The following is a 53,563-nucleotide window of genomic DNA, read 5'->3' on the forward strand; positions in this document are numbered from 1 at the left end:
GTTGTCGCTGGTGCTGGCCGCGCCGGTGGTGGTGTACGCGGGCTGGCCGTTCCACAAGGCGGCCTGGACCAACCTGCGGCACGGCGCCGCCACCATGGACACGCTGATCTCGATCGGCACGCTGGCCGCCCTCGGCTGGTCGCTGTGGGCGCTGTTCTTCGGCACGGCCGGCACGCCGGGCATGACGCACCCGTTCGCGTTCACCATCGAGCGCACCGACGGCTCCGGAAACATCTATCTGGAGGCCGCGGCGGGCGTTACCGCGTTCATCCTGGCAGGACGCTACTTCGAGGCCCGCTCCAAGCGACGGGCGGGCGCCGCGCTCCGTGCACTGCTGGAGCTGGGCGCCAAGGACGTGGAGCTGGCCGACGGCCGCCGCGTCCCGGTCGAGCAGCTCAAGACGGGCGACCGCTTCATCGTCCGGCCCGGCGAGAAGATCGCCACCGACGGCGTGATCGAGGAGGGCACCTCGGCCGTCGACGCCTCGATGCTGACCGGCGAGTCCGTGCCGGTCGAGGTGGCGCCCGGCGACGCCGTCACGGGCGCCACGGTGAACGCGGGTGGCCGCCTGATCGTCAAGGCGACCCGGGTCGGCGCCGACACCCAGCTGGCGCAGATGGCCAGGCTGGTGGAGGAGGCGCAGACCGGCAAGGCGCAGGTGCAGCGGCTGGCCGACCGGATCTCCGGCATTTTCGTCCCCATTGTGATCGCGCTGGCCATCGGCACGCTCGGTTTCTGGCTCGGCACCGGCGACGGTGTGGGAGCGGCGTTCACGGCGGCGGTCGCGGTGCTGATCATCGCTTGCCCGTGCGCGCTGGGCCTGGCCACGCCGACGGCGCTGCTGGTCGGCACCGGCAGGGGTGCCCAGCTCGGCATCCTGATCAAGGGTCCCGAGGTGCTGGAGTCCACCCGCAGGATCGACACGATCGTCCTGGACAAGACCGGCACGGTCACCGAGGGCAAGATGACCCTCACCGACGTGCACCTGGCAGAGGGCGAAAGCGAATCTGAGGTGCTGCGACTGGCGGGCGCGCTCGAGCACGCCTCCGAACACCCGATCGCCCAGGCCATCGCCAAGGGTGCCGCGGCCCGCGTCGGCGAGCTGCCCTCCCCCGAGGACTTCGCCAACGTCGAAGGGCTGGGCGTGCAGGGCATCGTTGACGGGCACGCGGTCCTGGTCGGCCGGCCCCGGTTGCTGGAGGAGTGGTCGCAGCACCTCTCGCCCGAGCTGGAGCGGTCCTTGCACGCCGCCCAGGCGGCCGGCCGTACGGCGGTCGCCGTGGGCTGGGACGGTCAGGCGCGGGCGGTGCTCGTGGTGGCCGACGTGGTCAAACCGACCAGCAAGGAGGCCATCGAACGGTTCCGCGCGCTCGGCCTCACCCCGGTGCTGCTGACCGGCGACAACGAGTCCGTGGCCAGGACCGTGGCGGCCGAGGTGGGCATCGACGAGGTGATCGCCGAAGTGCTGCCCGCCGACAAGGTGGACGTGGTCAAGGAGCTGCAGAGCGAGGGCAAGGTCGTGGCCATGGTGGGCGACGGGGTCAACGACGCCGCCGCGCTCGCCCAGGCCGACCTGGGCCTGGCGATGGGCACCGGCACCGACGCCGCCATCGAGGCCTCCGACCTCACCCTGGTCCGCGGTGATCTCCGGGTGGCGGCAGACGCCATCCGGCTGTCTCGCCGCACCCTGGCGACGATCAAGGGCAACCTGTTCTGGGCCTTCGCCTACAACGTCGCCGCCCTGCCGCTGGCCGCGCTCGGCCTGCTCAACCCGATGATCGCGGGCGGCGCGATGGCGTTCTCCAGCGTCTTCGTGGTCAGCAACAGCCTGCGGCTACGCCGCTTCAAGTAACCACGAGTGGGATGGCTCCGAGCCGGCACCGGCTCGGAGCCATCGGCGTGAAGAGGGGGACGGACCGGCCAGGCTGCGGTTGGCGATCCTGGGCACGCGCCGCAGGCGCCCTTACCCCGGGTAGCTCGGGCTCGTCCATCGGCCTTCGAGGAAACGGGGAGAGACATGACCCTGCACGTAGCCGAGATGCTTTCCACTTACCCCAAGGATCTGGGCCGCGTCGATCAGGCGCGCCTCACCGCCTGCATCGAAGCCTGCGTGCGCTGTGCCCAGGCATGTACGGCCTGTGCGGATGCCTGTCTCAGCGAGGACATGGTCGCCGAGTTGACCAAGTGCGTTCGCACTGACCTCGACTGCGCTGACATCTGCGAGACCACGGCCCGTGTTCTCTCTCGGCACACCGGATACGACGCCAACATGACGCGGGCCATCCTCGAAGCCTGTGCGCAGGCATGCAAGGCGTGCGGGGACGAGTGCGCGCAGCACACCCAGCACCGCCACTGCGCCGTCTGCGCCGAGGCATGCCGCGCCTGCGAACGCGCCTGCCGCAGCCTCTTGGGCGCACTTGGCTGAATGCCTCGCCTAGCTCGGGCAGCGCTTCTCGAGAACCGTCAGATTCTTGAGTTCATGACGCTGCGTCGGCTCGCCCAGGACGTGAGCGATACGCGCAAGCTTCCCCTCAGGGAGGGCGTTCTTCCTGGCGATCGGCGAGCGGCCGGTGGCACTGTGCCAGGCGATGAGCAGCCTCCCCTGTGGCCGGGTCACCCGGCACAACTCCTGGATGCCTGCCTCCAGATCCGGCCACATCGCCACGTTGTTCACCGACACCACGACGTCGAAGCTGTCGTCGGGAAGGCCCGTTTCCGCGGCGGTGCCAAGCCGCAGTGCGACGTCGCGCCCGCGGTTGTGCCGGGCCGCCTGACGCAGCATGTCAGGCGAGGGGTCGATACCGCAGATGCGCTCGGCCTCGATGTGCCGCAGCAGGCCGCCCGGCCCGCATCCGACTTCCAGCACGCTGTCCTGTTGGCCGATGAGCGTCACGAGTTCGCGCGGATCGTTGAGCCACAGCATGAGTCGCCCCACCAGACGCCCGAGTACTCCTTGCGGAAGGGCGAACGGGGAGCGGATCGGTTTGTCATACGCCCAGGACTGAATCTCCTTGATGGCCATGCCTCCAGGTTCGCGGTTCAAGTCGGGTTGAAGTCAAATGGACATATGGAGCTCATCCCGATCGGTGAGGCCGCCCGCCGCCTCCACCTCAACGCCTCCGCCCTGAGGTACTACGAGGAACGCGGCCTGGTGCGGCCGGCGGCTCGCCACGCCGGCAAGCGGATGTACGGGCACACCGAGTTGCGCCGCCTCGCGCTGGTCGCTTTGATGCAGCGGCTCGGAGTCTCGTTGGACACCGCGGCCGCTGTCATGGACGAGTCGGGCGAGCAGTGGCGATCGGTGGTGCGGGAGCAGATCAGCGAACTGGACGCCCTGATCGAGCGAGCCCAGAGGGCCAGGAAGTTCCTCTCGGCAGCGCTGACCTGCCCCGCTGACCATCCCACGAGCGAGTGCCCGCACCTGATCGGCGTTCTGGACCGGCTGTACACCGGCGGAACGTTCGAGGAGCTGAGGGCGTTCAGGGGGACGCGGCGGTTCGCGCCCCACGACCACTAGGTTCAGGTGGTGCGGGGCAGTTCGACTCCTGCCTGGCGTCAGGCGGCCTGGGTGAGGCCGGAGCAGTCGTAGGAGCCCGGGCCGGTGCCGCCGTATCGGTACGGCTTGCCCACCTGGGCGAAGGCGAACCGGAGAGCCACGAGGGCGTTGCCCGAAGCGGGACCGGCGTACTCGATGCCCGGGCTGTCGGGGCTTGCTGCTGAGCTCGGCGTTGAGGGTCGAGCGCTGGCCGGACATGCAGGTTCCGGCGTTGTTCGTGGCCTTGATCGCGGGCGTCGCGCACGGCAACGGCGCCTTCGATGCGGCTGCCCGGATCGGGGAGGCCATCGTCGGATTCATCAAGACGCGGTAACGGCAGCCGTTCCAGGGAACATATGGCCAGGTCGGCCCCGGGTCGACTCGCAGGTTGATGTGCTGAAATCGGGGGGTTCAGCGGTCATGAGCAGCAATACAAGAGCTGTACACGGCGTCTTTCTGGTCGCTTCCGTGGCGGCGGGAACGCTCGTCCTCGCCGCCTGTGGCGGCAACACGGCGGTCCAGGACATGGCGGCCGGATCCAGAGCCGCACCGGTCGCCACCACGGCGACCGCTCGGCCGAGCGCCGAGTTCAACGACGCCGACGTGCGGTTCGCGCAGATGATGATCGCACACCATCAGCAGGCCATTCAGATGGCCGAGCTGGCCTCGACGCGAGCATCGAGCACCGAGGTCAAGAACCTGGCGGAGAAGATCAAGGCATCCCAGCAGCCGGAGATCGAGACGATGCAAGGCTGGCTGAAGGCTTGGGGGAAGCCGATGCCGACCGGCCAAATGGGGCATGAGATGCCGGGCGGGATGTCCGACGCGGACATGCAGAAACTGGAAAAAGCGCAGGGCGGCGCCTTCGACAAGCGGTTTCTCAAGATGATGATCGTTCATCACAAGGGAGCGATCACCATGGCCCGCGCCGAGCGGAAGCGCGGAGAGAATCCGCAGGCGAAACAGCTGGCCGAGAAGATCATCACCGACCAGCAGGCCGAGGTGGAGCAGATGCGGAAGATGCTGGAGCGGCTCCGATAAGGAACGGCTCTGTCCGGCCCGTAAGCGGTTACGCGGTGGTGCGGCTCGCACGGGTCCCGTGCGAGCCGCAGCGAAGATCAGCGGACGTAAGCGACCATGATGCCCATGGCGCCGTCGTCGCCGGTCGGGTGGTTGTAGGTGGCGTGGACGCGGATCTGGTCCAGGAAGCCGAAGGTGAGATCGGGCTGGCAGGAACTGAAGTCGGAGACGCTGCCCATGTACTCGTCGAGGGTGGCGTTCGGATGTCCGGTGCTGGTGACCGTGTTGGCGCTCGCAGGATGCCCGGCGGTGCCTGGGCCTGGACCGGCAGGGGCGAACATGGAGTCGGGGGCGTAGCCGGAGACGGAGACGCAGGAGTAGCGCCTGCGGGTGACGTTCTCCAGGGAGACCGCGATGGAGTAGTCGTGGGCGTGGCCGCCGACGGCCACGAGCGTGCCACTGCGCAGGACGGTGGTGCTCCAGTGCAGGTCGGAGTAGCCGGCGGGGATGGGGCGTTCGGAGTCGTCGCACTGGTCGACGTCCAGCCAGATGGGATCGACCTTGGTAGCGCTTCGCGTCCAGCTGAAGGTGAATTTGAACTCGACGCTGATGGGCTCCGGGTTCATGTTCATCAGGTGGTAGATGAGCCCCCACCGGTCGCCGGACTTGACCTGGTAGCCGTAGTTTCCCGCGGCGTACAGGCGGTTGAGCGTGCGCTCGTTGCCCGCCGCGAAGAAGCGTTCGTTGCCGCCCTGGATCAGGCCTAGCTGATTGATGCGTTTGGTCAGTCCCGGCGGGCACGTGGAGTCCGGGCGGCTGAAGTTGACCAGGACGACGTGGTGCAGCATGCCGCCGGTCATCATGTTGACGCCGGTGTCGGTGCCCGCGAACACGAGGTCGGGCATGATGCCGGTGAGGTAGCAGTCCTCGCACGGTTTGGTGATGTTCAGCGTCCGGCAGCTGGTGAACAGGCCGATCAGCGGGTTGCAGGGTCCGTTGACGGCGACCTGGTTGACCACCTCACCGGGCATGTCATCGCTCTGGGCGGCGGGGATGGGGATCGGTCCCCAGCGGACGGTGGTGACGTTCTGGTCGGCCGGTGGATCCCAGGCAGGCGGTTCGTAGGCGGCATGGGCCGCGCTCGGTAACAGGGCCGCCATCAGTACGACGGCGGCGGGCAGCGCCGTCAGGCGCAGCCATCTCAGCGGTCTTCGCACGTGTGTGCTCCCTTCGCCTCAGATAAGTGCGGCGCCGGGCGTGGGGTCGTCCGGCGGGGGTGCCAGACCGGTGGTGATGAGGGTCAGGATGAAGGTCTTGATCTGTTCGCGGGTGTAGGTGTCCTTGTGGGCCAGCCAGAAGGCGGCGGTGTTCTGGATGAGCGTGATGATCGCGTGCGCGGTCAGCTGGGGGTCGTCCTGGCGGAGCTCTCCGCGGTGCATGGCCTGCTCCAGGACCGGGCGCAGGTCGTTGGCGTGCTGCTCGATGGCCCACGTCGCCAGCGATCCTGCCGTGGTCTGCACGTTGCCGGCCTCGAGGAAGTGCAGGAAGCCGGGCTCGGTCTGGGCGACGAAGTCGAGGTAGATGTCCAGGGCTCGGGCGAGTGGCTGAGGGTCCGCGTACGCCTCCCGGAGCCGGGCCTGGAGGTGTTCGGTGAAGGTGACGACGAGACTGACGAACAGGTCGTCCTTGCCCTCGAAGTACAGGTAGAACGTACCGACCGACAATCCTGCCTGCCTGGCGAGGTCCTCGATGCGCAGGGCGGGCCAGCCGTCCCGCTGGATGATCTCGATCGCGGCACGCAACAGGCGACGGCGGACCTCGGGATTGGCCACCCCGAGACGCCTGCGCTCCGAACGCTTACGGGGGAGGGGCTTGATCTCCATGCGGGACCTCGCTGCTCGCTGAATGAAGTTTGATTCATCAGCGGAGGATGTCAAGGGCCCCTGCTGGAGAGCCGGTCAGTCGATGTCGAGCCAGCCGAACCGGGCCGCCCGTACGCCTGTCTGGAAGCGCTGCTGATCGGACAGCGGGCCCGCGAACGAGCCGGAGGTGCGGGCCGCCATGGAAGCGGTCGGCTGCGACGTCGTGGAAACGTGACCTACCGCGTGGTGAACCGGGACTGTCACACGCGGACGTGCGGCGGTGGGTCGGAGGAGATGCGCTCGGCCAGCATGGCCTGGAAGTGTGGGCAACTGGGCAGGTCCTCGTGTTCGCAGTCCAGCGCGCAGTCGATGAGCTCGAGCGAGGCCTGGGCCTCGGCGATGCGGCGGGCGAGCTCAGCCCGCTGACGCACCAGGATGCCGCGCCGTTCCGCGGGATCGGACGTCGTGATCATCTCGCGAACGTCGTCCAGGCTGAATCCGGCCTCCTTGGCGCGCAGGATCGCCGCCACGCGATAGAGATCGTCGGTGCCGTATCGGCGCCGGTCCCCGCCGATACGGGCCGGCGCGAGCAGGCCCATCGCCTCCCAGTGCCGCAGGACGTGCGTGGCCAGGCCGAACCGGGCCGCGATGTCCCCGATGCTCATCATGACACTTGACTTCATGTCGACATTAAGTCGCATGCTGGCTGCCATGTCCAAATCGACGACGACATCTGATCACATGGAATCGCTCATCCGGATGCTGGACGCGGCCGACGCCCTGCCGGGTGCTGCCGCGCTGCGTGCCAGGTCCTATGAACTGCTCGACCTTCCGGCCGGCGCGGGCGTGGTGGACGTAGGCTGCGGCGCCGGCCGGGCGGTGGCCGACCTGTCGGAACGGGGTGCGCGGGCCATCGGTGTGGACCTCAGCGAGCAGATGATCGCGGCGGCCCGCCACCGCCGGCCGGACGCCGACTTCCGCCTGGGTGACGCCTGCGATCTGCCGATCGAGGACGGCACAGTGGCCGGGTACCGGGCGGACAAGGTCTTCCACGACCTCTCCGACGCGGGGAGAGCGCTGGCGGAGGCCATGCGAGTGCTCGTGCCCGGCGGGCGGATCGTCCTCGTCGGCCAGGACTGGGACGCCTTCCTCATCGACTCCGACGACCCGGCGCTCACGCGCACCATCGTGCACGCCCGCGCCGACCAGACGGCCAACCCCCGCGCCGCCCGCCGCTACCGCAATCTGCTGCTCGACGCCGGGTTCGAGGACGTCGCCGTGGAAATCCACACCGGCGTCTTCACCGATGCCACCATGCTCCCCATGCTCACCGGGATTGCCGAGGCCGCCCGCGTCGGGGGAGCCATCACCGCCGAACAGGAGTCGGCCTGGGCTGCTGAGCAGAGCGAGCGCGCCCGGGCCGGCCGCATGTTCCTGGCCCTGCCGATCTTCGTGGCTTCTGCCCGACGGCCCTGAGCTCGCGGCAGTTCGGCCGGTCGGCCGCCCGTCTTCGACCGCGAGACACATCTTCCTCCGGCTCCGTTCGATGAGCCAAACGAAGGCTTGGGCGGCGGCCAGCAGCCCGAACAGCCCGGCGGCTATCAGGCAGGTGATCCGCCTGGACCACCCCGAGCAGGCCGAATCATCCGGCCGCCTCGGCCGGAGCGGTCACCGTGGTGCAGCGGGTCCAGCTTCGCGCCTCCGCCTCTGCCGGGTGGGCGAGCACGGCAGGCTCGGGTGACGGTTCGCCGTCGAGGTCGTGGTGGGTGCAGTAGGCGTCGTTGAAGACGGTGTCGAAATAGCGCTGCGGCCCGTCGGGGAAGATTGCCGCGATCTTGGTGTCGGGATGTTCGGTTCTGGCGAGCCAGGAGGCGACCAGCGCGACGGCGCCCACGCTCCAGCCACCGGTGGCGTAACGCCCGGCCGCCAGGCGGCGGCAGGCCCATACCGCCTCGGCGGGCGCCACCCAGTGGACCTCGCTGAAGTCCTGGTAGCGGACGTTGCGCGGGTAGATGCTGCTGCCCAGGCCGCGCATCAGACGGGGGCGGGCGGGCTGGCCGAAGATGGTCGAGCCGATCGTGTCCACGCCGACCAGACGTACTCCGGGGCTGAGCCGCCGGAGCGTCCGGTAGATGCCCGCGCTGTGCCCGCCGGTGCCGACGCTGCACACCAGCACGTCCACCTGGCCGAGCTGCTCTACCAGCTCGCGCGCGAGCATGTCGTAGGCGCCCACGTTGTCCGGGTTGTGGTACTGGTCCGGGCAGTAGGAGCCCGGATGCTCGGCGAGGAGCGCGCGGACGCGTTCTCGTCTGGCCTCTTGCCAGCCACCGGTGGGGTGCGGGTCTGCGACGGTCTCGACGCGTGTCCCGTACGCGCTGAGCAGCCGGTGCATGATCTGCTCCATGCCGGGGTCGCTGACCAGGATGACCGGATGCCCGTAGGCGATCCCGGCCAGGGCAAGGCCGAGGCCCAGTGTGCCGCTGGTGGACTCGATGATCGTGGCTCCTCGGCGCAGCTCGCCGCGGCAGCGGGCCTGACCGATCATGTGCAGCGCCGGGCGGTCCTTGATGCCGCCGGGGTTGTGGCCTTCGAGCTTGGCCCAGAAGCCGCGCCCGTGCCCGCCCCACAGCTCGGGAATCCACAGCACGGGCGTACCGCCGGCGAGGGCGGCAAGAGACGAACGGCCGGCCCACATGCGGGCAGGCTGACGCTGATGAATGGTGTTCATGGTGATGGGTCCTCGCCACAGTCACAGGTGTCAGGGTGTACGGCAGGCGCGGCCGAACCGGCGCACGCCGGGCGCGGCTATACCCGTGACACGCAGACGGCTGTGAGCAGGGCGGCCCCCGACCGCGGCGCACCGGCCGACGACCGAGAAACGGGGAAGTCTTCCTGACCCGGTGGAGTGGTGCCGCTCGGTCTCGATCCGGAGGGGAGGGTCATCACCGGGGCGGACTGGGTGGTGGGCTTCTCACACGACGCCGCGTGGTGGTCGTCGTCATCTCCGGGATCCACCGGCACGCTGGAGTCATGAGCGACGCGGTGTTGGTGGCCACTGGGCAGGCCGCCATGCGCGTGCGGCCCGAAACCGCAGAGCAGGAGATGGAATGTGACGGTGATCGCAAGCACCATGAGCCACCAGCTGCTTTCGCGGCTCGTGGGATGCATGATGCGGATCACAGGGAGCAGCGTATCTCACGCTATGTATATCTATAGTCTGCTCTGTGTAATCACTTTTTGCATATGAGACGCGGTTCGGCGTCATAGACCGTGTGGAAGCGCTGCTTGCGCACGACCTTCCCGTTCTGCTTGAAGATGCGCCACACGTCGATGGCGAAGCCTTCCGCGCCGTCCATGGGGATGCACTCAGGGTCGGAGTCGGTGAGGGTTCGAATGGGTTTGACGTTGTAGCGCTCGGAGCTTTGCGATTCGATGTCGTATCGCTTGGTGCTCCAGAACTGCACGGTGACGGAGGTGTCCGTGTACGACGCCTTGATCAGCACGCCATAGGGGGAGTCGTTGCGCCAACGGAAATCCGGCTGGGGATAGGAGACCGTGGACTCCCGCCCGGCCGGGTAGCGAGAGATGTAGTACTGGTGTGCCCTGTGCTGGACGTCCTGCAAGCCGCCGAAGAAGACCGCGTTGAACATGGTGGTGGCGAACTGCGACACCCCGCCGCCGACGTCGTTGACGAATCGGTTGTTGAGGATCATCGGCGCCTCGACGAAGCCGCGGGCCTTATCTCGCTTGCCGACCACGCCGTTGAGCGAGAACGTCTCGCCGGGCTGCACCACGTGACCATCCACGATGTCGGCGATGCGGTGGATGTTGGTCACGCGGGGAGCGCAGCACGGGTACTTGGTGGTGTACGAGCTGACCCGCTCCTTGACGCCGAACTTCGTTGCCTCGGCCGTGGTCACGCGCGGCTCGCGCTTGGCGACGGGCAGCTCGACCCGGTGGCTCCCCGCCGCCACCGCCTTGGAGATCGCCGGGCCCAACGCCTTCATGTCGGCGCCCCGGCCGGCGCGGGCGGGGATGACCCTCGGCCTGCCATTGACGATCTTGAAGGACGCGTCTTTCGGTGGGCTCGCCACCAGCGCCTTGGCCACATTTGAGGCGATCTTGGAGGTGTCGACAGACGGACGCAGTCCGCCGTTGCCGTCGGAGACGAAGCGCAGTCCGGCGGCCAGTTGCTCCCGGGACACGGTGGCCTGCTCGCCGCCGCTGGTGATAGTGAGCGGGGCGGCGATTGCGGTGCGGGCGGTGGTCGCGGCGACGCGCCGGACTTCGCCCGCGGTGAGAGTGGGGGGCGTCAGCCGGACATCCAGTTCGACCGAGGTACGACCGGCTTCGAATGCCGCCCGCACTGCTCCGGCCGCACCGTTGAGATCCAGCGTGCTTCCGGGCTTCGGCAGCACCATCCGTGGTTCCAGCCCTTGGTAGCTGATGCCACCCTCTGCCACCTTCGTGGTGACACTTTTGGCCAGGTCGGCGAGTCCGGAGCGGAGCCGTTGCCCGTCCAGTGTGATCTTGGGTGCGATCTGGCGGCTGCCGAAGAGGGAGCGGGCGATGCCCGTAGGAGTGATAGCGTCGGCGATCGCCGCCTCGACGGTGGCCCGGGTGTCGACGCGGAGCCCGAGTTCGGCAGGTGTGACCTGCTCGCGCTTGTTCGCGGCGATCACCGTCAGGGGCTGCTCCAGCCGCCTGCCCAGCTCCTTCTCGAGGCGCGCACGGGCGGTCTCCGGAGGGAGCCCGCCGATGTCCACGCCTGCCACCCGCGTGCCCGGAGGAACCTTCCCGGCCAACGCGATCGCTGGCACCGCATAGGCGAGCACCACGACGAGGACGACGGCGGCCGGAATGAGCGTACGCCGCGAGCGCAGCACACTCATGCCCGCACGGGGCGGAAGGCGACGGTTAGGCCGTCGCGTGCTCATGAAGCCGCAGGGCGGAAGACCACAGTGAAGTCGTCACCGCCGTTCCGGGACTCGTAGACCGTGCCGTCCTCGGTGGTGGCCAGCAATCGGTTGCCGTCAACGGCGGCGAACGCGGTGGCCTGGCCTGGTAGCGCGCCGCGCGCCTGCCAGGTACGTCCGGCGTCCTTGCTGGTGCGCACCCGGCCGTCGGCGTCGGTGCCCACCAGCACTCCCTCGGAAGGCGAGTCGACGTGGCTGAGCAGCGGCGCATCTTCGACATCTGCGAAGCCGGTGCCGCCGTCCGTGCTGACCCGCAGGCCGCCCTGCGTGGTCGCGTAGACGCGGTTCGGCTCGGCGGCGCTCGCGGCCAGGTCGATGACGTCCTCTGCGGCTCCTGGCGTCCACGTTCTGCCGCCATCGATGCTCGACCTCACCCGCCTCGTCTGGCTGTCATAGGCGTAGAGCTTGTCTCCTGCGGGCTGTAGGGCATGAAAATCGGCGGTACCGCCTTCGGACACGGTGGTCCATGTACGGCCCGCGTCGGTGCTGCGGATGAGGCCCAGGTGCGGACTGCCGGCCTGCGGATCGCCGGGATGGCCACTGGCCAGGAATGTTCCTGGCCCCGTGACGGTGAACCCCATGTGGTCTTGGATCCGGCCCGCCACCCGCTCGGCGGTCTCCATCGACTTGACCTTGAACAGCCCGAAGTGGCCCGCGATGTAGACGGCTCCATCGGCCGGGTCGACGCCGAGACCGTGAACGTGGCCGATCCCCGGATCGTCAGGGCCAGGAGCCGCGGAAGGCTGGGACTGCCCACATCCCGACGCCGTGAATGCCAAGGTGGCGAGGGTCGCGGCTGCGGCGAGAAGTCGGGGATGGCGCATAGCGCGGAGTCTACTAGTCGTTATAGTAGCTGGTGGCATCTGTGCAGCGACGGCGAAGAAACCAAAGTGATCTTCGCTCTGTCAGATACGCGACAGTTCGTAGACTGGCCGGGTGCCGAAGCTGTGGAACGAGACGATCGAGGCGCACCGCCGTACCGTGCATGACGCGATCCTGGACGCCACCGTCGAGCTGGTGCGGGAACGTGGGCTGCTGGCGGTGACGATGTCGCAGATCGCCGAGAAGACCGGCATCGGCCGCGCGACGCTCTACAAGTACTTCCCCGACGTCGAGGCGATCCTGCTGGCCTGGCACGGTCGCATGGTCGCCGCACACCTGGAGCACCTCGCCCAAGCCGCTCAGGGCGAGAGCAAGGTCGGACGGCGGCTCGAGACCATGCTGGAGACGTACGCTCTGATGCACCAGCGAATGGCACGGCACGGATTCGCCCCCGATCTCGTCGCGCTCCTGCACCGATCCGAGGACGTCGGCCAGGCCCAGCAGCAGTTGCATGCCATGCTGCGCGACGCGCTGGCCGACGCCGCCCGGGCCGGTCAGATCCGTGCGGACGTGCCGGCGGACGAACTGGCCATGTTCTGCCTGCATGCTCTGCAGGCGGCCACCACCCTGCCCTCCGAGGACGCCGTCCAGCGGCTCGTCGCGCTCACCTTGGCAGGGCTGAGAGAGAGCTGAGCCGAGACAGGCGAGCCACGACGGCTTCCATCTGGCGGTCGCGGATCTTCAGCGGGCCCTGGAGGAGGCACGGCGGCGCCGGAGGTGGGCGGCGACGAGAACCCCTTTCGCCAGGACCATCACCAGGACGATCCCCAGCACGGCGTCCGCGCCCAAGCCCGCCCAGTGCGGGACCGTCAGCACGCCGGCGGCCAGCCCCACATGCAGGGCAACGGCCAGGACGGCGGCCGATGTCAGCACGAGTGCGGTGTGGCGCCTCCTGCCTGGTGGGGCGGGAACGTCGCCGGTGGTTCCGTCGGGGCCGTGCCAGTCCACAGTCAGGTCGTCGCGGCGGCCCATTCTGGCGATGTTCCTGGTGAGAAGGGCTTTGATGCGCTGCAGCCGTTCCTCGTCCACGGCCTCGACGTGCAGCGTCAATGCCTCCGGGGTGGCACGTAGGGTGCAGGTGCCCCAGTCGAGGCTGATGGTTCCATCCGTCTCCGACCACTCGGCCTCGACGTTCCTGGGCCGCTCGCCGCCCATGTGGGGGCCGCGGTTGGCGTGGGTGGGGAAGCCGTGGCCCATCTGGCCGGCGTGGCGGCATAGCTGGACGAGGTAGCGGCTGGCCCGGTCGGTTGTGATGTGCGCTTCGGCGGTCGGCATCGCGGTCCTTTCGAGTGGTCAGATTCTGGTGAGGGCGGCGAGCCAGGCCAGGACACCGTCGGGGATGGCGGTGTTGTCGATGGTGGCGGCCTGGATCGAGTCGAGCTTCCAACCGTCGGCGAACGCGTCCGCGATCTCCTCCCGCGTGACGCGTCGCGGCCCGTACTGGCCTTCGCCGGGCTGCTGATCGCTGAAGCACAGGAGGAAGAGACGGCCGCCCGGCCTGACGACTGAGCGCAGACTCTCCACGTACAGGGGCCGTTCCTCGTCGCCGAAGATGTGGAAAACCAGGGAGTCCAGCACGGTGTCGAAGGACTCGCCGAGCTCGGCCAGCCTCAGCACGTCGTGTCGAAGAAAACGCACGGTGAGTCCCCGTTCGCGCGCCTTTTCCCCGGCGCGATCGATCGCTTTGGGGGCCAGATCGACACCCGTGGCGTCCAGGCCCAGTGCGGCGCACATGAGGGCGTGCTCGCCGGTGCCGCAGCCGACGTCCAGGACCTGACCCTGGATGGCGCCGGCCTGGGCGAGGTCGAGGAACGCCGGTTGCGGGCGGCCGATGTCCCAGGGGAGCGGGCCGCTGTAGAGCTCCTCCTGCGGCCCGTGTGGCGTATCAGTCATGGGCATGTCGTTTCATCTCTCTCATGAGCATCGTGTATTTGATATATACACTATGTCTCGCAAAATCATAGAGTCTTGACGAGGAGTCCACACCGCATGAGCACTCTTGAAGTCCCGGGCGCCCACCTCTACTACGAGATCCACGGCAGCGGCCCTCTGATGGTCCTGATCACTGGAGCGCCCGGCGTGGCCGACGTCTACCGAGCGGTCATCCCGCACCTGACCGCGCAGCACACCATCGCCGTCTACGACCGCCGCGGCTTCTCTCGCAGCCACCTCGACGGCCCGCAGGACTACGACCGCCGCTTGGAAACCGACGCCGACGACGTACGGCACCTGATCGAGCACCTGGACGCCGGACCGGCGACCGTCTTCGGCGCCAGCTCCGGGGCCACCGTCGCTCTGGAACTCCTCGCCCGCCACCCGTCCGTCGTGCGCGCGCTCATCCCGTACGAGCCGCCCGCGCTGCGGCTGCTCCCCGACGGCGACACGTGGACGGACTTCTTCTCCGAGGTCTACGACCCTATACCTACGGGAAGGGATCGAGCCGGCGATGAAGACGTTCCGAGAGCGGACGTTCGCGCCATCGGATCACCAGCACATGGCCCGCGCCCCCAGGAACGACGCCAATGCCGCCTACTGGTTCGAGCACGAGCTACGCCAGTACCCGCCCGCCGCCCTGGATCTCGCCGCACTCGCCCCGCACGCCGACCGCGTCATCCCCGCGGCCGGCCGCCGATCCCAGGGGCGCCCGTGCTACGAGGCGACCATGGAGCTGGGCAGGCGCCTGGTCAGGGACGTGGTCGAGCTACCCGGCGGGCACATCGGCTTCATCACCGACGCCCCCGCGTTCGCCGCAGAGCTCATGGGCACCCTCGCCCACGTCGCACCCTAAGCCGAGAGACGGCTCAGAGGATCCCCGGCTCGTCCGAGCAACGTACCCCTGCACGATTTTCGCCATGAACAGATTTCGTCCAGATGATGGACTCCCACCACAACGGCGCCAGGGCGGCGCGATCGCGACCATGCGCGTCAGGTGTACTGGTAGCCGAGGAGGGTCATCATGCCGGATTCGGCGTGGTAGATGTTGTGACAGTGGATCATCCAGAGCCCCGGATTGTCCGCGTCGAACTCCACATCCAGGCTGCCGTTCGGCAGGACGATGGCGGTGTCCTTGCGGATGCCACCATCCGCCAGGGCGAACGTGTGGCCGTGCAGGTGCATGGGGTGCCACATCGTGGTCCGGTTGACGAACGACAGCCTGACGCGTTCGCCTGACCGCACCGGGTAGATCGTTTTGGGGTCGTATTTCTTGCCGTTGATCGCCCAGTCGTAGGCCATCATGCTGCCGGTGAGTTCCAGCCTTATGGTGCGGTCCGGCTTCTTGGGTGCCAGCCGTACCTGGTCGGCGGGGCGGAGCTTGGCGTAGCGGACGACGTCGCCGTCCAACTCGCGAGGGCGCAGGCCCGCCTTGGGCGCCGACGCGCCGCCACTGGTACGGATCAGGCCACGGGCCAGAGCATTCTTAGCTTCGGCCAGCGCAACGAGCGGGAAGACGCCGTCTTTGAGGGTGACCAGCACGTCGTAGCGTTCCCCCATGCCGATCAGCAGCGCGTCGGTCTCGGCGTGCTGCACGGGAAAGCCGTCGGTATGAGTCACGATCATCCGGTGCCCGGCCAGGGCCACGCGGAAGGCGGTGTCGCCGCCCGCGTTGATGATCCGGATGCGCAGCCGCGTACCCGGCTTGGCGCGGAAGGTCTCGGGGGTGGCGGCGATGCGCCCGTTGAGCAGGAAGTGCGGATAATGCACATCACCCGCGTCACCGCCTAGCAGCAGACTGGTGGCGCCCATGAGCATGTGCTTTGGCGGGCCGTTGGAGGGGGCAGGCGTGGCGCCGTGGTCCATACCCGGCATGGTGGTGGCCGTACCGGCGCCGTGATCCATGCCCATGCTCATACCGCGGGACAGCTCTGCCAGCACCTCGTCGGGCGTGCCGGTGACCCCGTCCAGCCAGTCGTCGAGCACCACGATCCACTCGGCGTCGTAACCCAGCGGCTCCCGGGGGTCCTCCACGATCAGCGGTGCGTACAGGCCACGGTCCAACTGTGTCCCGGAGTGGGGGTGGAACCAGTAGGTGCCAGGATCGGGCGCGGTGAATTCGTAGACGAACTCGGCCCCTGCGGCGACGGGCTCCTGTGTCACCCCAGGCACGCCGTCGGCATTGTTGCGCAGTGCCAGGCCGTGCCAGTGGATGCTGGTGTCCCGGGGCAGCTGGTTGGTCAGGCGGGCGCGGATCACCTCGCCGGCCCGCACCCGGATCGGGGCACCGGGGATCCTGCCGTCATATGCCCAAGTGCGTACGGATATGCCGCCGAGGTCCACCCGGCTCTCCGTGGCGGTCAGACGGAAGTCGCGGACCGCCCCTGTGCGGCGAGCCCGTTCCGCGGCCCGCACCTGCTCGCTGGTCGGCGTGATGAACGCAGGAACGGCGGGGGACTTGTCGGCGCAAGCGGTGAGAGTGGCCCCGCCCAGGACGCCGAGTCCGGCCCGGAGCAGGGTGCGTCGATCGATCTGCATGGTTGTTGCCTCGCTGAAGGTCGTACTCACGGTTGGACAGCGGGCGGACCCAAGACTGGGGCGCGCAGGACCCAGAGGTCCGCATCCGGTGTCTAGGTCCGCAGTACGACCGTTCGCGTCAGGAGGAGCGCGGCAGGCGGCCCGCGAAGCGATCCGGCGACGAGCCGGCGCAGGCGTGAACGATGCCTGGACTGAGCGTCGAACAGGCTCGCCAGATGCAGCAACGGCAGCGCGAGCAGGATCAGCGTCGCCAGGATGGCCAGGCAGACAGAGGCGATGTCGTGGTTTTCGCTCGGCGCTTCACCACCCTGGTGGGATGCAGAGTGGCCGCCCTCGGCATGGATCGTGCCGGCGGCCACAGGCATGGGCGCATCGTGGCCGTCGAGGTGGCCAAGAGTGTGCATAGCGGCGAGGCCCAGTGCGAGGAGTACGGCGAGCAGCAGCGTTGGCAGCAGGTCCGCCACCCGCCTGTCTCTTCTCGGCCTCACGCCCAGAGCATACGCCACGTTCACTATGACCCATCGTAGTGTCGAAGAGGCGGCAGTATCACAGCTCGCCGACCACGGCTTGCGTTCCGTAGCGTTGATCCAGCTTGCCGATCTTCCAGTAGACGCTAGGCATCACCAGGCGAGGCCGGGGCGGCGGCCCCGCCGGAGAGGTCTGGCATCGAGTAGGCCCATCCGAGCCTGGAAGCGGATGATCAAGTTCGGCGGGTCGAAGGATACTACGGTCGCTCGTAGTTTCCCGACTATCCTGCGCGGGCTCGGTCGGTCCTTTTCGGATGCGGCACAAATGGCACACTTCGGTTTGTCCGAAAGTTACCCCTAAGGGGTACTTGACGGAATGCAGCGGCTGGAGGGACCGTAGACGGGACGGCTGTACCCCCCAGAGGTATGAAGGGTCTACGCCATGATCCGCTCCTCACTCCCTATCGTCCTGATCGCCGCTGTCGCCGGATGCGGGTCCGGCCAAGCCCAGAGTGATCTCCTCCAACGAGTCAAGACCGCAGGCGTCATCCGGGTGGCGCAGACCCAGGCCAACCCGCCCTGGAACTTCCTGGAGAACGGCAAGCCCGTCGGCTATGACGTGGACGTGGCCAACGAACTGGCCAAACGGCTCGGGATCGCCAAGGTCGAATTCGTCCCTTCGAACTTCCAGAGCTTCATCGCCGGGGTCCAGGCGGGGAGGTTCGACGCGGTGATCTCGGGCCAGACCATCACCGAGGAGCGGAAGAAGCAGGTCGACTTCTCCCGCCCCTACGAGGTCAACGGCATTTCGATCTTCGTTGCGGCCGGGTCGGGCATCGGCGGTCTGGCCGACCTGAACGGCAAGAAGGTGGCGGTCACCGCGGGCACGACCCAGGCCGCGTTCGCCAAGAAGTCGATCCCGGGCGCCGACATCAAGACCTACGACAACGCCACGCTGGGCCTGACCGAGGTGGCCAGGAGCAGGGCAGACGCCGCGCTGGTCTCCCGCTTCCAGGGCGCCTTCCTGGCTCAGAAGAACGCCCTCACGGTGAAGCCGGCGGGTCCGCTGCTGGAGTCCGAAGTCAACGGCATCTCCTTCGCCAAGGGCTCGGCCACCTTCAAGCAGGCCGTGGACAAGGCCCTGGGCGACATGATCTCCGACGGGACGCTGAGCGCGATCTCGAAGAAGTGGCTCGGCGGCCTCGACATGGCCGAACAGCTCAAGGGGGTCTGATGGACCTCCTGATCGACTTCCTGCCCGACCTGCTCACCGGTCTCGGCGTCACGATCGTGCTGGGCGTGGTCTCGTTCATCCTCGGGAGCGTGGTGGGCGCCCTGGTGACGCTCGCCCGCATCTCGTCCAGCCGCGCGCTGCGGGCACTGGCCGCCGCCTACGTGTCGGTGTTCCGGGGAACGCCACTGCTCATCCAGATCATGATCATCTACTTCGGGCTGCCGCAGCTCGGCCTCGAGATCCCGCCCATTCCCTCCGCGATCATCGCCTTCACCCTGTTCAGCGCCGCGTACCTGAGCGAGAACTTCCGTGCCGGGGTGCTCGGCGTGGACCGCGGCCAGTGGGAGGCAGCGGCCTCGATGGCCATGCCGTACGGGAAGACCCTGCGCCGGATCATCTTCCCGCAGGCGATCAGGATCGCGACCCCCGCCGTGGGGAGCAGGTTCGTCGCGCTGATGAAGGACACCTCGCTCGCCTCGGCGGTCACCGTCGTCGAACTGACCCGGGTGGCCGAGGGCATCGGCACCTCGACCTTCCGCTACATGGAGGCACTGCTGCTGGTCGGGTTCCTGTACTGGCTGGTCAACACGCTGCTGCAGGTCGGCCAGCAGGCGCTGGAACGGCGGATGAGGAGGGCGTACGCATGATCGTCAGCGTTCGCGGCTTGCGGAAGCGCTTCGGGGACCTGGAGGTGCTCAAGGGCGTCGACCTCGACGTGGAGCGGGGCGAGGTGGTCGTGGTCATGGGTCCGTCCGGCTCCGGCAAGACCACGCTGATCCGCTGCCTGAACCTGCTCGAGGAGCCGGAGGCCGGCACGGTCAGCGTCTGCGGCACCGAGCTGGCCTGCGGCGGGCGCCACCCGGCCGGGCAGGTTCGGCAGCTGCGTCGCCGTACTGCCATGGTCTTCCAGCAGTTCAACCTGTTCCCGCACCTGACTGCCCTGCAGAACGTCATGGAAGGTCCGGTTTCCGTACGTCGGGTCCCGCGCGCCCAGGCGGCAGCCCGAGGGCGGGAACTGCTGGCCCGGGTAGGGCTGGCGGACAAGTGCGACTGCTATCCGGCGAAGCTGTCGGGCGGGCAGAAGCAGCGGGTCGCGATCGCCCGGGCGCTGGCCATGGAGCCCGAGGTGATCCTGTTCGACGAGCCGACCTCGGCGCTCGACCCCGAGTTGCACGCGGAGGTGCTCCAGGTGATGCGCGAGCTCGCGCGAGAAGGGATGACGATGGTGGTGGTGACGCACGAGACCGCGTTCGCTCGGGAGGTGGCCGACCGGGTCGTGTTCATGGACGGTGGCACGGTGATCGAGGAAGGGCCGCCATCGCGGTTCTTCACCACGCCCGATCATCCGCGGGTCCGGGCCTTCCTGCGGCTGGTGGCATCATGATCGATGTCGCGGCGGCCCGGGCCCTGACGCCCGGTGCCGGAAAGGTCGCTCATTTCAACAACGCGGGGTCCGCGTTGCCGTCGAGCGGTGTGCTGTCCACCGTGATCGACCACTTGCGGCTGGAAGCGGAAATAGGCGGATACGAGGCGGCAGCGAAGGCCGCCGATCGGCTCGCCGAGGTCTACGCCTCGGCGGCCCGCCTGCTGAACTGCGCCCCGGACGAAGTCGCCCTCGTCGACAGCGCGACCCGCGCGTGGGACCTGGCCTTCTACGCGGTGCCGTGGCAGGCCGGCGACCGCATCCTCACCAGCAAGGCGGAGTACGCCAGCAACTTCATCGCCTACCTCCAGGTCGCCGAGCGCTTCGGGGTACAGGTGGACGTGGTGCCCAACGACGGGCTCGGCCAGATCTCCGTCGACGCGCTGCGCCGGATGGCCGATGAACGCGTACGACTGATCTCGCTCACGCACATCCCGACCAACGGCGGCCTGGTCAACCCGGCGGCCGAGGTGGGCAAAGTGGCCGCGGAGGCCGGCGCGCTGTTCCTGCTGGACGCCTGCCAGTCGGTCGGCCAGCTCCCGATCGACGTCGAGCTGATCGGCTGCGACCTGCTGTCAACCACCGGCCGCAAGTACCTGCGTGCCCCACGCGGCACAGGCCTGCTCTACGTGCGCCAGACGGCGCTCGACCGGCTCGACCCGCCCTTCCTGGACCTGCACGGCGCCCGCTGGGTGGCGCCTTCGCGCTTCGAGGTGCAGCCGGGCGCGCGGCGCTTCGAGAACTGGGAGTACGGTGTCGCCGCACGACTCGGCCTCGGCGCGGCCATCGACGAGGCGCTCGGCTGGGGGCTCGAGAACATCCGGGATCGGGTCTACGCGCTGGCGGACCACCTGCGGGAGCGGCTGACGGAACTCCCCGGCTGCCAGGTGCGCGACCAAGGAGCCGAGCGGTGCGGCATCGTCACCTTCACCCTGGACGGCACGCCCGCGGACGAGGTCCAGGCGCGACTGGCCGCTCAGTCGATCAACGTCAGCGTTTCGCGCACGCCGTCGACGCGGCTCGACATGACGGACCGCGGCCTGGGAGAGCTGGTACGCGCCTCTGTGCACTACTACAACACGGAGGAGGAAATCGCCCAGGTCTGTGCAGCCTTGCACCAATGGTGAGCGCTATCCATAGAAGGATTGCGAGTCTGTGACAGTTTGTGCGCGACATGCGTCACGGCGTGGTGACTCGCCACCGGCCGGCCTGGGGGTGACTGGAAGCCGGCCTCGGCCGCACAGATCTTCGTAGAGACGACCCTGATCAGCGTACGGAGAGGAAGCTCAGGAAGTCCGCTTGACATCAGCGCTCGAGGTCACCAGCCTAGTTCGGCGCAGCCGGCCTGGTCGGAGGGTTCGACCTGCAGAGTGGCGTGGGCAATCCCATGGCGCCGGCGCTCATCGGCGTGAACATCAAGGACGACAAGGCGGTCAAGTACAACGACCTGCAGCAGGCGATCACCAAGGTGCGCGATGGGCGCCAGCCTGCGCTGGGCCTGGCGCACCCTCACCTCGATGCGGACCGCGCTGGTGCTGCTGTTGCTGCTCGCACTCGCCTCGCTGCCCGGGTCTCTGGTCCCGCAGCACGGGGTCTCCGATGCGATGGCGGCCCAGCACTACGCCGACAACCCGCAACTGGCGACCTGGCTGGACCGTCTGTGGCTGTACGGCGTCTTCCGGGCGCCCTGGCTCGCCGCCGTTTATCTGCTGCTGTTCACGTCCTTGATCGGATGCGTGATTCCCCGCACCTGGGCGCACCTGCGCGAGCTGCGGCGCCGGCCGCCCGCGCCGCCTCGGCATCTGGCCGGGCTGCCGCACCACGCCGAGATCTCCGCTTTGTGCTGCATCTGATCCGCCGCGGCAGACGCGCGTGCGCCGCGCATCTGCCGCCCCTGCTGTCAGCGAGCCTCAGCAGCAGCCTGCGGAAGCCTGGCTCTGCCCGGCATCCGGGCCGGCCATGTTCTCCTGGTCGGCCGGCATGCAGCAGGCCGAGTCGGTCTGCTTTGTCAGGATGTCGGCCTCGGCCTTGACCACGTACACCTCCCACGGCTCGGCACCGGGGCCGTGCACCCAGACCTTGTCCTGGAGGGCGTAGCAGCAGGAGGTGTCGTTCTCCTCGAAAGTGGCCAGACCGGCGTCCTTGAGCCGCTGGGTGGCGGCAATCACCTGGGCGGTCTCCTCGACCTCGACACCGAGGTGGTCCATACGGGTCGGCTCGCCCTCCTTGCCCTCGATGAGCACCAGCTTGAGCGGGGGTTCGGCGATGGCGAAGTTGGCGTAGCCGGGGCGGCGCTTGGCCGGTTCGGTGCCGAACAGCTTGGAGTAGAAGGTGATCGAGCTCTCCAGGTCGGCGACACGCAGGGCGAGCTGGACGCGAGACATGACGATCTCCCATCGCGTTGTTTCGACGGATATCTAAGTAGTGCCGAGTTTGCGCCGCTGCTTAGGAACCTGTCAAATTAGAGATATGTCGAAGCAGGAGCTGCCGGTGCTCGCCTCCGGATGCTGCACCCCGCTGATCGCCGAGCCGATCGCTGAGGACGAGGCCGCCGAGATGGCCCGCGTGTTCAAGGCGCTCGGCGACCCGATCCGGTTGCGGCTGCTCTCCCTGATCGGCGCGCACGAGAGTGGCCGTCAGGTCGGCGACGGGGTGTGCGTGTGCGAGTTGACCGGCGCGTTCGCGGTGACCGCGCCGACGATCTCGCACCACCTCAAAGTGCTGCGCGAGGCCGGTCTGATCGACAGTCAGCGGCGCGGCACCTGGGTCTACTACTGGATCATCCCGGCCACGCTGCAGCGCCTGACGGGCGTACTGGCCCTGCCCGAGACGCTTGTCGTGGACGTGCGGTGAACCTGGCACGCCGAGTGCTGGCCGAGTTCGCCGGCACCGCCGCTCTGGTGGCTGTGGTGGTCGGCTCCGGCATCATGGCAACCGATCTTTCGCGTGACGTCGGCGTACAGCTGCTGGCCAACAGCCTGGCCACGGCCGCGGGCCTGGCGGTGCTCATCGTGATCCTTGGACCCGTGTCCGGCGCGCACTTCAATCCGGTCGTCTCCGTGGCGGCCTGGATACTCACCCGACGTGACGCTGCCCCGGCGGTGCGCGGACGGGAGGTGGCGGCCTACGTGCCCGCCCAGGTCGCCGGAGCCATCGCGGGGGCCGTGCTGGCGAACGCCATGTTCGCGCTCCCGGCTGTTCAGGTTTCGGCCCATGACCGGTCGGGACCGCACCTGCTGCTGGGTGAGGTGGTGGCCACTGCGGGGCTCATCGTGGTCATCTTCGCATTGGCCCGACAGGGCCGCGCCGCGCTCGCCCCGGTCGCCGTCGGTGGCTACATCGGCGCCGCCTACTGGTTCACCAGCAGTACGAGCTTCGCCAACCCTGCCGTCACCCTGGGGCGGGCCTTCACCGACACCTTCGCCGGGATCGCCCCCGCTTCGGCGCCCGGTTTCATCGCCGCCCAGCTGGCCGGTGCCGCGCTCGGCGGCCTGCTGCTGGTCGTGCTCTACCCGGACAACCCGCAGCCCGGTGCGGAGCCCCGCCCTGGCTCCACTGACCATGCCGCCGCCGGTCAGCCTCGATAGGAGAAACCTGTGTCCGATCAGATGGATGTGCCGCCGCAGGTGTTGTTCGTGTGCGTGCACAACGCGGGCCGCTCTCAGATGGCCGCCGCCTTCCTCACCCACCTGGCCGGCGATCGGGTACGCGTGCGCTCGGCCGGCTCCGCGCCCGCCGATGAGGTGAACCCGGCCGTGGTGGAGGCGATGGCAGAGATCGGCATCGACATCTCCGCCGAGATCCCCAAGGTGCTCACGATCGATGCCGTCCAGGCCAGCGACGTCGTCATCACCATGGGCTGCGGCGATGCCTGCCCCATCTTTCCCGGCAAACGGTACGAGGACTGGGTGCTGGACGACCCGGCCGGGCAGGGCGTCGAGGCCGTTCGGCCCATCCGCGATGCCATCGAGACACGGGTACGCGCGCTGATCGCCGACCTCACTGCCACCTCCACGGACGAGGCGAGGACGTGAGCGTCATCGCGAGCTCGGACGCACCCGCCCGTGGGCCGCTGATCGAGCCCATGACAGCCGAGCACGCCGACCAAGTGCTGGCCATCTACCAGCTCGGCATCGATGAAGGCCAGGCCACCTTCGAGACCATCGCTCCCACTTGGCCCCAGTTCGACGCATCCAAGCTGACCGGCCACCGCCACGTTGCCATCGGCGCGCTCAACGGCGCACCTGGCCAGGTGCTCGGCTGGATCGCCGCATCGGCCGTCTCAGCGCGCAGCGCGTACGCCGGGGTGGTTGAGCATTCGGTCTACGTGCACCCTGGCGCCCGCCGCCGTGGCGTCGGCCTGGCGCTGCTGTGGGCATTGATCGCCTCCACCGAGGCCGCAGGCATCTGGACCATCCAGTCCGGCATCTTCCCCGAGAACACCGCCAGCCTGGCCCTGCACGCCCGCGCCGGATTCCGGATGATCGGCACCCGGGAACGTATCGGCCGCCACCACGGCGTGTGGCGGGACGTGGTGCTGATCGAGCGCCGCAGCCCCATCATCATCTGAACCCGCTCCGCACGGCGCGGCCCTTCCCGCGCCGTCTTTCATCGTCTATCGTCGATTAACGATGAATGGAGAGAAAGGGCCGCTCGACCGGTCCACCGCCGTCACGTACGCCTCCTGGTTCAAGGCCCTGGCCGACGCCACCCGGGTGCAGATCGTCTCCCTGCTGGCCCGCCGCGGCGCGCCGATGAACGTGGGCGAGATCGTGGAGGCCGTCGAGGTCGGCCAGTCCACCGTCTCGGCCCACCTGAAGATCCTTTCCGAAGTGGGGTTCGTGCTGGTCGACCGCGTCGGCACCGCCGCCTTCTACCGGATCAACACCGCGTGCGTGGAGTGCTTCCCCAGCGCCGCCGATCTCGTCATGGGCCGCCCCGCCCCCACCCCGCCCACCTGTACCACCACGTCAGGAGCAGGCCGATGACCGAGCCCGACGACCGTCGCGAGGCCACCATCCAGCGCTACTCAGGCCTGGCCCAGCTGGCCGCGACCGGCGGAACGCCGGTGGACCGCGGGGCCGACACCTCCACCGACGGTTGCTTCGGCTCCGCCGCCTACAGCGAAACCGACGTGCCGGAGGCGGCCTTGCGCGCCAGCCTGGGCTGCGGCAACCCGCTCGCCGTCGCCGACCTGCGCCCCGGTGAGGCGGTCCTCGACCTCGGCTCCGGCGGCGGCCTGGACGTGCTGCTGTCGGCACGTCGCGTCGGCCCCACCGGCCGCGCCTACGGCCTGGACGCCAGCCCCGACATGCTCGCCCTGGCCCGCGCCAACGCCGCGCAGGCAGGCGCGGACAACGTCGAGTTCCTGTACGGCCACATCGAGGACATCCCACTGCCCGCCGGATCCGTTGACGTCGTCATCTCCAACTGCGTCATCAACCTCTCCCTTGACAAGCCTCGCGTCCTGGCCGAGACCTACCGCGTCCTGGCACCCGGCGGACGGCTCGGCATCAGCGACGTCATCGCGGACGACGGTCTCGACCCCGCTGTGCGTGCCGCCGCCGAGCAGCGGGTCGGCTGCGCCAATGGCACACTGACCGCTCGCGAGTACCAGCGCCTGCTGCAGCTCCTCGGCTTCACCGCCGTCCAGATCACGCTCACCGGCGACGCCGACGACGGCCTGCACTCAGCCATCGTCCAGGCGACCAAGTCGGCGGCTTCAGCAGCCTCGTTGCCGACCGGTACCTGAAACGGCCTGCTCACCCCGACGCCGCGGCTGCCTTTCCGCCGGCAATCGACTTCTCCACACCGATGGCCAGGACGCCGAGGCGTTCCTTCTCCGGTGGGTTGATGCTTCGGATGACCGTCAGGAGTTCTTGGGCCAGGCAAATCTCGTACTCGCACCACCGTGCCACCAAGGGCCGGAACTCCGAACAGACCGCGACCGCTGGATACATCCCCACCACCCTCGACCCGCATGAGGCGGCACTCGCCCTGGTGGCGGTGGCCGAAGGCCTGGCCGCCTACGTGCTCACCGACGTCGCCCTCACTGTCACCGCCCGCGAACGCGTCACGGCCATCGCCGACTCATCATCAGGGCTGGCCGACGCTTCCCGTGTTCATCGTGCGCTTTGAGCGGCGGCCATGACCCCGTGCACGGCCTGGCTGATGCGCGCGGCCGCCTGGTCGGGATCGGGCTGGCCGGCGTCCAGCCAGGCGATGACGGCCTCCAAGGTGAAGGTGGGGATCAGGTTGGCGGCCCAGTCCAGCCACGGGCCTTCGGGGATGCGCCTGGCCAGGTTGCGGCGGGCGACCTCGCGGGATTCGGCGGTGATGGAGTCGATCAGGTCGCGGAAGTCGGGCTCGCGGGCGGCGTAGCGGAACAGCAGCCTGAACCCGTCGGGGTCGGCGGCCGCGGCGCGCACCAGGGCGGGGATGGCGTTGTCGTCGAAGTCGTCGGCACCGGTCGCCTCGCTCAGTCGCAGGCAAGCCCGGTCGAGCACCGCGCGGTACAGGTCGGCCTTGGAGTCGAAGTGCCGATACAGCATCGCCCGGGTCAGCTCGGCCTCGGCGGCGATGTCGTCGAGGCCGGTGGCGGTGTAGCCGGCGCGGGCGAAGGCGCGGGTGGCGGCGTCCAGGATCTGCTCGCGCCGCTCGGCGCGCCGCAGCCGCCGCACCGGCGGGGCCGGGGCGGCGTCGGAGCCGGTGCCGTCTGCTTCGGGATTGCTCATCCCACCTCCACTTGTAGAAGCTAAAGTGTACATGTAGCTTTTTAGACGTCCAAGTATACAAAGTCGCGTCTACTTCATGGAGGCGTCGTGTCCGAACCCGTCCGGCTGCCGTTCCACCAGCCCGGCCCGATGCAGCCGGCGCCGCTGCTGCGCCGCCTGCAGGCCCAAGGCCCGATCCACGCCATCCGCACCGCCGTCGGCGACCCGGCCTGGCTGGTGACCGGCTATGAGGAGGTACGCGCTCTGCTGGATGACGACCGGCTCGGCCGTGCCCATCGCGAGCCTCAACGCGCCTCCCGTACCGGGGAGTCGGCACTGTTCGGTGGTCCGCTGGGCGACTTCGACACCGAGCAGGGCGACCACCGCCGGATGCGCTCGCTGCTGCAGCCGCACTTCTCGCCCAAGCGGATGCGCGCGCTGCGCGGTCGTGTCGAGACGCTCACGGCGAATCTGCTGGACGAGATGGCCGCCGCCGGTCCGCCCGCCGACCTGCACGCCGCGCTCGCCCTGCCGCTGCCGATCGCGGTCATCTGCGAGCTGCTCGGCATCCCGTTCGCCGACCGGGCACGGTTTCGCGCCTGGACGCAGGCTGCCGCCGACATCACTGACCGGGGCCGCTCCGAGCAGGGGCTGGCTCAACTGTTCAACTACGGTCAACAGCTGGTGGCCCGCAACCGCGCCGACGGCGACGCGGACGCCGATGTGATCTCCCGGCTGGCCGCCACCGACGGCGTCAGCGATGACGAGGCCGCCGCGCTGGGCATGACTCTGCTGTTCGCCGGGCACGAGACCACGGTCACCGTGATCGGCAAGGGTGTGCTGTGGCTGCTGACCGCCGCCGGACAGTGGCAGGCGCTGGTCGACGACCTGTCACGGATCGACGCCGCCGTGGAGGAGATCCTGCGCGCGCCCGGCCTGGGTGGCGGCGGCATTCCCCGTTACGCCCGCATCGACCTGGAGATCGCCGGCGTGCCCGTACGGGCAGGGGACCTGGTGCTCCTGGACACCGGCGCGGCCAACCACGACGCGCACGTGTTCGCCGACCCCGACCGTTTCGACCTCGCCCGGCCCGCCGCACCGCATCTGACCTTCGGCCACGGCGCCCACTACTGCATCGGCGCGCCACTGGCCCGGATCGAGCTCCAGGTCGCTTTCTCCCAGCTCGTCGCTCGCTTCCCCACCCTCGAGCTCGGCTGCGCGGTGGAGGATCTGACCTTCAACCCGTACGTGCTGACTGGCGGGCTGACCGCGCTGCCGGTGACCTGGTGACCCGCATGAGCACGGCGACGACGAGCAGGCGACGGCCGCTTTTCGGCCGGATGTAGCCGATGATGGCCCGTGCCATGGACAACGGCGGCATGGCCGAGCGGCGCCAGGCGCTGCCGGCGGGCCTGGGCGGGCAGGTGCTGGAGGTCGGCGCCGGCGTTGGGTGAGGCCGAGAGCCGTTTCGCCCGCATTCACCCGACCGACGAGGCGATGCACATGTTCTCGCCCTCCCAGTTCGGGCGGCTCGCCGGATCCTGCTATCTGTTCCTTGGCGCCAACGACAAGGCCGAACACACTCTCGCAGACGGCCCGCGCGCTCGTGCAGTGGAAGAAATCCCAGTCCATCGTGCTGGGCAATCTCACGCTCGCCTACATCCGGCATGGCAAGCTGAAAGAGGCGTGCGGCACACTGCACGAGGCGATTGACCTGATCGAGGCCACACGTGGCTGGGTCATCAGGGCGTACGGCTCGGCAAGGGGGCTGGCTACTCCGACATCGAGGTAGCCCTGTTGATCGAGGACGGGCTCGTGACCGATGAGACCGTGATCGTGGCCACGGTGCACTCATCGCAAGTGATCGACGAGCTTCTACCTGAGGGCGGCCACGATTTTCGGGTGGATTTCGCCATCACCGAGAACGACATCATCCAATGCCCGCGATCGCGGCGCCCCTCTGGTCTGATCTGGGAGAGCATGCCCGCCAAGAAGATCAGGACGATCCCGATCCTGGGCGCGCGAGCGAAGAACCACCTGAACTAAGGCCCCAGGCTCCAGATTCGTATCGTCTTGTCACTCCCGCCGGTAATCACGACAGGAGTCCCGTCACTGCGTTTGCCTGCCGCCACAGCGTAGATCGTGCCGGAATGCGCGGCGAAGGGCTCTCCCGCTGCTGTTCCGGTGTCCAGATCCCACACTGACACGTTGCCGGAGTCATCGCCGTAGACGATGGCAGGGAACCAAGGGCGCCCACACCATGAACACAATCTTCGGCGACAAGCCGACGGGTTGAGTCCGAGTGAGATGGCTCCCCGATTGGCTCCCATCGACTTCCAGAAACAGAAGAAGGCTCGACCCGCTCAGCGGATCAAGCCCTCTACCTGGTCTAACTCTGTCGGGGTGGCGGGATTTGAACCCACGACCTCTTCGTCCCGAACGAAGCGCGCTGCCAAGCTGCGCTACACCCCGGTGCACGCCCGGTCTTGCGCGTGCTTGGAAAAGTCTAGCGGACTCCCAAGGTACTTGTGACCGCGTCAACGGCGCGGAACGAGAGTAAGCAGCGATGCCTCCGGGAAACAGGCGAAACGGGCCGGGGCGTACGGGGAGGTGCCGAGGCCCGCGGAGACGTGGAGCCAGGAGCTGTCGTGGCGGCTCAGGCCCTTGACCCTGGCCCGGTCGATGCCGCAGTTGGTGACCAGGGCGCCGTAGAACGGGATGCAGAGCTGGCCGCCGTGCGTGTGGCCGGCGAGCAGGAGCTGGTAGCCGTCCTCGGCGAAGCGGGTCATGTTGCGGGGCTCGGGCGAGTGCATGACGCCCAGGCGGAGATCGGCGTCCGCCGGGGCGGGGCCGGCCACGAGGTCGTAGCGGTCGCGGGAGATGTGGGAGTCGTGGATGCCCGCCACCGCCACGTCCAGGTCGCCCACCTTGATGCGGGCCGTGGTGTTGTTCATGTCGAGCCAGCCCTCGGCCGCCATGCCCGCTCCCAGCTCCTCCCAGGGCAGGGAGGGGACGTGCTGGCGGCGCTCGTTCTTGGAGGTGCGCCAGAGGTAGCGGGCCGGGTTTTTGGGCTTCGGGGCGTACAGGTCGTTGGAGCCGTAGACGAACAGGCCCGGGCGGGACAGCAGGGGCTCCAGGGCGTGCAGGAGCGAGGGGACGGCGTCCGGGTGGGCGATCGAGTCTCCGGTGTTGACCACCAGGTCCGGCTTCAGGGGGCCCAGCGAGCGGACCCAGTTGATGAGCATCGTACGGCGGGGCGTCAGATGCAGGTCGGAGAGGTGGAGAATGCGTACGGGACGCTGGCCGCGCTCCAGCACGGGAACGTCGAAGCGACGCAGGCGGAACCAGTTGCGCTCCACCACGGAGGCGTAACCCAGCCCGGCGAGGCCGAGACCAAGCATGGACAGTGGCACTGCGACGGCTTTTCTCACCTACTCATGATGCCCGACATCCGGTGGGAGGAGTCCGCGCCGGTCCGCGCAGGCGGCAAGATGGACCGCATGAGCGCATTGAAGGACAAGCTGAAGGCCGACCTGACGGCCTCCATGAAGAGCCGGGACGAGGTACGTCTCCGGACGATCCGGATGGCACTGGCCGCGGTGAACGTCGAGGAGGTCGCCGGCAAGGAGGCCAGGGAGCTGACCGACGACGAGGTCATCAAGGTGCTGACCAAGGAGGCCAAGAAGCGCCGGGAGGCGGCCGAGGCGTTCGGGAACGCGGGGCGGGCCGAGCAGGCGCAGGCCGAGCTGGACGAGCAGGCGGTGCTGGAGGAGTACCTACCGGCGCAGCTCTCCGACGAGGAGCTGGCGGCCATCGTCGACGCCGCCCTCGCGGAGACCGGCGCTGCCGGGCCGCAGGCCATGGGGCAGGTCATGAAGGTCGTCAACCCGAAGGTCGCGGGGCGGGCCGAGGGCGGCCGCGTCGCCGCCGCCGTCCGCGCCCGGCTGGCGGGCAAGTAGCGAGCACGTCCCCCGGCGGCCTCTCGCGCCGGGGGAGGGCTTACCCCTCACATGAAGGCCTGGGAGCCGCTGAGGCGGGCGTTCCGGGCGCCTGAGGGCCGCTGGGCGGGCATCCAGGGCGGCCAGTGGCGGCGCAGGCAGGTAGGCAGGGTCAGCGGCCGGTCGTGACGACGGGGCCGGTGACCTGGCGGCCGCGTCCGTTGCCGCGCCCGTTGCCCGGCTGGTCTCCGTTCGGCGGTTCGAAGATGTTGAACGGATCGCCGAAGTCCCCAGAATGGTCCTGCCCGTCCTTGTCGTCCTTCTTCTTCGGCGGCTTGGGCGCGCAGTGCTCCGTGCAGCCGCCGAACCGCGACTTGTCCACCGGCGTGAACTCCGTCGGCTCGATCCCCTTGAGCGCGGAGAGCATCGAGTCCTTCCAGATCCGCCCCGAGATGGAGGCCCCGTACACGTACGGGTAGTACTGCCCCCCGATCGTGATCCCGATCAGCTTGTGGGACGAGGTGCCGCGCGGGTCGCCCAGGCTGACGGCCGAGGCCAGGTTGGGGGTGTAGCCGGCGAACCAGGCCGACATGTAGTTGTCGGTGGTGCCCGTCTTGCCGGCCGCGTCCCGCCCGATGCCGCCCACCTCTTGCATCGTGCCCTTGGTGAACACCCCGGACAGGATGCCGCTGACCGCGTCGGCGACCTCCTCCTCCAGCACCTGCGAGCACTTCGGCTTGTACTGCTTGGCCTTGCCGTCCCGGTCCTTGATCTCGGTGATCGCCAGCGGCTTGCAGTACTGGCCGCGCGAGGCGAAGACGGCGTATGAGCTGGCGATCGTCACCGGGTCGACCTCGTTGACCCCCAGCGTGAACGTCTCCACCTCGGACAGCTTGTTGCCGTCGGCCCGCTTGACCCCGAGCTTCTTGGCCATCTTGACCACGCTGCAGAGCCCGACCTTCTGCTCCAGCTTGAGGAAGAACGTGTTCACCGAGCCCCAGGTGCCGGTCTCGAGCGTCTTGAAGCCGCCGCCGCCCTCGCTGGAGTTGCGCACGGTGTGGTGCGGGTCGCCGACATTGTCGCCCTTGCAGTTCTTGAACGTGCTGTAGGCGCCGGCCTCGTAGCCCGCGGGGGCGGGGAAGCCGTCGCCGTACTTCAGGCCCTCTTCCAACGCCGTGGCCAGCGTGTAGACCTTGGCCGTCGAGCCCTGCTGGAACCCGCGCCCGCCGCCGTGCGCCCCGTCGGCCACGATGTTGTAGCTCATCTCGTTCTTCTTCTTGCTCCCGCCGAACTTCCGCGAGGCGGCCATCGCCTTGATCTCGCCGGTGCCGGGAACGACCATGGCCTGCGAGGCCACGGGCTTGTCCTTCTTCGAGACGTACTTCTTGATCGCCTTTTCGGCGGCGGCCTGCATCTTCGGGTCGATCGTGGTCCTGATCTCCAGGCCGCCGCGCTGGAGCAGCTTCCGGCGCTCGTCCATGGTCTTGCCGAAGTCCTCGTTGCCGAGGATCTCGTACTGGACGTAGAGGCAGAAGTACGGGAACTTGCTGGCCCCGCAGCCGCCGGGCGCCTTGATGTTCTTCCAGCCCAGCTTCTTCGCCTTGGCCTCGGCGGCCTGCTGCGGTGTGATCTTGCCGATCTCGGCCATCCGGTCGAGCACGGTGTTGCGCCGCTGCATCAGCCGCTCCCGCGACTCGGGGCCGACGCTCGGGTCGGTCCTGGCGGGGTTCTGCACGGCGCCGGCCAGCGTGGCCGCCTCGGCGAGGTTGAGCTCGGAGGCGGGCTTGTCGAAGAAGCGCCTCGCCGCGGCCTGGATGCCGTGGGCGCCGGCGCCGAAGTAGGCGATGTTCAGGTACTTCTCGAGGATCTGGTTCTTGCTGTACTTGCGCTCGATCGCCATCGCGTAGCGCAGCTCGGACAGCTTGCGCGAGACCGTCGGCGCGATGGCCGCCTGCTGCTCCTCGGGCGTCTCGGCCTTGTTGAGCAGCACCTGCTTGACGTACTGCTGCGTGATGGACGAGCCGCCCTGCATCACGCCGCCGCCCGACAAATTCTTGACGAGCGCTCTCGCCGTTCCCTCAACATCGATCGGCCCGTGCTGATAGAAACGGAAGTCCTCGATCGCGATCAGGGCCGTCTGCATGATCGGGGCGACCTTGTCGAGGGTCACGACCCGGCGGTTCTCGTAGTAGAACTGCGCGAACTGCTTGCCGTTCGCGTCCTTCAGGACGGAGGGCTCCGGCAGCGGGGGTTCGTCGAGGTTCTCGGGTTTGAGGTTGAGGGTTTCCACAGCGCTCTTCGTGGAGATCCCGGCTCCGCCGACCGCAGGGAGGGCCACGGCCGCGGCCAGCACCCCGGCGGCGGATGCTGCGATGATCAGACGCAGGATGCCGAGGACGGGGTTGGGACGATCTTTGCGCTGCGCTTGCACGCTACCAAGGGTACGTCGAAAGACTGACCTTTCCGGTAGCAGGACACCATTTCGCCTTGACTGATGGGGGTGACTAGTCATTCCCGGTCAAGACTGCCGCGAGAAATTGGTCCTCTGGGGTCTGTCGGCCCGAACGTGAAGTTGCGTACGTTCTCCTCTGCGGCAACTGAATACGGAGGCTCGGCGCCCGCGCCCGTCGGCCCCAAATGACGACTGACCACCTAAGGGGAGTGGGGTCGAACAATGTGGATCACGGATTGGACCTCCCGTGCCGCCTGTAAGGGTGCGGATCCGGATGCCCTGTTCGTGCAGGGCGCCGCGCAGAACAGGGCCAAGCTCATCTGCCGTGGCTGCCCGGTCCGTACTGAATGCCTCGCCGATGCGCTGGACAATCGCATCGAGTTCGGGGTGTGGGGCGGTATGACCGAGCGCGAACGGCGAGCGCTGCTTCGACGGCGTCCCGACGTGGACTCGTGGCGCGACCTGCTCGAGTCGGCCAAGGAAGAGTACGAACGAACCAACGAGCTGATCGCGGGCTGAGTCAGGGCCCGGCGAGCCGAGTACGGCCGGCGCCGTTCGCCGGCCGTACTTTCATGCGCTCGCCAGCAGGTCCCCGATCTGCCGCAGACCCATGAGATCGTGGACGTCCTCGGACATGGCGCGAACCTGCACCACGGGCACCGTGGGGTGGGCCGAGGTGAAATGTTCCTGCTCACGGCCTTCGCGGGCCGCGAGCTGCATTCGACCGGCGTGCAGCCGCAGCACGGCGGCGGTCAGCTCGTGCTCGCCCTTCGACTCGAGATCTTCCGCGGCCGCGGCGCTACGGGCGGCCGAGAGGAGCGAGGCAGGCGACATGTGCACACGGTTGACCACCAGGCCGGCCAGTGGCATGCGCTCCTCGGCGAGTCGCTCGACGAAGTAGGACGCCTCCCGCATGGCGTCCCGCTCGGGCGCGGCCACCACGAGGAAGGCCGTGCCGGGGGCCTGCAGCAGCTTGTACGTCATCTCGGCCCGCTGCCTGAACCCGCCGAAGACGGCGTCCAGGGCGGACACGAACGTCTGCAGATCCTTGATCACCTGTGCGCCGAGCAGCTTCGTCAGCACGCCTGCCATCAGCCCGAACCCGGCGTTGAGCAGCCTGAACGCGCTGCGCCCTCCGGCCTTGGCGGGTGCCGTGAGCAGCCGGATGAACCGTCCGTCGAGGAAGCGTCCGAGCCGCTCGGGAGCGTCGAGGAAGTCGAGCGCGGAGCGCGACGGCGGCGTGTCCACGATGATCAGGTCCCACTCGTCCGAGCGGCGGAGCTGGCCCAGCTTCTCCATGGCCATGTACTCCTGCGTGCCGGAGAAGCTGGACGAAAGCGACTGGTAGAAGGGGTTCGACAGGATCTGGCGGGCCCGCTCAGGGTCGGCGTGCGCCTCGATGATCTCGTCGAACGTACGCTTCATGTCGAGCATCATGGCGTAGAGCTGGCCGCCGCCCTTGGGGGAGGTGACCAGGCGCGGGGTGTTGTCCAGCTCGGTCAGCCCCATCGACTGGGCCAGGCGCCGCGCCGGGTCCACGGTGAGCACGACCGCGCACCTGCCGCGTTCGGCCGCCCGCAGCCCGAGCGCCGCCGCGGTCGTGGTCTTGCCCACACCGCCGGCGCCGCAGCAGACGATGATCCTGGTGTCCTGGTCGTCGAGAATCGCGTCGATGTCGAGCACTACCCGCTTCTTCACGTTGCTCCTTGGGTGCGCATGCTCTCTGCCAGCTCGTACAGGCCGGCCAGGTCCACGCCGTCGGCCAGCAGCGGCAGCTCGTAGCTCTTCAGCCCCGCCTCGGCCAGCGAGTCGCGCTCGGCGCGCTCCAGCTCCGTACGGCGGGCGTGCTCGACGACCTCATCCGCGAGCGCCTCGGCGAACCTCGTGGCCTCCGCGCCGTCGGCCACCCCGGCCGCCTTGAGCCCGAGCACGAGCTCCCCGATGTCGAATCGGCCCTTGACAGCCGTGTCAAGAGCGGCCTGCGGGAGCTGGGATTCCCGCACCATATTGACGAAAATTCCACCGGCGGGGAGCCCTGCCGAGCGCAATTCGGAGATGCCGTCGAGCGTCTCCTGGACGGGCATCTCCTCCAGCAACGTCACGAAGTGCACAGCCGTCTCGGGAGATTTCACGACTCCGTTGACCAGATCGGAGTGGTTCTTGATCGGCCCGACCTTGGCGAGGCCGGCCACCTCCTGGGTGACGTTCAGGAAGCGCGTGATGCGGCCGGTCGGCGGCGCGTCGAGCACGACCGCGTCGTAGATCCTGCGGCCGTTCTTGCCCCGCCTGCGCACGGCCTCGGTCGTCTTGCCCGTGACGAGCACGTCGCGGAAGCCGGGGGCCACGGTGGTGGCGAAGTCGACGATGCCCATCTTGGTCAGCGCCTTGCCCGCCCTGCGCATCCCGTAGAACATCTCCATGTAGTCGAGCATGGCCTCTTCGGGATCGATGGACAGCGCGTACACGTCGCCGCCTGACGGTGCGACGGCGATCTTGCGTTCCTCGTAGGGCAGCGGCGGCAGATCGAAGATCTGCGCGATGCCCTGCCTGCCCTCGACCTCGACGAGCAGCACCTTACGGCCGCCGGCGGCCAGGGCGAGCGCGAGCGCGGCGGCCACGGTCGTTTTGCCGGTGCCGCCCTTGCCGGTGACCACGTGCAACCGCACGCCGGCCCAATCCGTGTCCGGAGACTCCACCACTCGAGGCTACCGAAGGGTCACTTGCGGAAAGCCGACGACCACCCTTTGAGATTGCTCACACTAATCTGGCCCCATGAAGAAATGGGAGTACCTGACGGCCCCGGTGTTGATCCACAACACCAAGATGATCCTCGACAACTTCGGCTCCGACGGCTGGGAGCTGGTCCAGATCGTGCAGGGTTCCTCGCCCGAGCAGCTGGTGGCCTACTTCAAGAGGGAGAAGCAGTGACCCCGGAGCAGAAGATCGCGGACCTCGGCCTGACCCTGCCCGAGGTGCCGGCGCCGGCGGGGGCCTACGTGCCGGCCGTGCGCACGGGCAACCTCGTCTACACCTCGGGCCAGGTGCCGTTCGTGGACGGCAAGCTGCAGAGGACCGGCAAGGTCGGGGCCGACCTGACCACCGAGGAGGGCGCGGAGCAGGCCCGCATCTGCGCGCTCAACGCGCTGGCCGTGCTGAAGGCCGAGGTGGGCGACCTGGGGAAGGTCGTGCGCATCGTCAAGGTCGTGGTGTTCGTGGCCAGCGATCCCGCCTTCACCGAGCAGCCCAAGGTCGGCAACGGCGCCAGCGAGCTGCTCGCCGAGGTGCTGGGCGAGCCGGGCAGGCACGCCCGGAGCGCGGTGGGCGTGGCCGCCCTCCCGCTGGACGCGCCCGTGGAAGTGGAGCTGATCGCCGAAGTAGCCTGAGGCACTATGGCCGATGTGACCGGATTGACGCTTCCAGCCGAGCTCGCCGCGCGGGCACGGGAGATCCTCGCGGGGCGGGTCGAGCCGGTCCCCACCCGGGACGCCGCCACGGTGGTGATTCTGCGGGAAGGGCCTGAGGTCTATCTGCTTCGGCGGAAGCCCACCATGGCCTTCGCGGCCGGTGCGTACGTCTTTCCCGGCGGCTCGGTGGACGCCCGCGACACCGACCAGGCCGTGGCCTGGGCCGGCCCGTCACCGGCCGAGTGGGGCGCGGTCTTCAACGCCGCCGAGGAGGTCGCGCGAGGGCTGGTGTGCGCGGCCGTGCGCGAGACGTTCGAGGAGTCGGGCGTGCTGCTGGCCGGTCCGGGCCCCGACTCCGTGGTCGCCGACACGACGGGGGACGACTGGGAGTCGGACCGGCTGGCGCTGATCGACAGGAGCCTGGCCTTCGCCGACTTCCTCGCCAGGCGCGGCCTGGTGCTCCGGTCCGACCTGCTCAAGCCCTGGGCCCACTGGATCACGCCGGAGATCGAGCCCAGGCGCTTCGACACGCGGTTCTTCGTCGCCGTGCTCCCGGAAGGCCAGCGCACCCGCGACGTCGGCGGCGAGGCCGACCACGTGGCCTGGAAGCGGCCGGCGGAGGCGATCGAGCTGGCGCACCAGGGCGAGATCTTCCTGATGCCGCCCACGTACCGAACGTTGACCGAGCTGTCGGCGCACGAAAGCGTGGCGGGGGCCCTTACCGAGCGCCGGGAGATCGTGCCGATCATGCCGCGGGCCGTGGAGATCGAGGGCGAGATGCGGCTGGTGACCACGTGAGCGGAGTGCACATCCCGATCGGTTCGCCCGACGGCTCCCGTACGGAACACGCCGAGAACCTCCTCGCCCCCAACCCCTCCGCCATGACGCTCGACGGCACCAACACCTGGGTCATCGGCGAGCACGAGGTGGTCGTCGTCGATCCAGGGCCCGAGGACGAGTCGCACCTGCGCCGCGTACGCGACCATCTGGGGGAGCGCCGCGTCACTGAGATCCTGCTCACCCACGGGCACTTCGACCACAGCGGCGGCGCCAGGCGCTTCGCCGAGATGGTGGGCGCCCCCGTGCGGGCGCTCGACCCCCGGCACCGGCTCGGCGACGAGGGGCTCGCCGACGGCGACGTGGTCACCGTGGACGGCCTGGAGATCCACGTGTACGGCACGCCGGGCCACTCGTTCGACTCGCTCTGCTTCTGGCTGCCGCAGGACCGCGCGATGCTGACCGGCGACACCGTGCTCGGCAGGGGCACCACGATCATCGCCCGCGACGGCGGCCTGGCCGACTACCTCCGCAGCCTCGACCGGCTGCGGGCGGCCGCGGAGAGCCTGGAGGCGCGGGCGCTGCTGCCCGGCCACGGCCCGGTGCTGCCCGACCCGATCGGCGCGCTCGACGGCTACATCGCCCACAGGCGCGAACGGCTCGACCAGATCAGGGCGGCGCGCGAGCAGGGCGCGCGCACGCCGCGCGAGATCGTCAAGGTCGTGTACGCGGACGTCGACCGCTCACTCTGGGCCGCCGCCGAGATGTCCGTCGTGGCGCAGCTCGACTACCTCGACCGGTTGTAGAGCCGGTCCATGTCGAGGATGACCACGGCCTTGGCCTCGATCCGCAGCCAGCCCCGCTGGGCGAAGTCGGCCAGCGCCTTGTTGACCGTCTCACGCGAGGCCCCGACGAGCTGGGCCAGCTCTTCCTGAGTCAGGTCGTGATGGACCCGCAGACCGTCGTCGGTCTTGGTGCCGAACCGCTCGGCGAGGTCGAGCAGCTGCTTGGCCACCCGGCCAGGCACGTCGGTGAAGACCAGGTCGGCCAGCACGTCGTTGGTGCGGCGCAGCCGCTGGGCCAGCGCGCGCAGCAGGTGGAGCGCCACCTCGGGGCGGCCGGTCAGCCAGGGCCGCAGGTCGTCGTGGCCGAGCCCGGCCAGCCGCACGTCGGTCAGCGCCGTCGCGGAGGCCGTACGCGGCCTCGGGTCGAACAGCGACAGCTCGCCGAACATCTCGCTCGGCCCGAGCACGCTCAGCAGGTTTTCCCGTCCGTCGGGTGAGGTGCGGGACAGCTTGATCTTGCCTTCCAGCACGACGTAGAGCCGGTCGCCGGTCTCGTTCTCGTGGAAGAGCGTCTGTCCCTTGGAGAGCTGGACCTCTGTGATGCTCGTACGCAGCGCCGCGGCGCTCTCGCGGTCCAGCGCGGCGAACAGGGGGGCCTTGCCCAGCACATCTTCGGTGTTCACTCTGCCTCCTCTGCTGCCATTGTGACTCACCCCACTCTGCGTGGCACTCACAGGTTATGGGAATGCTGGAGTGTTCTGCGCTTTTAGGACGAGTCGCATCCAGGGGAAAGTTACCGGATGCCCTTGTTTCAGGGGGTTTCGGCCCCCCTCGGGAGGCCGCCAGGTCCCCTCAGGAGGCCAGCAGGTCGTCCACCGAGGCCACGGCCGCCGCCACGGACTGCCCGAGCAGCACGCGGAGCACGTCCGCCGCCCGGGGGCGGGTGGTGGGGTCGGGCCGGCGGCACTGCCGTACCGCGAGGCGCAGGGCGGGAGGGAGGGCGGCGGTGTCGCCGTCCGTGCGGCCGGTGCCCGCGAAGACCACCAGGTCGGCCCAGGCCCGCATGTCGTCGGTGGCGGAGCCCGGCGTGATGCCGGGCTGCCAGCCGATCAGCACCTGCCCGTTGAGGCCGAGCGCGACGCTCTCATGGCTGAGCCCGAGCCCCACGTTCCCGCGCGCGTGCAGCTTGGCCACGGCGGAGGCGCAGGCCAGGGCCAGGTGATGCAGCGCCTGCCCGTGGAGCGGCCCCGATGTACGTACGAAGTCCGACAGCACCGCACCCTGACCGCTCATGGCCATCGCCTCCCAAGTCGCCAGGTTGTACGCGAGCAGGGCCGTCCTGGGTTCAACAGTTCGCGAGAGCTTCTAGTCTTGCGGCATGGCCACGAACGCGGCGGGGCGCAAGCCGGAGACCCAGCTCGCACTGGTACGGCGGGCCCGCAAGATGAACCGCATCCTCGCGGAGACCTACCCAGAGGCCCATTGCGAGCTCGACTTCGGCAACCCGTTAGAACTTCTGGTCGCGACCATCCTCTCCGCGCAGTGCACGGACAAGCGGGTCAACATGGTCACCCCCATCCTCTTCGCGAAATATCCGACGGTGGCCGACTACGCCGCCGCGGACCCGTCCGAGATGGAGGAGATCATCCGCTCGACCGGGTTCTTCCGCGCGAAGACCAACAGCATCATCGGCATGGCCACGGCGGTGTGCGAGCGTTACGGCGGAGAGGTGCCCGGCAAGCTGAAGGACCTGGTCACCCTGCCGGGCGTGGGCCGCAAGACCGCCAACGTGGTGCTGGGCAACGCGTTCGACGTGCCGGGGCTCACCGTCGACACCCACTTCCAGCGGCTGGTACGCCGCTTCGGCTGGACCGAGGAGACCGACCCGGTCAAGATCGAGCACGTCGTCGCGGAGCTGCTGCCCAAGCGCGAGTGGACGATCTTCTCGCACCGGGTGATCTGGCACGGCCGCCGCATCTGCCATGCCCGCCGGCCCGCGTGCGGCGTGTGCCCGCTGGCCGCGCTCTGCCCCTCGTACGGCACCGGCCCCACGGCGACGGCCGAGGCCGCGAAGCTCGTCAGGCCCGGCCCCTTCTCCTGATCAAGGGAAGTGATCGGAGTCCCGGCGTGTTGGAGGAATGCGTGACCGAAGTGCCCGACTGGCTCGACCGACTGGCGACGCAGGCTCAGCGGATCAGAGTGCCCCGATACCTGCGTCCCCCGGACGGAGCCGGGCGGGCCGCGGCGGTGCTGATGCTGTTCGGCGAGGGGCCGCTGGGCCCTGACGTCCTGCTCATCCAGCGCAGCACGCGCGGGCGCAGGCACGCCGGCCAGCCCGCGTTCCCTGGCGGCGGCGTGGACCCCGACGACGGAGGACCCGTCGCGGCGGCCCTGCGCGAGGCCGAGGAGGAGACGGGCGTCGATCCCTCCGGCGTCCACGTGCTGGGCACGATGCCCGAGCTGTACCTCGACCACAGCGACAACCGGGTCACCCCCGTGATCGCCTGGTGGCGCGAGCCGTCCGCCGTGCACGCGGCCTCGCCTCACGAGGTCGATTCCGTGGAGCGGGTGCCGATCGCCGAGCTGGTCGATCCCGGCAACCGGGTCACGCTGCGGCATCCGAGCGGGTTCGCGGGGCCGGCGTTCCAGGTGCGGGGGATGCTCGTGTGGGGGTTCACGGCCATGGTCCTGGACACCGTGCTGCGCGAGGGCGGGCTCGAACGCCCGTGGGATCCCACGCGGGTGGAGGACCTCCCGCAGCACGTGATCGACCTGGCCTCGAGGAGTTAAGGGATCTCTCTCAGCGCCACGCCGAGCGAGGCCCAGTCCGCCACGTCCTTGTCGCTGTCGGCCGCCAGCGCGCGCAGCGTCTCCAGGCCGGCCCGGTCAGGGGGGTCGCCCAGCACGTGCTGCAGCGCGTACGCGGCGCCGTACCGCACTCTGGCGTCGCCGTGAGCGGCCAGCTCGATCACCGACGGCAGCGACCGCGGGTCGGCCAGGTGGCCGAACGCGATCAGCACCGAGTACAGGACCATGGCGTCGTTCTCGCTGGCGGCCAGGTAGCGCAGCACCGGCAGCGTACGGTCCACGAACAGCCGCAGCATCCCCATGATGTCCACGCCGAGCAGGCGTTCGGCCACGGTGTCCGCCGCGCACAGCCGCCGCGCCTCGATGAACGACTCCAGATCGCCGCGCTGGCGCAGCACGGAGATCACATGCCAGCGCAGCGGGCCGTCGGGGTCCGTGTCGCCCAGAGCTGCCTCGATGAGATCGCGCACTGTTCCCTCGGCCGGCGGCATACCGCCCAAGGTAGACATGCGGTAGCGCCGTCCTGGCCGAAGACGTGCACACTTGACCGTATCGCTGGTTACCTTTGAACCGTGCGCGGTGATCTGCTTGACCTCATCTTGATCGGCCTCGTGGTCGCCTTCGGTATCTCCGGTTACCGTCAGGGCTTCATCATCGGGGTCATGAGTTTCGTGGGGTTCGTGGGCGGTGCCGTGCTCGGCGTCTTCATCGCGCCGCCGATCTCCAAGGCCGTCGTCAGCGGCGACACGCCTCAGGCGCTGCTGGCCATCGTGATCGTCTTCCTCGCCGCCACCATCGGCCAGTTCGCCTCCTCGACCCTCGGCGCCGTCGTACGCAGCCATGTGACCTGGGAGCCCGCCAGGGTGGCCGACGCGGTCGGGGGCACGTTCTCCAGCGCGATGTCCGTCCTGGTCATCGCCTGGCTGATCGGCTCGCTGATCGTCTCCACGGCCTTCACCCCGCTCGTCGACCAGGTGAAGAACTCCGCGCTGCTGACCACGGTCGACGAGGCGATCCCGCAGGGCGCGCGCGACTGGCAGCAGCCGTTCAAGAAGTTCATCGACCGCTCGGAGTTCCCGCCCGTCTTCGACGCGATCGGCGCGGACCAGCTCATCGACGTGCCGCCGCCGGATCAGAGCGTGCTGCAGGGCTCCAAGCTGGAGCGGGCCAGGAAGGGCATCGTCAAGGTCCAGGGCAACGCCGAGAGCTGCAACAAGCACATCGAGGGCACCGGGTTCGTCTACGCCCCCGACCGGATCATGACCAACGCCCACGTCGTGGCGGGCGTCACCCGTGACCTGCAGGTCATCGACTCCACCAACACGCCGCACGCGGCCACCGTCGTGCGCTACAACCCGCGGCGCGACATCGCCGTCCTGTACGTGCCCGGGCTCGGCCTGCCGCAGCTCGCCTTCGACGGCGACGGCGGGCGGGGCGACAACGCGATCATCGCCGGGTTCCCCAAGAGCAAAGGCTTCACCGCCGAGCCGGCCAGGATCGGCCGCCAGCTCGACGCCGAGGGGCCCGACATCTACCGCGACACCACGGTCACGCGCAAGGTCTACGCGATCCGCGGCCGGGTGCTGCCGGGCAACTCGGGCGGGCCGCTGCTCACGGTGGACGGGCGCGTCTACGGCGTGATCTTCGCCGCCGCCACCAACGAGGCGGACACCGGCTACGTTCTGACGGCCGAGGAGGTCGCCCCGGACGCGGCCCAGGGCAGGAACGACACCACGCAGGCCAGCACCCAGCAGTGCGACTGATCCCCCGCGGGGGCGTGTGCTAGCTGGGGAGCTTGGCCAGGATCAGGGCGATGGCCTCGTCGGGGTCGCTGTCCTGGCTCAGGCCCGAGGCCGCCTTGCCGACCGCGTCGTACGCGCCGCCGTACCCCTGGGCCCTGGCGGCGCCCCGGCTGAAGAGGGTCACCGCGCCGCGCCCGTTACCGCGCTGGAGGTGCGTCAGCCCGACGCAGATCTGCGCGAGACCCTGCCACAGCTCGCGCTCCTCCTCGGGCGCGCATTTCCAGCGGCCCTCGAACACCTCGTGCGCGTTGAACGGCAGGCCCTCGCTCAGGAAGCGGCGGCCGTCGGTCAGAGCCTGCTCCGTGGTGGGCGCGTAGTCGTCGGGGACCCTGGGCACGCCGGGCTCGCCGTAGGGGAGCGGCCGGCCGTACGCGTCGCGCGGCCTGGCGCTGCGTGGCCTGCCCTCGGGATCGCGGTCTCTCATCGGTCGGGCTCCGGGTCGGCCAGCCAGCCGAGCAGCTCGGTGTCGAACACGTCGGGGATCTCCTCGTGGGGGAAGTGGCCGGCTCCTTCGAGCAGCCGCCACCGGTACGGAGCCGCCACGTAGCGGCTCGAACCCTGTGCCGTACGCGGCAGGAGGCGCGGGTCGAGCGCCCCGTGCAGGTGCAGCGTAGGTGCCTCGATCTCGGTGCGCATGGCCCTGGCGTAGCGGCGGCCGTCGGGGCGCAGCTGGGAGCGGCCGAACCACCGGTGGTACTCCAGCGCCGAGTGTGCCACGGCGGGGATGCGGAACGCCTCGCGGTAGATCCGCGCGGTCTCGGGATCGGGCCATCCCGGGCGCGACCACTCATCCAGCAGCCGGCCCACCAGGGCGCCCTCGCGGCGCCTGAGGCGGTGTTCGGGCAGCAGGGGCAGCTGGTGGCCGAACGTCTGCACGCTGGCCTTGAGCTGGCCGAACGGGTCGGTGAGCAGCGCGCTGCGCAGCCGCAGCGGATGCGCGGCGGACACGGCGACCAGCCGGCGCACGCACTTGGGCTCGTGCACGGCCATCGTCCAGGCCAGCAGCCCGCCCCAGTCATGCCCGACCACGATCGCCCCGGTCTCGCCCAGCGCCCTGATCAGCCCGGTCGCGTCGGCGGCCAGCGTGGGCAGGTCGTAGCCGCGCGGCGGCTTGTCGCTGCCGCCGTAGCCGCGCAGATCGGCCGCGACCGCCCGGTAGCCGGCCTTCGGCAGCGAGACGAGCTGGTTGCGCCAGGTCCACCAGAACTGCGGGAACCCGTGCAGCAGCAGCACCAGCGGCCCTTCGCCCGCCTCGACGACGTGGAAGCGGGTGCCGCCCGCGTGGACCGCGCGATGCGTCCAGGGACCCTCGATCTGTACGACCGACTCGTCAGGTGCCATCGCGGGTCACCGGCTCCCGATCGGGACGGAGCGCGGGAAGCGCCTCGTCCTCGGGTGTGGCGATCTCCTTGAGCCCCTTGATCGACCTGGCGGTCCGCTTCATCCCGGCCAGTCCCTTGAGCCGCCTGATCCCGATGAACACCAGCAGACCCGCGACCAGCAGGTAGAACACGGTCACGATGAGGAAGGCCAGCCAGTTGGGCAGCCACTGCGCCAGCACGTACGCGATGGTGAACGAGGCGAGGATCAGGCACAGGTGCGCCGTGAAGGCGGCGGCGGCGAACAGCCCGCCGGCCATGCCGACCCGCTTGGCGTCGAACCTGAACTCGGCCTTGGCCAGCTCGATCTCCGAGCGGACGAGGTCCGAGATCTGACTGGTCGCCTGGGCGACCAGCGAGCCCAGGGATTCTTCCTCGGGAGTCTGCGGCATGAACGTCTCCTATCGAGGCCTGGCGGCCGTGTCAAACATCATCCAGCGCAATGCGGTGCTTGCGCACCCTCACGTGAAGCAGCACCGCCGCCAGGATCGACGCGACGACGCTGGCCGCGAGGATCCCGGTGGTGACAGCTTCGGCCCGCTGCCGGTCGTCACCGTACGCCAGGTCGCCGATCAGCAGTGAAACCGTGAACCCGATCCCGGCCAGCAACGACACCGCCGCCATGTCCCGCCAATGCAGCTCTTCCGACAGTTTTGCCAGGCCGAGCCGCACCGACAGCCAGGCGCCACCGAACACGCCGAGGAACTTCCCGAGTACGAGTCCCGCTATCACTCCCAGAACTACCCGATCGGACAAGATAGCGCCCAGGCTGGATCCGTCCAGCTTCACCCCCGCCGACAGGAACGCGAACACGGGCACCGCCAGACCGGCCGAAATCGGGCGGACGTAGTGGTCGGCCGCCTCGGCTGGAGAGCGCCCCTGATTCGCGGTCGTACGGGTCAGCAGGCCGAGCGCCACTCCCGCCACGGTCGCGTGCACCCCGCTGACCTCGAAGGCGTACCAGGCGGCCAGGCCCAGCGGCACCAGCGTGTACTTCTGGTGCGGCAGCAGGGCGTACGCGGCCAGCAGCGCCGCTCCCAGGAGCAGCATGAGGACGTCGACGTGCTCCGTGTAGAAGACGGCGATGATCGTGATCGCGCCGAGGTCGTCCACGACCGCGCAGGTCAGCAGGAACGCGCGGAGCGCCGCCGGCATCGCGCTGGCCGTCACGGCGAGCACGGCCAGGGCGAAGGCGATGTCGGTGGCAGTCGGGATCGCCCAGCCGCGGGCGGCGTCACGCTCGCCCCAGCTGACCAGCAGGTAGACGAGGGCCGGTACCACCATTCCGGACAGGGACGCGATGATCGGCAGGGCGGCCTTGCGGACGTTGGCCAGTTCGCCGTGGACGAGCTCCGCCTTGACCTCGAGGCCCGCCACGAAGAAGAAGATCGTCAGCAGGCCGTTCTGCGCCCACTTGTACAGCTCCATGGAGCCGAGCCGGGTCCCGCGGAGCGCCTCGTAGCTGTCGAGGGAGATGTTCGCCCAGGCCAGGGCGGCGACCGTGGCGGTGAGCATGATGACTCCGCCGATGGTCTCGGTGCGGAGGGCCTCGGCGATGGCACGAGTCTGGGTACGCAAGGGACTCCTCTGGTCGGAATTGCTTTACTCATGCCGACCAGACTTCCCGGCACACCTGCGTACTAGCGTACCTATAGAGGGCGCATATCCCCATACGGGGACATACGCCCTCTATGCGGCGCCTCAGTCCTCGGACTTCGCCGACGGGAGCTTCTCCGAGATCAGGTTCATCACGGTGCTGTCGGCCAGGGTGGTGACGTCGCCGATGCTCCGGTTCTCCGCCACGTCACGCAGGAGGCGGCGCATGATCTTGCCGGAGCGGGTCTTGGGCAGCTCGGGCACGACCAGGATCTGGCGCGGCTTGGCGATCGGGCCGAGGGTCTTGGCCACATGGTTGCGCAGCTCGGCGGCGATGTCGTCGCTCTCCTCCGCCGTGCCACGCAGGATCACGAACGACACGATCGCCTGGCCCGTCACCGGGTCGGTCGCGCCGACCACGGCCGCCTCCGCGACCTTCGGGTGGCTGACCAGGGCGCTCTCCACCTCCGTGGTGGAGATGTTGTGGCCGGAGATGAGCATGACGTCGTCCACGCGGCCGAGCAGCCACAGGTCGCCGTCCTCGTCCTTCTTGGCGCCGTCGCCGGGGAAGTACATCCCCTCGAACCTGCTCCAGTACGTGTCGATGTAGCGCTGGTCGTCGCCCCAGATCGTACGGAGCATCGACGGCCACGGCTCGCGGACCACGAGGAAGCCGCCGCCTCCGTTGGGGACGCTGTTGCCCTGGTCATCCACCACGTCCGCGGAGATGCCCGGGAGGGGGCGCATCGCGGCGCCGGGCTTGCCCGCGGTGATGCCCGGGAGGGGGCTGATCATGATGGCGCCCGTCTCGGTCTGCCACCAGGTGTCGACGACGGGGCAGCGCTCGTGGCCGATGTTCTCGCGGTACCAGACGTACGCCTCCGGGTTGATCGGCTCGCCGACGGAGCCCAGGATGCGCAGGCTGGACATGTCGTACTTCGCGGGGATGTCGTCGCCCCACTTCATGAACGTCCTGATCGCCGTGGGGGCGGTGTAGAGAATCGTGATCTTGTACTTCTGCACGATCTCCCAGAACCTGCCGCGGTGCGGGGTGTCGGGGGTGCCCTCGTAGATGACGCTGGTGGCGCCGTTGGCCAGGGGGCCGTACACGATGTAGGAGTGGCCCGTCACCCAGCCGATGTCGGCCGTGCACCAGTAGATGTCGGTGTCGGGCTTGAGGTCGAAGACGGCGTGGTGGGTCCAGGCGGTCTGGGTGAGGTAGCCGCCTGTGGTGTGCAGGATGCCCTTCGGCCTACCGGTGGTGCCGCTGGTGTAGAGGATGTACAGCGGGTCCTCGGCGTCGTGGGGCTCGGCGGTGTGCTGGTCGCTCTGGCGCTCGACCAGGTCGTGCCACCACACGTCCTTGTCGCCGAACGCGACGTCCTGGCCGGTGCGCCGTACGACGAGGACGTTCTCGACCTGGGGGCACTCGGCGACGGCCTCGTCCACCGTGGGCTTGAGCGCCGACGGGTTGCCCCTGCGGTAGCCGCCGTCGGCGGTGATGACCAGCTTGGCGTCGGCGTCGTCGATCCGGCTCTTCAGCGCCGAGGCCGAGAAGCCGCCGAACACCACCGAGTGGATCGCTCCGATGCGGGCGCAGGCCAGCATCGCGACCGGCAGCTCGGGGATCATCGGCATGTAGATGGCCACGCGGTCGCCCTTGGCGACGCCGAGCTCCTGAAGGGCGTTCGCGGCCTTGCTGACCTCGCGCTTGAGGTCGTTGTAGGTGAGGGTACGGGTGTCCCCCTCGGGCTCGCCCTCCCAGTAGTAGGCGACCTTGTCGCCGCGGCCCTCATCGACGTGGCGGTCGACGCAGTTGTAGGCCACGTTGAGCTCGCCGCCGATGAACCACTTGGCGAAGGGGGGATTCCACTCGAGCGTCTTGTCCCACCGCTTGGCCCAGGTCAGCCGCTCGGCTGCGTGCTCCCAGAAAGCGAGACGGTCGGCGGCGGCCTCGCTATATGCGGCGGCGGTCACGTTCGCGGCCGCCGCCAGGTCAGCCGGCGGTGCGAACCGGCGGTTCTCCTGCAGCAGGTTGGACAGCGCCTGGGTCTCGTTGCCAGGGGTCTCCGGGGCCACTTCGTGCTCCTTCTATGGCCAGATTGAATACGTCGTGTCCCACTTCACCAGCTCACGGGCTCCACACACAAGAGGTCTAGACAGGTACGTACCGAGGAGTCCTCGCTTATCAGTACGGCTGACAAACGCTATTGAAATGTTGTCATCCTGAAATCCGGAGGGGACCCATAAAGGGTCGCGGATATTCCGTCGCCGGGTTTTCCCCGCCTTGCCGCGGCTCTCGGGGAGGCTGGTACGGTCGGGCCGTACCCGCCGGTAGGGTCGGTTCCCGTGAGTGACCCATTGGCTGTCATCGCGGAGTTCCCCGGCGTGGCCGAGGCCGTGGACTCGGCGCGGCAGGCCGTCGACAGGCTGTACCGCCACCGCGTCCTGCGCCGGGCCAGCCCGGCGGTGTCCGCGGAGTCGTCCCTGCGCGGCGCGCGGGCGTCGGCCAGTCTGGAAGGCGTGGACGTGTCCCTCGACGCCCTGCGCCGGGACGAGGTCCACGACCCGCTGGTGCAGGGGGCCCTGCGTGCTTCGGCGGAGATGGGCCGGATGGGCCCGACCTGGCGTACGGCGCCTCGGCAGGTGCTCGCGCGCCTGCACGCGGTGGCCGCGGCCGGCCTCGCGCCGCACTCCTCCCTGGGCCGTCCGCGGGCGGCGTCCTCGGACGCGTCGGATCCGCTCGGCCTGGGGCCCGCGCCAGGGGCCGCTGAGGCGGTGGCGCGCATGGAAGGGCTGTTCGGCCTGCTGGAGGGGGCCACCAAGGCGCCCGCGATCGTGCTGGCCGCCGTGGTGCACGCCGAGCTCGCGGTGCTGCGGCCCTTCGGCACGGCCGACGGGATCGTGGCGCGTTCGGCCGAGCGGCTCACCCTGGTCGAGTACGGGCTGGACCCGAAGTCGCTGGTGGCCGTGGAGGTGGGGCACCTGGAGGGGGCCTATGCCGACGGGTTGCGGGCGTACCTGAGCGGGACGCCGGAGGGCGTCGCGCAGTGGGTACAACAGTGTGCCTCAGCGGTAACCCTCGGGGTCCGCGAGACGACCGCCATCTGCGAGGCCATGCAAAGGGGCTGAGCGCGCCGCAGGTGAGGGTGCTGACATAGCTGACGGCGTCTCAGTCAAGAGACGCCGTCTGCCGGCGCATCACACCGGGTTACCAAGCGTGCACCTGTATTCGTCGGAGCGGGTCAAGCCCGTCACGACGCGCCTCCCGCGGCTGGTCGCGCGTGGGTGCCCGGCTGATGCACCCGGACAAGGGGTCCGTGACTTCTTTCTACGTCGGATCCGCCCTGATGGGAACCCCTTGGAGCAAGACCTTTACCCGTCAATGGGGTCAGGCCAGGCATACGCCTTCACGGGCACCTCGGGTCGTCCGGTTACCGACCCGTGACGATCACGGAGAGTGATCTCCTTTATGTGATCGTTATGTCGCTGACAAAAAACTTGGCGAAAATGCGAGATTGCTCCTCGACGAAACTCGAGTCGATCGGGCAGCATACGTTGGTATCGCCCGAAACTGGAGCGACCGTGCACGGGGTAGCTTTGCCAGTCCCTTGCCAGGCTCTGGTGAAGTGATGAAAGCTTTCTTCTGAAACGGGACCGGCTCTACCCCCCCGGAGCCGGACCGCTCAGGCGACCCCCGCTCTCCCCCCCGGCGGGGGTCGCCCCTTTTCCGCCACCTTCGGGCTCGTGGTGACTCTGACCGGCGAGCGCGGTTGTCCACAGCGGCATCCCAGCAGGGACCCGCAATCCCCAGAACTTCGTTCAGCCCCTCGCCGCCCCTGCCATCCCCAGCAACGTTGGCCTCCCAACCCTGCCCACCCCGGGAGCCGGCAATGCACCGTCCGCTCGTCATCACCGAAGATCACGCCCTGCTCGACGACCTCGTCCGCATAGCGGCCGCGGCAGGCGCCCAGCTCGACGTGGCGCACGCCCCCGCCCACGCCCGGCCGTTCTGGAACCTGGCGCCGCTGATCGCGGTGGGCGCCGACCAGGCGGACGCGGTGGCCGCGACCTCACCGCCCACCCGAGACCAGGTCCTCCTCGTCACCCGAGCCGCCGAAGACCCGGACACCTGGCGAAAATGCGTGGCAGTGGGCGCCCAGGCCGTCATGGCGCTCCCCGAGGACGAGCGCCACCTGGTGGAGCGGTTCGCGGACGCCATGGAGCCCGACCCCCGCTCGGGCTCCGTGATCTGCGTGATCGGCGGCCGTGGCGGGGCGGGCGCGAGCGTCCTGTCGGCCTGTCTGGCCCTGCGCGCCTCAGGCGACCGCCTCCGCACCCTTCTGGTGGACGCCGACCCGCTGGGCGGAGGCATCGACGCGCTGCTGGGCCAGGAGGAGGCACCGGGCGCCCGCTGGGGAGACCTGGTGGCCCGCGAGGGCCGGATCAACGCCGGCGCCCTTCAGGCGGCCCTGCCGTCGTTCGGCGACCTGGCGGTCCTCTCGTTCCACAGGGGCGAGGTGGCGGCGATCCCGGCCCAGGCCATGCGCTCGGTGCTGGAGGCAGGCCAACGAGGCTTCGACCTGATAGTCGTCGACCTCCCACGCCACCTGGACCCCGCCGCGATCGAGGCCCTGACCAGAGCGAAGACCACGTTGGTGGTGGCCACGGCGGACGTACGCGGCATCTTGTCGACCGTCCAGGTGCTGGGCGAAACCCGCAAACACACCTCTGACATCCGCGCGGTGCTCAGGCCGGGGATCGTGGACGAGGACACCGCCGCGAGTTCGCTGGGCATCCCGTCCGCCGGCGCGCTGCCGGACCAGCCACGCCTCACCGCCACTCTCAACCGCGGCGAGCTGCCCAGACTCGGCCCTCGCACCGTGCTGGGCGCCCTCTGCACCACCCTCCTACGAGACCTTCTCCCGACATGACCACCCACTCCTCATCCCAGGGGGCCGTCTCTCCGGAGCTCGTGGAAGCGGTTCGCGTACGCCTGGCCCGGGCGGGCGTGGAGCCCAGCGCCGCCCAGGTGGCCGTGGCCTTGCGAGCCGAGAAGTCCGTGTACGGCGACGCGGAGATCCTCGCGGTGGCCAGAGCCCTCTGCGCCGACCTGATCGGCGCGGGCCCGCTGGAGCCGCTGCTGGCCCGGCCCGACGTGACAGACGTCCTGGTCAACGGCCCGCGCGAGGTGTGGATCGACGACGGTGGCGGCCTGCGCCGCACCCAGGTCACCTTCACGGACGACGGAGCCGTCCGCAGACTGGCCCAGCGCCTCGCGGCCGCCGCCGGCAGGAGACTGGACGACGCCTCCCCGTACGTGGATGCCAGGCTCGCGGGAGGCGTCCGCCTGCACGCCGTGCTTCCACCGGTGGCGTCGGGCGGCACCTGCGTGTCGCTGCGCCTGCCGCCGCGCCGCACGTTCACTCTGGAAGACCTGGTGTCGGCGGGGACCGTCACTCCTTCCGCGGTTCCGGTGCTGACCGCCATGGTGACAGCCAGGCTGGCGTTCCTGGTGACAGGCGGCACCGGCACAGGCAAGACCACGCTCCTGTCGGCGTTGCTCTCGCTGGCAGATCCGGCGGAGCGCCTCCTCCTGGTGGAGGACTCCGCCGAGCTGCGCCCTGTGCACCCCCACGTGGTCCGCCTGGAAACCCGCCCGGCCAACCTGGAGGGCGCGGGCGGGGTGGGCCTGCGCGACCTGGTGCGCCAGGCGCTCCGCATGCGCCCTGACCGCCTGGTGGTGGGAGAGGTGAGAGGCAGCGAGGTGGTCGACCTGCTGGCCGCGCTCAACACGGGCCACGAGGGCGGCTGCGGCACCCTTCATGCCAACACCGCCGCCGACGTGCCACCCCGTCTGGAGGCACTGGGCTGCGCGGCGGGCTTGACCAGGGAGGCCGTGCACAGCCAGCTGGCCGCGGCGCTCGACGCGGTCATCCACCTGACCCGCGACCGCCCGGACGGCCGAAGACGCGTAGCCGAGATCTGCCTGCTCTCCCGGACCTCGACCGGTTTCGTCGAGTCGATCCCCGCCCTCACCTTCGACGCACAGGGCAACTCCCGGCCCGGCCCGGCCTACGAAGCCCTGTCACAGAGAGCCCTGTCACAGAGAGCACAGCCACAGAGAGCACAGCCATGAAGGTGCACACACGCGAGCCGGAGCGATGCGGCTCGGCCGAACCGGATGCCGCCGCGTCCACACCAAAGGCAGTGCGATGACCTGTGCCCTGATAGCCGCATTGTCCACAGCCTGCGCCGTGTGGCTGTGGACAGCCCCTGATGCCCCCACAACGCGCCTGGCCAGGCTGACCGCGGGCGGGCAGAAGCCGCGATGGAAGTCCTTGAGCAGGCTCCTCATCCGCCCGACCCCCGCACGCCGCGCAGAGTCCTGGCGTCGGGCGTCAATAGAGCTGTGCCAGGCACTGTCCGCCGAGCTCTCGGCCGGCCGTACCCCCGGAGAGGCTTTGACCAGGGCAATAGCAGCAGTGGACGTCCCGGCTCCGGAGACCCTGCGCCCTGTCATCGCGGCGGCAAGGGACGGCGGCGACGTCTCCGCGGCCCTGCTCTCGTCGGCCCCATCCCAAGGCGGCGAGGGCCTACGCCAACTGGCGGCCTGCTGGGACGTGGGCGTCACGGTGGGCGCGGGCCTGGCCGCGCTGGTCGAGCGGGTCGGCAGCACGCTACGCACAGCCCAAGCCCACCGCCAGGACGTCGCGGCCCAGCTGGCCGGCCCCCGCACCACGGCCAGACTCCTCGCCGTGCTCCCGGCCCTCGGCCTCGTGATGGCCGCGGCCCTGAACATGCACCCCCTGGACTTCCTGTTCGGCAGCCTGCCCGGCCTCATGTGCCTGACAGCAGGCATCGCACTGGACGTCTGCGGCCTGTGGTGGACCAACCGCATGGCAGCTCGAGCACAAGCCTGAACCCACAGCCGAGCCGTACACCGATCTTGACAGGACCTGGCCGATGTTCCAGCTGTTGTCCGCGTTGTTCGCCAGCATGGCCGCCTGGCTGTGGTTCGCACCAAGAACCCCGGCCGAACGCCTGTCCCGACTGCGCCCGCCGAGGAAACCTCACCCCGAGCATCAGCAAGCCCAGATCAAGAACGAGGAGCCGCCTCACCCGGCCTGGCTGGATTCCCCTCCACCCCGCATCACCCGAAAGACGATCATCACAGCCGCGGGCACAGGACTGATCCTTGCTCTTCTGATCGGCGGCATCGCCGGAATCCTCGTGGGCATCCTGATCGCTCCACCAGTCGCGATATTTCTCCACAGGAAGCAACCGCAGCAGTCCCACCGCGAGCGCCGACGAATCGCGGCCGATCTTCCGTTCGCCGCCGACCTGATGACGGCATGCCTCCTCGCCGGCCGCCCGGTGAGCGCCGCCACCGACACAGCCGCCGACGCGATCGGCGGCCCACTCGGCCGGCGGTTGAAATGGGTCAGCACCCAGCTACGCCTCGGCGCCGACCCCGAACCCACCTGGGGCACCCTCGCGACGGACCCGGCCACGGCGCAGCTCTCCCGAGCCATGAGCCGAGCGGCTCAAAGCGGCGCCCCGGTGGCGGATGTCCTGACCCGCCTGGCCGACGACGCCCGCGAAGCCGCCAGAGCCGCCTCCGTGGCCGCGGCCAGGAGCGTCGGCGTAAAGGCGGTGGCCCCCTTGGGCCTGTGCTTCCTCCCGGCATTCGTCCTGCTGGGCATCGTCCCGGTGATAGCCGGCCTGGCCGCCACGATCGTCCTCCCGTAGCCCGCAGCCGGCCCACCTCCTCAGCTTCCACAAGGGTGGACCGCCGCCCACCGCTCATCCACAGGGGTGTACCGCCGCCCACCGCTTATCCACAGAACGCCGCTCGGTCCCTCGGCCACCACCCCGCTACCGCCAACCTAGGGATCCCGCCGGACAAGACCCCGGCTCCGAGCACCACCTGGAGGCACGATGCACAGTCCCGCCACCACGCCAGACGACATCAGAGCCGCCACGAGACAGAGCCGCCACACCACTCCCGACGACATCAGAGCCGCCAAGAGCCCCCAC

64 protein-coding genes, 1 tRNA gene and 2 pseudogenes (1 of these 67 cut by a window edge) are annotated in these 53,563 nt (G+C 69.2%); 39 read left to right on the plus strand and 28 right to left on the minus strand.

The window, feature by feature from the left end; all coding sequences use genetic code 11:
• Positions 1-1,852, plus strand: a 1,852-nt coding sequence (locus AB0J64_RS37785) for a copper-translocating P-type ATPase (RefSeq protein ID WP_364038361.1), incomplete at its 5' end; no start/stop codon positions are given.
• Positions 1,853-2,017: 165 nt separating this feature from the next.
• The gene (locus AB0J64_RS37790) at positions 2,018-2,425 is read left to right on the plus strand and encodes a four-helix bundle copper-binding protein (protein WP_364038364.1); all 408 of its coding nucleotides are present in this window, start codon (positions 2,018-2,020) and stop codon (positions 2,423-2,425) included.
• Positions 2,426-2,434: 9 nt separating this feature from the next.
• On the opposite strand, the gene AB0J64_RS37795 is transcribed toward AB0J64_RS37790, so the two are convergent.
• A complete protein-coding gene (locus AB0J64_RS37795) occupies positions 2,435-3,022 on the minus strand; it encodes a class I SAM-dependent methyltransferase (protein ID WP_364038367.1) in 588 nt (195 codons plus the stop codon).
• 45 nt (positions 3,023-3,067) lie between these two features.
• Here AB0J64_RS37795 and AB0J64_RS37800 point away from each other — a divergent pair, with 45 nt between their 5' ends.
• Positions 3,068-3,517, plus strand: coding sequence for a MerR family transcriptional regulator (locus tag AB0J64_RS37800; RefSeq protein ID WP_364038370.1), 450 nt, complete (start codon positions 3,068-3,070; stop codon positions 3,515-3,517).
• Between the two features lie 41 nt (positions 3,518-3,558).
• On the opposite strand, the pseudogene AB0J64_RS37805 reads toward AB0J64_RS37800, so the two are convergent.
• Positions 3,559-3,687: pseudogene (locus AB0J64_RS37805) on the minus strand (NlpC/P60 family protein); the annotation flags it as partial.
• Between the two features lie 23 nt (positions 3,688-3,710).
• Between AB0J64_RS37805 and AB0J64_RS37810 the strand changes: the two are divergent.
• Together AB0J64_RS37810 and AB0J64_RS37815 are read left to right on the plus strand one after the other, a co-directional pair.
• Complete coding sequence (locus AB0J64_RS37810) at positions 3,711-3,869, plus strand: hypothetical protein (RefSeq protein ID WP_364038373.1); 159 nt, start codon at positions 3,711-3,713, stop codon at positions 3,867-3,869.
• An 86-nt stretch (positions 3,870-3,955) separates the two neighbouring features.
• Positions 3,956-4,576, plus strand: coding sequence for a DUF305 domain-containing protein (locus AB0J64_RS37815; protein ID WP_364038376.1), 621 nt, complete (start codon positions 3,956-3,958; stop codon positions 4,574-4,576).
• 77 nt (positions 4,577-4,653) lie between these two features.
• Here AB0J64_RS37815 and AB0J64_RS37820 read toward each other — a convergent pair whose 3' ends face one another.
• The 3 genes from AB0J64_RS37820 to AB0J64_RS37830 form a co-directional block, all read right to left on the minus strand.
• Entirely contained in the window at positions 4,654-5,772 is a 1,119-nt protein-coding gene (locus AB0J64_RS37820) for a hypothetical protein (RefSeq protein WP_364038379.1), read from the minus strand.
• 18 nt (positions 5,773-5,790) lie between these two features.
• Entirely contained in the window at positions 5,791-6,438 is a 648-nt protein-coding gene (locus AB0J64_RS37825; RefSeq protein WP_364038382.1) for a TetR/AcrR family transcriptional regulator, read from the minus strand.
• 239 nt (positions 6,439-6,677) lie between these two features.
• Positions 6,678-7,100, minus strand: coding sequence for a MerR family transcriptional regulator (locus AB0J64_RS37830; protein WP_364038385.1), 423 nt, complete (start codon positions 7,098-7,100; stop codon positions 6,678-6,680).
• A gap of 58 nt (positions 7,101-7,158) precedes the next feature.
• Here AB0J64_RS37830 and AB0J64_RS37835 point away from each other — a divergent pair, with 58 nt between their 5' ends.
• Positions 7,159-7,893 (plus strand): methyltransferase domain-containing protein, encoded by a 735-nt coding sequence (locus tag AB0J64_RS37835; RefSeq protein ID WP_364038388.1) that lies wholly within the window; start codon positions 7,159-7,161, stop codon positions 7,891-7,893.
• Between the two features lie 166 nt (positions 7,894-8,059).
• Here AB0J64_RS37835 and AB0J64_RS37840 read toward each other — a convergent pair whose 3' ends face one another.
• From AB0J64_RS37840 to AB0J64_RS37850, 3 genes are all read right to left on the minus strand, one after another.
• Entirely contained in the window at positions 8,060-9,145 is a 1,086-nt protein-coding gene (locus AB0J64_RS37840) for a PLP-dependent cysteine synthase family protein (RefSeq protein WP_364038391.1), read from the minus strand.
• 502 nt (positions 9,146-9,647) lie between these two features.
• A complete protein-coding gene (locus AB0J64_RS37845) occupies positions 9,648-11,099 on the minus strand; it encodes a VanW family protein (RefSeq protein ID WP_364038394.1) in 1,452 nt (483 codons plus the stop codon).
• A gap of 251 nt (positions 11,100-11,350) precedes the next feature.
• On the minus strand, positions 11,351-12,217 hold the full coding sequence (locus AB0J64_RS37850) for a F510_1955 family glycosylhydrolase (RefSeq protein ID WP_364038397.1): 867 nt from the start codon (positions 12,215-12,217) through the stop codon (positions 11,351-11,353).
• A gap of 112 nt (positions 12,218-12,329) precedes the next feature.
• Here AB0J64_RS37850 and AB0J64_RS37855 point away from each other — a divergent pair, with 112 nt between their 5' ends.
• The gene (locus AB0J64_RS37855; protein WP_364038400.1) at positions 12,330-12,908 is read left to right on the plus strand and encodes a helix-turn-helix domain-containing protein; all 579 of its coding nucleotides are present in this window, start codon (positions 12,330-12,332) and stop codon (positions 12,906-12,908) included.
• A 48-nt stretch (positions 12,909-12,956) separates the two neighbouring features.
• Here AB0J64_RS37855 and AB0J64_RS37860 read toward each other — a convergent pair whose 3' ends face one another.
• Positions 12,957-13,550 (minus strand): DUF2218 domain-containing protein, encoded by a 594-nt coding sequence (locus AB0J64_RS37860; RefSeq protein ID WP_364038403.1) that lies wholly within the window; start codon positions 13,548-13,550, stop codon positions 12,957-12,959.
• Positions 13,551-13,568: 18 nt separating this feature from the next.
• Positions 13,569-14,168, minus strand: a complete 600-nt coding sequence (locus tag AB0J64_RS37865; RefSeq protein WP_364038406.1) for a class I SAM-dependent methyltransferase — start codon at positions 14,166-14,168, stop codon at positions 13,569-13,571.
• Between the two features lie 159 nt (positions 14,169-14,327).
• Between AB0J64_RS37865 and AB0J64_RS37870 the strand changes: the two are divergent.
• Positions 14,328-14,567, plus strand: a pseudogene (locus AB0J64_RS37870) (alpha/beta fold hydrolase); the annotation flags it as partial.
• A gap of 154 nt (positions 14,568-14,721) precedes the next feature.
• Positions 14,722-15,063, plus strand: coding sequence for a hypothetical protein (locus AB0J64_RS37875; RefSeq protein ID WP_364038573.1), 342 nt, complete (start codon positions 14,722-14,724; stop codon positions 15,061-15,063).
• Positions 15,064-15,200: 137 nt separating this feature from the next.
• On the opposite strand, the gene AB0J64_RS37880 is transcribed toward AB0J64_RS37875, so the two are convergent.
• Both AB0J64_RS37880 and AB0J64_RS37885 read right to left on the minus strand, forming a co-directional pair.
• Complete coding sequence (locus tag AB0J64_RS37880; RefSeq protein ID WP_364038409.1) at positions 15,201-16,745, minus strand: multicopper oxidase family protein; 1,545 nt, start codon at positions 16,743-16,745, stop codon at positions 15,201-15,203.
• Between the two features lie 92 nt (positions 16,746-16,837).
• Positions 16,838-17,209, minus strand: coding sequence for a hypothetical protein (locus AB0J64_RS37885; protein ID WP_364038412.1), 372 nt, complete (start codon positions 17,207-17,209; stop codon positions 16,838-16,840).
• A gap of 445 nt (positions 17,210-17,654) precedes the next feature.
• Here AB0J64_RS37885 and AB0J64_RS37890 point away from each other — a divergent pair, with 445 nt between their 5' ends.
• From AB0J64_RS37890 to AB0J64_RS37910, 5 genes are all read left to right on the plus strand, one after another.
• A complete protein-coding gene (locus AB0J64_RS37890) occupies positions 17,655-18,446 on the plus strand; it encodes a transporter substrate-binding domain-containing protein (protein ID WP_364038415.1) in 792 nt (263 codons plus the stop codon).
• Positions 18,446-19,093 (plus strand): amino acid ABC transporter permease, encoded by a 648-nt coding sequence (locus AB0J64_RS37895; protein ID WP_364038418.1) that lies wholly within the window; start codon positions 18,446-18,448, stop codon positions 19,091-19,093. Before AB0J64_RS37890 ends, AB0J64_RS37895 begins: the two co-directional genes overlap by 1 nt.
• Positions 19,090-19,830, plus strand: coding sequence for an amino acid ABC transporter ATP-binding protein (locus tag AB0J64_RS37900; protein WP_364038421.1), 741 nt, complete (start codon positions 19,090-19,092; stop codon positions 19,828-19,830). Before AB0J64_RS37895 ends, AB0J64_RS37900 begins: the two co-directional genes overlap by 4 nt.
• Complete coding sequence (locus AB0J64_RS37905; RefSeq protein ID WP_364038424.1) at positions 19,827-20,996, plus strand: aminotransferase class V-fold PLP-dependent enzyme; 1,170 nt, start codon at positions 19,827-19,829, stop codon at positions 20,994-20,996. Before AB0J64_RS37900 ends, AB0J64_RS37905 begins: the two co-directional genes overlap by 4 nt.
• Positions 20,997-21,344: 348 nt before the next feature.
• Entirely contained in the window at positions 21,345-21,722 is a 378-nt protein-coding gene (locus tag AB0J64_RS37910) for a cytochrome c biogenesis protein ResB (RefSeq protein ID WP_364038427.1), read from the plus strand.
• Between the two features lie 57 nt (positions 21,723-21,779).
• On the opposite strand, the gene AB0J64_RS37915 is transcribed toward AB0J64_RS37910, so the two are convergent.
• On the minus strand, positions 21,780-22,253 hold the full coding sequence (locus AB0J64_RS37915; RefSeq protein ID WP_364038430.1) for an ArsI/CadI family heavy metal resistance metalloenzyme: 474 nt from the start codon (positions 22,251-22,253) through the stop codon (positions 21,780-21,782).
• A gap of 85 nt (positions 22,254-22,338) precedes the next feature.
• Here AB0J64_RS37915 and AB0J64_RS37920 point away from each other — a divergent pair, with 85 nt between their 5' ends.
• The 7 genes from AB0J64_RS37920 (at position 22,339) to AB0J64_RS37950 (ending at position 26,007) form a co-directional block, all read left to right on the plus strand.
• Positions 22,339-22,722: a metalloregulator ArsR/SmtB family transcription factor gene (locus AB0J64_RS37920; protein ID WP_364038433.1), complete on the plus strand. Its 384-nt coding sequence runs from the start codon at positions 22,339-22,341 to the stop codon at positions 22,720-22,722.
• Positions 22,719-23,456, plus strand: coding sequence for an MIP/aquaporin family protein (locus tag AB0J64_RS37925; protein WP_364038436.1), 738 nt, complete (start codon positions 22,719-22,721; stop codon positions 23,454-23,456). Before AB0J64_RS37920 ends, AB0J64_RS37925 begins: the two co-directional genes overlap by 4 nt.
• Before the next feature lie 21 nt (positions 23,457-23,477).
• Positions 23,478-23,903, plus strand: coding sequence for an arsenate reductase ArsC (locus AB0J64_RS37930; RefSeq protein ID WP_364038567.1), 426 nt, complete (start codon positions 23,478-23,480; stop codon positions 23,901-23,903).
• Positions 23,900-24,439 carry an N-acetyltransferase family protein gene (locus tag AB0J64_RS37935; RefSeq protein WP_364038438.1) on the plus strand — a complete coding sequence of 180 codons (540 nt, stop codon included), beginning with the start codon at positions 23,900-23,902 and terminating at the stop codon, positions 24,437-24,439. Before AB0J64_RS37930 ends, AB0J64_RS37935 begins: the two co-directional genes overlap by 4 nt.
• A gap of 61 nt (positions 24,440-24,500) precedes the next feature.
• Positions 24,501-24,857 carry a metalloregulator ArsR/SmtB family transcription factor gene (locus AB0J64_RS37940; RefSeq protein ID WP_364038441.1) on the plus strand — a complete coding sequence of 119 codons (357 nt, stop codon included), beginning with the start codon at positions 24,501-24,503 and terminating at the stop codon, positions 24,855-24,857.
• The gene (locus AB0J64_RS37945; protein ID WP_364038444.1) at positions 24,854-25,621 is read left to right on the plus strand and encodes a methyltransferase domain-containing protein; all 768 of its coding nucleotides are present in this window, start codon (positions 24,854-24,856) and stop codon (positions 25,619-25,621) included. The genes AB0J64_RS37940 and AB0J64_RS37945 overlap by 4 nt, the downstream gene beginning before the upstream one ends.
• Before the next feature lie 110 nt (positions 25,622-25,731).
• Complete coding sequence (locus tag AB0J64_RS37950) at positions 25,732-26,007, plus strand: hypothetical protein (RefSeq protein WP_364038447.1); 276 nt, start codon at positions 25,732-25,734, stop codon at positions 26,005-26,007.
• Here the strand turns inward: AB0J64_RS37950 and AB0J64_RS37955 are convergent.
• Entirely contained in the window at positions 25,992-26,603 is a 612-nt protein-coding gene (locus tag AB0J64_RS37955) for a helix-turn-helix domain-containing protein (protein WP_364038450.1), read from the minus strand. The genes AB0J64_RS37950 and AB0J64_RS37955 overlap by 16 nt on opposite strands.
• Before the next feature lie 87 nt (positions 26,604-26,690).
• Here AB0J64_RS37955 and AB0J64_RS37960 point away from each other — a divergent pair, with 87 nt between their 5' ends.
• The 3 genes from AB0J64_RS37960 to AB0J64_RS37970 all read left to right on the plus strand — a co-directional run bounded on the left by AB0J64_RS37960 (position 26,691) and on the right by AB0J64_RS37970 (position 28,628).
• Complete coding sequence (locus AB0J64_RS37960; RefSeq protein WP_364038453.1) at positions 26,691-27,872, plus strand: cytochrome P450; 1,182 nt, start codon at positions 26,691-26,693, stop codon at positions 27,870-27,872.
• Between the two features lie 265 nt (positions 27,873-28,137).
• Positions 28,138-28,374: a hypothetical protein gene (locus tag AB0J64_RS37965; protein ID WP_364038456.1), complete on the plus strand. Its 237-nt coding sequence runs from the start codon at positions 28,138-28,140 to the stop codon at positions 28,372-28,374.
• 5 nt (positions 28,375-28,379) lie between these two features.
• Complete coding sequence (locus tag AB0J64_RS37970; protein WP_364038459.1) at positions 28,380-28,628, plus strand: hypothetical protein; 249 nt, start codon at positions 28,380-28,382, stop codon at positions 28,626-28,628.
• Here AB0J64_RS37970 and AB0J64_RS37975 read toward each other — a convergent pair.
• The 3 genes from AB0J64_RS37975 to AB0J64_RS37985 all read right to left on the minus strand — a co-directional run bounded on the left by AB0J64_RS37975 (position 28,625) and on the right by AB0J64_RS37985 (position 29,983).
• On the minus strand, positions 28,625-28,912 hold the full coding sequence (locus AB0J64_RS37975) for a hypothetical protein (protein WP_364038462.1): 288 nt from the start codon (positions 28,910-28,912) through the stop codon (positions 28,625-28,627). The genes AB0J64_RS37970 and AB0J64_RS37975 overlap by 4 nt on opposite strands.
• A gap of 68 nt (positions 28,913-28,980) precedes the next feature.
• Positions 28,981-29,054, minus strand: a tRNA-Pro gene (locus AB0J64_RS37980).
• Between the two features lie 65 nt (positions 29,055-29,119).
• Positions 29,120-29,983: a metallophosphoesterase gene (locus AB0J64_RS37985; RefSeq protein WP_364038570.1), complete on the minus strand. Its 864-nt coding sequence runs from the start codon at positions 29,981-29,983 to the stop codon at positions 29,120-29,122.
• Positions 29,984-30,082: 99 nt separating this feature from the next.
• Here AB0J64_RS37985 and AB0J64_RS37990 point away from each other — a divergent pair, with 99 nt between their 5' ends.
• Positions 30,083-30,541 (plus strand): GatB/YqeY domain-containing protein, encoded by a 459-nt coding sequence (locus AB0J64_RS37990; protein ID WP_344998807.1) that lies wholly within the window; start codon positions 30,083-30,085, stop codon positions 30,539-30,541.
• 151 nt (positions 30,542-30,692) lie between these two features.
• Here AB0J64_RS37990 and AB0J64_RS37995 read toward each other — a convergent pair whose 3' ends face one another.
• A complete protein-coding gene (locus AB0J64_RS37995) occupies positions 30,693-32,951 on the minus strand; it encodes a transglycosylase domain-containing protein (protein ID WP_364038465.1) in 2,259 nt (752 codons plus the stop codon).
• A gap of 243 nt (positions 32,952-33,194) precedes the next feature.
• On the opposite strand from AB0J64_RS37995, the gene AB0J64_RS38000 reads away from it, so the two are divergent.
• Positions 33,195-33,491 carry a WhiB family transcriptional regulator gene (locus AB0J64_RS38000; RefSeq protein ID WP_090771382.1) on the plus strand — a complete coding sequence of 99 codons (297 nt, stop codon included), beginning with the start codon at positions 33,195-33,197 and terminating at the stop codon, positions 33,489-33,491.
• 51 nt (positions 33,492-33,542) lie between these two features.
• On the opposite strand, the gene AB0J64_RS38005 is transcribed toward AB0J64_RS38000, so the two are convergent.
• The gene (locus AB0J64_RS38005) at positions 33,543-34,670 is read right to left on the minus strand and encodes an ArsA family ATPase (RefSeq protein ID WP_364038468.1); all 1,128 of its coding nucleotides are present in this window, start codon (positions 34,668-34,670) and stop codon (positions 33,543-33,545) included.
• Positions 34,667-35,668, minus strand: coding sequence for an ArsA-related P-loop ATPase (locus tag AB0J64_RS38010; RefSeq protein WP_364038471.1), 1,002 nt, complete (start codon positions 35,666-35,668; stop codon positions 34,667-34,669). The genes AB0J64_RS38005 and AB0J64_RS38010 overlap by 4 nt, the downstream gene beginning before the upstream one ends.
• A 76-nt stretch (positions 35,669-35,744) precedes the next feature.
• Here AB0J64_RS38010 and AB0J64_RS38015 point away from each other — a divergent pair, with 76 nt between their 5' ends.
• From AB0J64_RS38015 to AB0J64_RS38030, 4 genes are read left to right on the plus strand one after another with little or no spacing between them, the layout of a single operon-like run.
• Positions 35,745-35,900, plus strand: coding sequence for a hypothetical protein (locus AB0J64_RS38015; protein WP_344998799.1), 156 nt, complete (start codon positions 35,745-35,747; stop codon positions 35,898-35,900).
• Positions 35,897-36,355, plus strand: a complete 459-nt coding sequence (locus AB0J64_RS38020) for a RidA family protein (protein ID WP_364038474.1) — start codon at positions 35,897-35,899, stop codon at positions 36,353-36,355. The genes AB0J64_RS38015 and AB0J64_RS38020 overlap by 4 nt, the downstream gene beginning before the upstream one ends.
• A gap of 6 nt (positions 36,356-36,361) precedes the next feature.
• Complete coding sequence (locus tag AB0J64_RS38025; protein ID WP_364038477.1) at positions 36,362-37,174, plus strand: NUDIX hydrolase; 813 nt, start codon at positions 36,362-36,364, stop codon at positions 37,172-37,174.
• Positions 37,171-37,959 carry an MBL fold metallo-hydrolase gene (locus AB0J64_RS38030; RefSeq protein ID WP_364038480.1) on the plus strand — a complete coding sequence of 263 codons (789 nt, stop codon included), beginning with the start codon at positions 37,171-37,173 and terminating at the stop codon, positions 37,957-37,959. The genes AB0J64_RS38025 and AB0J64_RS38030 overlap by 4 nt, the downstream gene beginning before the upstream one ends.
• Here the strand turns inward: AB0J64_RS38030 and AB0J64_RS38035 are convergent.
• The gene (locus tag AB0J64_RS38035) at positions 37,941-38,576 is read right to left on the minus strand and encodes a Crp/Fnr family transcriptional regulator (protein WP_225965682.1); all 636 of its coding nucleotides are present in this window, start codon (positions 38,574-38,576) and stop codon (positions 37,941-37,943) included. The two genes, AB0J64_RS38030 and AB0J64_RS38035, sit on opposite strands and share 19 nt — an antisense overlap.
• A gap of 214 nt (positions 38,577-38,790) precedes the next feature.
• Positions 38,791-39,231 carry a hypothetical protein gene (locus AB0J64_RS38040; protein WP_364038483.1) on the minus strand — a complete coding sequence of 147 codons (441 nt, stop codon included), beginning with the start codon at positions 39,229-39,231 and terminating at the stop codon, positions 38,791-38,793.
• A gap of 85 nt (positions 39,232-39,316) precedes the next feature.
• On the opposite strand from AB0J64_RS38040, the gene nth reads away from it, so the two are divergent.
• Together nth and AB0J64_RS38050 are read left to right on the plus strand one after the other, a co-directional pair.
• Positions 39,317-40,039: an endonuclease III gene (gene nth / locus AB0J64_RS38045; protein WP_364038486.1), complete on the plus strand. Its 723-nt coding sequence runs from the start codon at positions 39,317-39,319 to the stop codon at positions 40,037-40,039.
• A 41-nt stretch (positions 40,040-40,080) separates the two neighbouring features.
• Positions 40,081-40,728, plus strand: coding sequence for a CoA pyrophosphatase (locus tag AB0J64_RS38050; protein ID WP_364038489.1), 648 nt, complete (start codon positions 40,081-40,083; stop codon positions 40,726-40,728).
• Here the strand turns inward: AB0J64_RS38050 and AB0J64_RS38055 are convergent.
• Positions 40,725-41,237 (minus strand): HEAT repeat domain-containing protein, encoded by a 513-nt coding sequence (locus AB0J64_RS38055; protein ID WP_364038492.1) that lies wholly within the window; start codon positions 41,235-41,237, stop codon positions 40,725-40,727. The genes AB0J64_RS38050 and AB0J64_RS38055 overlap by 4 nt on opposite strands.
• A gap of 81 nt (positions 41,238-41,318) precedes the next feature.
• Between AB0J64_RS38055 and AB0J64_RS38060 the strand changes: the two genes are divergently transcribed.
• Positions 41,319-42,509, plus strand: a complete 1,191-nt coding sequence (locus tag AB0J64_RS38060; protein WP_364038495.1) for a MarP family serine protease — start codon at positions 41,319-41,321, stop codon at positions 42,507-42,509.
• Positions 42,510-42,528: 19 nt separating this feature from the next.
• On the opposite strand, the gene AB0J64_RS38065 is transcribed toward AB0J64_RS38060, so the two are convergent.
• The 5 genes from AB0J64_RS38065 to acs form a co-directional block, all read right to left on the minus strand.
• Positions 42,529-42,972: a DUF309 domain-containing protein gene (locus AB0J64_RS38065; protein WP_364038498.1), complete on the minus strand. Its 444-nt coding sequence runs from the start codon at positions 42,970-42,972 to the stop codon at positions 42,529-42,531.
• Positions 42,969-43,889, minus strand: coding sequence for an alpha/beta hydrolase (locus AB0J64_RS38070; RefSeq protein WP_364038501.1), 921 nt, complete (start codon positions 43,887-43,889; stop codon positions 42,969-42,971). Before AB0J64_RS38070 ends, AB0J64_RS38065 begins: the two co-directional genes overlap by 4 nt.
• A complete protein-coding gene (locus tag AB0J64_RS38075) occupies positions 43,879-44,319 on the minus strand; it encodes a phage holin family protein (RefSeq protein WP_344998776.1) in 441 nt (146 codons plus the stop codon). Before AB0J64_RS38075 ends, AB0J64_RS38070 begins: the two co-directional genes overlap by 11 nt.
• A gap of 31 nt (positions 44,320-44,350) precedes the next feature.
• Complete coding sequence (gene nhaA, locus AB0J64_RS38080; protein WP_364038504.1) at positions 44,351-45,505, minus strand: Na+/H+ antiporter NhaA; 1,155 nt, start codon at positions 45,503-45,505, stop codon at positions 44,351-44,353.
• A 123-nt stretch (positions 45,506-45,628) separates the two neighbouring features.
• Complete coding sequence (gene acs / locus AB0J64_RS38085; RefSeq protein ID WP_364038507.1) at positions 45,629-47,602, minus strand: acetate--CoA ligase; 1,974 nt, start codon at positions 47,600-47,602, stop codon at positions 45,629-45,631.
• A gap of 270 nt (positions 47,603-47,872) precedes the next feature.
• Here acs and AB0J64_RS38090 point away from each other — a divergent pair, with 270 nt between their 5' ends.
• The 6 genes from AB0J64_RS38090 to AB0J64_RS38115 all read left to right on the plus strand — a co-directional run.
• On the plus strand, positions 47,873-48,655 hold the full coding sequence (locus tag AB0J64_RS38090; RefSeq protein WP_364038510.1) for an oxidoreductase: 783 nt from the start codon (positions 47,873-47,875) through the stop codon (positions 48,653-48,655).
• Positions 48,656-49,416: 761 nt separating this feature from the next.
• Complete coding sequence (gene ssd, locus AB0J64_RS38095; protein WP_364038513.1) at positions 49,417-50,457, plus strand: septum site-determining protein Ssd; 1,041 nt, start codon at positions 49,417-49,419, stop codon at positions 50,455-50,457.
• Positions 50,454-51,662: a TadA family conjugal transfer-associated ATPase gene (locus tag AB0J64_RS38100; protein ID WP_364038516.1), complete on the plus strand. Its 1,209-nt coding sequence runs from the start codon at positions 50,454-50,456 to the stop codon at positions 51,660-51,662. The genes ssd and AB0J64_RS38100 overlap by 4 nt, the downstream gene beginning before the upstream one ends.
• A gap of 76 nt (positions 51,663-51,738) precedes the next feature.
• The gene (locus AB0J64_RS38105) at positions 51,739-52,446 is read left to right on the plus strand and encodes a type II secretion system F family protein (RefSeq protein ID WP_364038519.1); all 708 of its coding nucleotides are present in this window, start codon (positions 51,739-51,741) and stop codon (positions 52,444-52,446) included.
• A 43-nt stretch (positions 52,447-52,489) separates the two neighbouring features.
• On the plus strand, positions 52,490-53,275 hold the full coding sequence (locus AB0J64_RS38110; protein ID WP_364038522.1) for a type II secretion system F family protein: 786 nt from the start codon (positions 52,490-52,492) through the stop codon (positions 53,273-53,275).
• A gap of 189 nt (positions 53,276-53,464) precedes the next feature.
• On the plus strand, positions 53,465-53,563 hold the 5' end (the start) of the coding sequence (locus tag AB0J64_RS38115; RefSeq protein ID WP_364038525.1) for a DUF4244 domain-containing protein. The gene runs 468 nt beyond the window's last position; the window shows 99 of its 567 coding nt (coding positions 1-99); its start codon is at positions 53,465-53,467; its stop codon lies beyond the right edge, outside the window.

This window comes from Nonomuraea sp. NPDC049695, assembly GCF_040674955.1.
GTDB classification, from domain to species: domain Bacteria; phylum Actinomycetota; class Actinomycetes; order Streptosporangiales; family Streptosporangiaceae; genus Nonomuraea; species Nonomuraea helvata.

Coding starts and splice junctions, on each gene's coding strand:
- AB0J64_RS38055 (WP_364038492.1), bottom strand. CDS start 41,237: ATGCCGCCGGCCGAGGGAACAGTGCGCGATCTCATCGAGGCAGCTCTG.
- AB0J64_RS37940 (WP_364038441.1), top strand. CDS start 24,501: ATGAATGGAGAGAAAGGGCCGCTCGACCGGTCCACCGCCGTCACGTAC.
- AB0J64_RS37910 (WP_364038427.1), top strand. CDS start 21,345: ATGGGCGCCAGCCTGCGCTGGGCCTGGCGCACCCTCACCTCGATGCGG.
- AB0J64_RS37865 (WP_364038406.1), bottom strand. CDS start 14,168: ATGACTGATACGCCACACGGGCCGCAGGAGGAGCTCTACAGCGGCCCG.
- AB0J64_RS38075 (WP_344998776.1), bottom strand. CDS start 44,319: ATGCCGCAGACTCCCGAGGAAGAATCCCTGGGCTCGCTGGTCGCCCAG.
- AB0J64_RS37930 (WP_364038567.1), top strand. CDS start 23,478: ATGGATGTGCCGCCGCAGGTGTTGTTCGTGTGCGTGCACAACGCGGGC.
- AB0J64_RS38070 (WP_364038501.1), bottom strand. CDS start 43,889: ATGGCACCTGACGAGTCGGTCGTACAGATCGAGGGTCCCTGGACGCAT.
- AB0J64_RS38105 (WP_364038519.1), top strand. CDS start 51,739: ATGACCTGTGCCCTGATAGCCGCATTGTCCACAGCCTGCGCCGTGTGG.
- AB0J64_RS37860 (WP_364038403.1), bottom strand. CDS start 13,550: ATGCCGACCGCCGAAGCGCACATCACAACCGACCGGGCCAGCCGCTAC.
- AB0J64_RS37790 (WP_364038364.1), top strand. CDS start 2,018: ATGACCCTGCACGTAGCCGAGATGCTTTCCACTTACCCCAAGGATCTG.
- AB0J64_RS37830 (WP_364038385.1), bottom strand. CDS start 7,100: ATGAAGTCAAGTGTCATGATGAGCATCGGGGACATCGCGGCCCGGTTC.
- AB0J64_RS37985 (WP_364038570.1), bottom strand. CDS start 29,983: ATGCTTGGTCTCGGCCTCGCCGGGCTGGGTTACGCCTCCGTGGTGGAG.
- AB0J64_RS38100 (WP_364038516.1), top strand. CDS start 50,454: ATGACCACCCACTCCTCATCCCAGGGGGCCGTCTCTCCGGAGCTCGTG.
- ssd (WP_364038513.1), top strand. CDS start 49,417: ATGCACCGTCCGCTCGTCATCACCGAAGATCACGCCCTGCTCGACGAC.
- AB0J64_RS37905 (WP_364038424.1), top strand. CDS start 19,827: ATGATCGATGTCGCGGCGGCCCGGGCCCTGACGCCCGGTGCCGGAAAG.
- AB0J64_RS37950 (WP_364038447.1), top strand. CDS start 25,732: ATGACCGTCAGGAGTTCTTGGGCCAGGCAAATCTCGTACTCGCACCAC.
- AB0J64_RS38000 (WP_090771382.1), top strand. CDS start 33,195: ATGTGGATCACGGATTGGACCTCCCGTGCCGCCTGTAAGGGTGCGGAT.
- AB0J64_RS37880 (WP_364038409.1), bottom strand. CDS start 16,745: ATGCAGATCGATCGACGCACCCTGCTCCGGGCCGGACTCGGCGTCCTG.
- AB0J64_RS37815 (WP_364038376.1), top strand. CDS start 3,956: ATGAGCAGCAATACAAGAGCTGTACACGGCGTCTTTCTGGTCGCTTCC.
- AB0J64_RS37835 (WP_364038388.1), top strand. CDS start 7,159: ATGGAATCGCTCATCCGGATGCTGGACGCGGCCGACGCCCTGCCGGGT.
- AB0J64_RS38110 (WP_364038522.1), top strand. CDS start 52,490: ATGTTCCAGCTGTTGTCCGCGTTGTTCGCCAGCATGGCCGCCTGGCTG.
- AB0J64_RS38040 (WP_364038483.1), bottom strand. CDS start 39,231: ATGAGCGGTCAGGGTGCGGTGCTGTCGGACTTCGTACGTACATCGGGG.
- AB0J64_RS37875 (WP_364038573.1), top strand. CDS start 14,722: ATGAAGACGTTCCGAGAGCGGACGTTCGCGCCATCGGATCACCAGCAC.
- AB0J64_RS37895 (WP_364038418.1), top strand. CDS start 18,446: ATGGACCTCCTGATCGACTTCCTGCCCGACCTGCTCACCGGTCTCGGC.
- AB0J64_RS37890 (WP_364038415.1), top strand. CDS start 17,655: ATGATCCGCTCCTCACTCCCTATCGTCCTGATCGCCGCTGTCGCCGGA.
- nth (WP_364038486.1), top strand. CDS start 39,317: ATGGCCACGAACGCGGCGGGGCGCAAGCCGGAGACCCAGCTCGCACTG.
- AB0J64_RS37955 (WP_364038450.1), bottom strand. CDS start 26,603: ATGAGCAATCCCGAAGCAGACGGCACCGGCTCCGACGCCGCCCCGGCC.
- AB0J64_RS38065 (WP_364038498.1), bottom strand. CDS start 42,972: ATGAGAGACCGCGATCCCGAGGGCAGGCCACGCAGCGCCAGGCCGCGC.
- AB0J64_RS38025 (WP_364038477.1), top strand. CDS start 36,362: ATGGCCGATGTGACCGGATTGACGCTTCCAGCCGAGCTCGCCGCGCGG.
- AB0J64_RS37915 (WP_364038430.1), bottom strand. CDS start 22,253: ATGTCTCGCGTCCAGCTCGCCCTGCGTGTCGCCGACCTGGAGAGCTCG.
- AB0J64_RS37800 (WP_364038370.1), top strand. CDS start 3,068: ATGGAGCTCATCCCGATCGGTGAGGCCGCCCGCCGCCTCCACCTCAAC.
- AB0J64_RS37975 (WP_364038462.1), bottom strand. CDS start 28,912: ATGGGAGCCAATCGGGGAGCCATCTCACTCGGACTCAACCCGTCGGCT.
- AB0J64_RS37850 (WP_364038397.1), bottom strand. CDS start 12,217: ATGCGCCATCCCCGACTTCTCGCCGCAGCCGCGACCCTCGCCACCTTG.
- AB0J64_RS37945 (WP_364038444.1), top strand. CDS start 24,854: ATGACCGAGCCCGACGACCGTCGCGAGGCCACCATCCAGCGCTACTCA.
- AB0J64_RS37900 (WP_364038421.1), top strand. CDS start 19,090: ATGATCGTCAGCGTTCGCGGCTTGCGGAAGCGCTTCGGGGACCTGGAG.
- AB0J64_RS38015 (WP_344998799.1), top strand. CDS start 35,745: ATGAAGAAATGGGAGTACCTGACGGCCCCGGTGTTGATCCACAACACC.
- AB0J64_RS37990 (WP_344998807.1), top strand. CDS start 30,083: ATGAGCGCATTGAAGGACAAGCTGAAGGCCGACCTGACGGCCTCCATG.
- AB0J64_RS37825 (WP_364038382.1), bottom strand. CDS start 6,438: ATGGAGATCAAGCCCCTCCCCCGTAAGCGTTCGGAGCGCAGGCGTCTC.
- AB0J64_RS37795 (WP_364038367.1), bottom strand. CDS start 3,022: ATGGCCATCAAGGAGATTCAGTCCTGGGCGTATGACAAACCGATCCGC.
- AB0J64_RS37920 (WP_364038433.1), top strand. CDS start 22,339: ATGTCGAAGCAGGAGCTGCCGGTGCTCGCCTCCGGATGCTGCACCCCG.
- AB0J64_RS37840 (WP_364038391.1), bottom strand. CDS start 9,145: ATGAACACCATTCATCAGCGTCAGCCTGCCCGCATGTGGGCCGGCCGT.